The organism is Aliiroseovarius lamellibrachiae, from assembly GCF_018599245.1.
Taxonomy (GTDB): domain Bacteria; phylum Pseudomonadota; class Alphaproteobacteria; order Rhodobacterales; family Rhodobacteraceae; genus Aliiroseovarius; species Aliiroseovarius lamellibrachiae.
On record NZ_JAHEVJ010000008.1, the window covers coordinates 57,672 to 114,408 of the forward strand.

Consider the following 56,737-nt stretch of genomic DNA (forward strand, 5'->3'; position numbering starts at 1 on the left):
ACACGCAACGGTCCATTGGCCCGGTGTCGATTGCTGAGCGGGCGAACACGTCTTTACCAGATCGATGCTTGGATCTTTGGGATTTGGGGTTGGGGCGATTTCAAAACAGTCGCTCGCGACTGGTGCTGGCAGCCCTGCTGCCGTTGGCGCACCCACTGAAATTTCGACACAATTTTCGGCCCCAAATGTGTCCATCGTGCTGTTCATCATAAGATCAACGGTCAGGCTGGATGTGCCGGAGGCTGGGAACTGATTGCCCTGAATGCCACAATACGGCGTGTTGCCCTGACCGACCGGTCCATATGGGGGGGATGCACAATCCCAGGGGTCAGCCGACGTAATATTTTGGATCGAAGCAGCGCCAGGGTTTTGGCCGAAATGCAGATCCTCTGTCACCCACAATGGGCCCGTGAATGGCACGCCATTTGTGGTCACGATCAGGGTGCATTGATACGCTTGGAACCAAGTGTTTGGCCCCATGACGATGCGTTCCCCGGTCGCTTTGCAGGATTTTTCGACGTCGAAGGTGGTCGAAGGATCAGGCTCGTCAATGATCACACAATCTGCGGATCCAACGACCTGATCGCCGATCCTCACCTGAGCGCAGTTCTTGAAATCATCTTTGCCCAAAACGGCCGTGGGGATCGACAGAAAGGCGTCAATCCGGTGGCCCGTATTGCCGTTGAAATCAGCCGCAGAAATCGTACAGCTCGCACCAGTTGTATAAGGTGCTTGGCCACAATCCCACCCATTCGGCAGTGTCGGTGTGCCTTGCAAATTCACGATGTATTGTGCGGCAGATGCGCCGGACGAGGTCGAGAAAAGCTCATCAAAAGTAAGCGCGCTGGAAATTGGCGTTCCACCTGTCTGGGTGATGTAGATCGAACAGGCATACAGCGCATTTCCCCCATCTACGCCCGCGAGGCGGCAGCCCTTTTTCAGCGAAAACTGCGGGTCGCTATCGGGTTTCCATGTGGTGCTTTCGCAGTTGCCCTTCACTTCATGTGGCGTCCCAGTTGCGGGCGTATAAACCCCGTCGACACAGTTGCGCCACGCGATGGGCTCATCGCCCGTTTCGGCGAACAGATGAAAACCAATGGTCTCGGACCCGCTCGGATCGAAATCATTGCCTGCGATTGAGCAATCGGTCACCGAGGTCGGCACATTCGGCGTACAGCTCCATGCATTGCCCTGCTGCAAGATGTCGACAATCGCGGCGTTGCTGCTGCCCGTCACCGCAGAGGCATCTTCGGTGAAGGTGAAAACACCGCTAAACGGCACGGGGGAGGCGGTCACCGTAATTTTACAATCCCAGCCCAGACCGCGGACACCGTCACGTTCTTCTTCAAAGCTGCGGCCACAGGATTTCTTGATCGAAATTTCTTTAAGTTGAGGATCAGTTGAGACCTCTGGCTTGATCACCGTGTCCACGCAATGCGCGTCGCTGGGAAACGTTCCCGCCGCTGTTTGAGCCGCACCTGTGGCGCAGTTTGTCCATTCGATGGGTTGGTCCGGGTCGATCACTTCTGTGAAAAGCTGATAGGATACAACATGCGGGGCCGTCATGGTTGAACCATCAAGTTGGCATTGCAGGTGGTCAGTCGTCAGCCCCGTACAGTTCGGCTCTGATGCGCTGACAAATTGCGCTGTGCCGATGGAAATGTTTGAGGCGTCATCGTCAAAGGTGAAGGTTCCCGAAAATGGCGTCGGGGTGACGATGATTTCAGCGCGACAATCCCAAGTATAGCCTTGTGCGCCCTGATGCGTTGCCGGTGCTGGCGCATTACAGGTTTTCTGAACCTCGACGCTTTCGATCTTGGGTTGCTCTATCACCTTTGGCAGGTCCAGGATCACGCAATTGTCGGGCAGCCCGGCCGCTGAGCTTGATTGTGGGCTGCGCATCGGGGGCTGGCTGCTGCGCAGCCCAATGGCATCAATATAGGACGTGGGCAGGATGTCTGTCATCGGGCAGTTGGCGACCTGACCGCTTGATTGATCGGTGGTAAACTGGAAGCTTACGTTCAGGGTTGAGCTGCCGCCAGCCGCGAACATGTCGGTTGCTGAAAGCTCGCACAGGCCGGTGGAACCCGGCGCATTTAGATTGGCGTCGGCACAATTCCAAGGCTCATTTGAGGTGACATTCATCATCGCGCCAGAAATCGTCGCCGTCATCGGAGGTAATGCGCCAAAGCCGTCGCCCACCATTAGGATGCTATCGGTGGTCAAGTCCGTGCCGGTGACCTCGATCTGGCAATTCAAAGTCATCGGTCCAGAGGTCACAGGCGCAATTGGGCTACATGTTTTCACGACCGAGGAACGCGGGATCCATTGCGCTGATACGCAGTTTCCAGCAATGGGGGTGACGTTGCCTGCGCCATCGTCATAAGCCCCTTCAACACAGTTTTGCATCGGATATGTGTCTTGCAAGTCTGTCGCGGTCACGAAGATTGAATAGGACAGCGTCTCTGTGCCGCTCGTGTCAAAATTCGCTCCAATGATCGTGCAACTTGCCCCTAGAGAGCAATCGAAACTGCCCGTTGCAGAACCCGAAGAGACCACTTCGCTCGCAGTTGTTGAGGTCGGCGTATACAGATCTGTGACCGTTAAAGATCCGCCAAAAGGCGCGATCGGAACCGTGACATCGACAGTGCATTCCCACATCTGGCCAACTTGTCCGTTATGGATCGATGATGTGGTTGGGACACATGACTTTGTCAGGTCGACGTCTTGCGGATCAAGATCGGGGACTGACGGCACGGGGGGCGGATTTGGTGTGCCTGCAGGGATGGTCGGGCAATAGCTGTTGTCGACGTAATGGGCGAAAGCGTCATCGAGAATATAGCCCGGTCGGGCGATGTAGGCCCACGCATATTGCTCCGTCGCCTCAACCGCATAGTATTTTTTCAGTGGGGTCCACTGCTCAGCCACAAATTGGCCACCCGTGTTCCCGATGGTCGAGATGTTGTCCATCGCATAGGTCGGATCCGGATTGGTCGACAGGCCACCATAGAACGGATTAATTGACCCAAACCGAAACAAGTCGCCAGAGGCACTCGTACCAGCGGTCACTCCGCCAAACGCAATGCAGCCCGTGTAAGGCGCGGTGATGCGCTGCCCAACGACACTCCAGAAGTGTTTCGTATTGAGCCGAATGTAATGCCCATCTTGCGCGGCGCCAGCAAAGGTCACATCCGATTCAGGAAGGTTCCAAGGTGTGATCTGTCCAAACGGGCTATTGTACAAGGTGACAGGTTGGCCACCGGGGCCATCGACCTTCACCACCGAAAGTTCACGGTAGTTGGTCGTGCTTTGCGATGTTGGGTTTGGGTTTTCATGCGCGCGCATCCACCCTGTTAAAGTAACCCCGACATTGTCGCCATAGTTGGGCGCCGTAACCGCCTCGAAGTCGCCATTGATCAACAGATTTTGCGAAACCACCGCTGTGGGTGCAACTGCACTGATGCAAAAAGCGTATACAAGTCGGCGCAAATAGGCCGCAGAAAAACGTCGAAGCATTGAAAGGTCCTATCTAGCCAACAGCCATCCCCCCGCGCGGAGGGATCGTACGAATGTATGTTGGTAAAAAATGAGCGTGAACTACCATATGGGTATTGATGGCAAAGTTACGGTCACATTCTTCAGCGGAAATGACCACACATCCTACTTGTTCTTTAAGCGTCTGTGCTGCTACGCTCAAAATTCAGTGTAACCCCCTATTGGAAAACAGCTATTTTCCCGAATTTCACCCAGCCCCTTTCCCCGACGTCAAAGGTCGCCTGACGAGCCGAAGAAATGTCGTACTGCGCGCGAAAACAGGACACAGACAGCCATGATCTCAGACCCAAATAATTGCATAAGCGAACTGAAGGCCACATTGGAATTGGCCACAACCGACGCCCAACAATGGGACGCCGCCTGCGATATTGTGGTCGAGTTGTTTGGCGCAACCGGCGCGTTGCTGCCCTCTTCCAATCCACATTTTCGCGGGATTTGGGTGTCTGGAACCAAGAATATGAAGGCAGCGATGGCTGAATATGTTTCGGATCGCTGGAACCTAAAGGATCCGCGCGAAGGCTTGACACAGATGATGTTTGATCAAGGCTATGCCACCGATGATCAAATTTTTCCTGACCGCGAAGCAAGGTCGAAATTACCCTTCTATCGCGACTTTCTCCTTCCCTTGAACTTCGGAAACGTCTGCCTCATTCGCATTCTCACGCCAAACGGGTATTGGCCGTTGACCCTGCATTTTGGAAATGATCACCCCCCGTTGTCGGCGCAGGATATTGAGCTGATCAAAACCATTCAGCCCATGTTTGAACATGCGGCCAAACGTGCGGCCGAGGTTGCACATCAGCGTATTTTTGACTTCGCACAGTTTTTCCGGGGCACAGATTCCGAGGTTCTGTTGTTTGATGCTGATGGGAATCAATGCTTTAGCGTCGATGCCGCCGGGCGCACACAGCCCAATCGTAAACTTGCAACATTGATGCCACAAGAAATTGGCGAAAGCCTTAAAACCGAGTTTAAAGACGTGTTGACCAGTGATCCAGGCATGTCACTGAGCAAAGCGTATCAGTTCCAGGAAGGCACCAAATCAATCAACGTTTTGGTCATTCAAATTCCGCCAACGCTGCGCCACTTTTTCATGCAGTTCAAAGCCTGCGCCATCCGCACAGAATGCAGCGCCACACTGGCAATCAAGCAACGCGAATTGCGCGAAACATACGGCCTGTCGGAAAAGGAAATCAGTACAGTTGCGTTATTGGCCGAAGGGAAAACACCCGATATGATTGCCAACCTTCTAAGCGTGAAACCAGCCAGCGTGCGCCAGAGATTAAAGCTTGTCTTTCAAAAAACACAGGTGAGCAGCCAAATCGAATTGGTCGCGTTATATGGACGTCTTTAATGTTGGCCGCGAGAAATTAATTGGCGTTGGTTCTTCCAGCGCATTTGCGCATGAAAAAGGTTTTCCGTCGGTTCCCTTAAAACGCCCAAACCCAGTCATTTCGCAACACAAACGCCCCACCACAGCATCACAGACGATCGTGATCATATCTTCAGATGAAGACGGCCTGCGCGCGGGCTGTTTGATGTCTTTGGCGATGCTCTCGTCAGGGCGCTTGGGTGTCTTTTTCATCACCACTCCTCAGGGGGAACGACACGCCCGAAACCCTCTCTTCTCAAACATCGCTATTTGGACCCAAGGGTGCCGACGGCAGACACTTGCCATAAGCACCGAACCGAAGGCTTATGGGGCATTGGCGAAACAGTATGGGCAGCGCGAAGCGCTATGCGCCGCCCTATAACAGTTCAGAAATCGAGGTTTTCGACCGACAACGCGTTTTGCTGGATAAATTCGCGACGCGGCTCCACCACATCGCCCATCAACTTGGTAAAGATGTCATCCGCATCGGCCAGATCACCCACCTTCACCTGAAGCAGGGTGCGGGCTTCGTGGTCCAGCGTGGTTTCCCACAGCTGATCGGGGTTCATTTCACCTAAGCCTTTGTATCGCTGCAAGGTCAGCCCTTTTTCACCCTCGGCCAAAATGGCACGCAACAGATCAATAGGGCCCTGCACCAGCAGCTCGCGTTCCTTGCGGTTCAGCTTGGCTGAGTCTTTGTAAATGTCGCGGGTCTCCATCGACACCTCAGACAACCGCCGTGCCTCACCAGATCGAAGCACAGCACCATCCAAGGTGCGGATTTCTTCCACACCGCGCAACACACGCGCCAAACGGATGCCGTGATCTTGGGTGATCCGCCCCTGCCAACCTTGTTCGTATTCGACAGCGACCTGATCCAAACGCTTGGCCACATCATCTGCAACACGCTGCAAATCAGCATCAGCACGGCCAGGATCAAATGCACCGGCAAGGGCGGCTTGTTCCAGAATATTGCGCGGGTAATGCGTTGGAAACGCGTCTAGAATCCGCTTAAAGTTACGAGCAGCCTCGACAACACGGGCCAAATCCGCCCCGGCGATTTCTTCCCCAGAAGGCAGGCGCAAAACAGCGCCATCGATCCCTTGCGCAATCAAGTATTCCTCAAGCGCATTTTGGTCTTTCACGTAAACTTCCGACTTGCCACGCGCCACTTTGTAAAGCGGCGGCTGCGCGATATAAAGGTATCCGCCTTCGATCAATTCCGGCATTTGACGGAAGAAGAAGGTCAGCAAAAGGGTGCGAATATGCGCACCATCCACATCTGCATCGGTCATGATAATGACCTTGTGATAGCGCAGTTTCGAGATGTCGAACTCATCCCGACCAATCCCTGTGCCCAGCGCGGTGATCAACGTGCCGATCTCTTGGCTGCCCAACATCCGGTCAAATCGCGCGCGCTCGACGTTCAGAATTTTCCCTCGTAATGGCAACACAGCCTGATCGTGGCGCGAACGCCCTTGTTTGGCCGATCCCCCAGCGGAGTCACCCTCCACCAGAAAGAGTTCGCGTTTCGCCGGGTCTTTTTCCTGACAATCCGCCAGCTTTCCGGGCAATGACGCCACATCAAGCGAGGATTTTTTCCGGGTCATTTCGCGCGCTTTACGCGCCGCTTCACGGGCCAATGCGGCCTCGATAATCTTACCGATGATCATCCGCGCGACCTGCGGATTTTCCTCAAACCACTCTTGCAGCTTTTCGTTCATCAACCCTTCGACAGCAGGGCGCACTTCTGAGGACACCAGCTTATCTTTGGTTTGTGAGCTGAACTTTGGATCCGGCACTTTGACCGACAACACGCAGGTCAGACCTTCGCGCGCATCATCCCCGGTAAAGTTCACCTTTTCCTTTTTCGCCATCCCGGTTGAGTTGGCGTAAAGGTTCATGGTTCGTGTCAGCGCGCCGCGGAAACCGGCGATATGCGTGCCCCCGTCGCGCTGTGGGATGTTGTTGGTGAAGGGCAGCACATTTTCATGATAGCCATCATTCCACCACATCCCGACCTCGATACTGATGCCATCCTTTTCACCGGTGACGAAAATCGGCTCTTCCATCAAAGATGTCTTGGAGCGGTCGAGGTATTTGACAAATTCCTTCACGCCGCCTTCGTAATGCAGATCAGTGACGAGTTTTTCCGCGGGGCGTTCATCGGTCAGAATGATCCGCACGCCAGAGTTCAGAAAACTCAGCTCGCGCAGGCGGTTTTCCAGCGTCTTGAACACATAATCCAGGTTCGAGAAGGTGTCGGTTGAGGCCAGAAACCGCACTTCGGTTCCCGTGCGATCGCCACATTCTCCGACAACCCGCAAATGCTCAGCGGTCTCACCGCGTTCAAACTTGGCGTAATGTTCTTTCCCATTTCGCCAGATGCGCAATTCAAGCCAATCAGACAGCGCATTCACCACCGAAACACCCACACCGTGCAAACCGCCCGAAACCTTATAGGAGTTCGAGTCAAATTTGCCGCCCGCATGCAGCTGGGTCATGATCACTTCGGCCGCCGAAACGCCCTCTTCCGAGTGAATGTCCACCGGAATACCGCGCCCGTTGTCCGAGACGGAAACCGAATTATCCGCATGAATGGTCACGTTCACAGCGTCGGCATGTCCGGCCAAGGCTTCGTCAATGCCGTTGTCCACCACCTCATAGACCATGTGATGCAGCCCAGACCCATCATCGGTGTCCCCAATATACATGCCGGGGCGCTTGCGTACCGCCTCCAACCCCTTGAGAACTTTGATAGAATCTGCGCCGTATTCGGCATTATTTTGCGCGTCGTCAGCCATGCGGGACTTCCTATTATTACATCAGGAAAATATAGGCGGTTTGGTGGGGAATGTCACCCGCTAGGCACAAGATTTGGGGCCAAAGTTTGCCTATATGAAAAAGATCACAACCCCTAAGAAAACAAGCAAAAAAACCGCAGACTTATTCAACGGCCAATGGCCTTGGCCGAAGACATACAGCCCCAGCTCTGTCATCGTGATGCTCATTTCAGCTGACCATCCTGATCCAATTCCCAAAATGGGTTAAAGGCAAATTCCCAAAGATGCCCGTCGGGATCTGCGACATAGCCCGAATAACCGCCCCAATCCGTTTTTGTTGGGCGCGTTACAGCGCTCGCCCCTGCCTGAAGCGCACGATCAAACGCGGCGTCGACCTCTGCCTCGGACGCAAAGTTCTGTGCCAATGTCATCGCGCCCGTTTTCAGGTCCGCCTTGTCACGACCCGTTTCCTTGGCCAGCCCCTCGAGCGAAAAGAACCCCAGCTTCATTCCATTCATCGCATAAAACGCAACCTCCGGCAGGACCGCTTCCGGCACCCAGCCGATCGCATCGTAATACGCACAGGCCCGCGCTAGATCTTCAACACCCAACGTAATCAATGTCACACGATTTACATTCACAGTCGCTATCCTTTGTTTCGGTGAAGCGTTTCAACATGAACTGGACACGCTTTCATTCGCAGAGTGTCAGAAGTCTTTCGCTTCGGCAATCATTCCCCCCACACGCGCCTTGAACGTCGCAGGCAATACCCCATCTACTTACGATTATTCGTTCAGAAAGAGATTTTTATGACCCGCCAAGCCCCCAAGCCGTCCGCCCTGAAACGCATCGTACTTGGGGGTGTTCTGGGTGTTGCCATTGCCGGTGGGCTCATATGGGTTGGCGCAAGGTTCGACCAGGACACAAGACAGATTTGGCGCACAGACGGATATGGAATGATCTTTGATCTGACCGGCCCAATGGCGACGGTTTACGAACAATCCGGCCCCTACTGCCTTCAAACCATGCGCTTTCCCGCCTTAAAACCAGTTCTGCGCTATGGAAAGGGCGGAACAATTACAACAAGCAAAGATCAACTCCGCCTTGATGTTGCCGGCGATTACGGCCCCATCCGGGCCTCTGTCATCGACAGTTTGCCAACCGCCTGCACATCCCCAACCGCGCGTGACCCAGAAACGGTATTTGAGATGATCTGGCACGCCATGAACGAGCATTACGCATTTTTCGACCTCTACGACGTGGACTGGCAGGACCGTTACGCCACATACCGTCCACAAGTGACAGCCGCTACAACCGATGATGCCCTCTTTTCGGTTGTCACCGAGATGCTGACAGGACTTGAAGATGGGCACCTCTTCCTCAACACGCAAGGCGGCCGCTTTTCACCTGAAATCTCCCCCGAATGGATAAAAGACAAACCCGCGATCAAGGCGGTTTTGGGCCAAATGGAATTGACCGATGTTGACGGGGCTGGGCTGTCTTATGGCTGGTTGCCGGATCAGGTCGGTTACATTCGGTTGAAGAACATGACCATCAAAAGCCTGTCACCGATCCACGCCGCAGGCAAAGCGGAACAAGCGATGTCAAAGGTGTTGGCGGCTCTTGAAGGCGCACAAGGAATTGTCTTGGATAACCGCTGGAATCCGGGCGGATCCGACGACATTTCGCTGGCTTACGCGGGCTTCTTTGCCGCCGAAACGCGCCCCGCATTTTCCAAAGAAACGCGCATCGGAGATCACATTGGCGGCCCCACTGGGGGGCACACTGGGGATCACTCCCAAGATCGCTATGGCCCCCGCACCAATGTCTCGCTGATGCCCTCAATTACACCGGGGTTTACCGGCCCCGTTGTCCTGCTGAACAGTGGATTTACCGCAAGTGCTGCTGAAATCTTCACCATGGCCATGCAAGACATGCCGAACGTCACCGTGATGGGGGAGGCGACCTCTGGCGCGCATTCCGACATTTTGGATCGGGCCCTGCCAAACGGCTGGTCCCTTGGTCTTTCACACCAACGGTATTACGCAGCCGATGGGAAAATCTACGAAAGCGTCGGCCTTTCCCCTGACCTGCCACGCGCCTTTGATCGGGATGGTTTCACCAAGGGCGTGGACACTCTCTTGAACGAAGCCCAGGCATTGCTCTCGCCAAAAAGCTAGGCCCCCTCGACCATGATCTCTGACCCATGCTCGCTGTCTTCAACGCGGTAAAACTGTGCGCGGCCCTGAAGGGTATCAAACAACTCAGGACCCGTGCCAGTCATGAACGCCTGCGCCCCAAGGGCGCAAATCTCATCATAAAGGGCGGCGCGACGGCCCGCATCCAAATGGGCAGCGACCTCGTCCAAAAGCAAAATCGGCGGGGCGCCAAAATCCTGCGACAGCGCACGCGCATTGGCGAGGATCAGCGACACCAATAACGCCTTTTGCTCTCCGGTTGAACAATCGCGCGCTGCCATTCCTTTGGTGGCATAAACCGCCGAAAGATCCGCACGATGCGGCCCGACCAAAGTCCGCCCTGCCATCAAATCGCGCGGGCGACTCTCAGAAAAAGCGGTCGCCAGATCCTCCACGCCTTCGGGCATTTCGGCGTCATCGGCATGGGTCAGCTTCAACTCCGCAACAGGAAAGCTGGTCTCAGCTGCATTTTGTGCAGCCACCAAAAGCCGCAATGCAGCACAACGGTTTGCGTGGATGTCAGCCCCCGAACGCGCCATCTGCGCCTCAAGTGCGGCGTACCAATGGGCATCCCGTTGGCCGTCTTTCAACAAACGGTTTCGTTCACGCATCGCTTTTTCATAAGAAAGAACCGCGTCCGCATGCGAAGGGGTGAAGCTCATCGTCATGCGATCCAAAAACCGCCGCCGCCCTTCGGCACCGTCAACCCAAAGCCGATCCATGACCGGCACCAGCCAAACAATCCGGGCAATACGGCCAAGCGCCACTTGTGCTGCCGTCTTGTCGTCAATCCGCACCTGCCGACCAGAGCTTTTTTCGACCCAGGTTTCAATCTCGTGCATCTGACCAAGGCTCTGCAAAACAGCAGAGATTTTCCACCCGAGCGCCTCAGGCCGGCGGATCATTTCATCCACAGTGGCCCGGCGCAATCCGCGCCCTGGCGACAGTAGCGACACCGCCTCAAGCACATTGGTTTTGCCTGCACCATTGTCCCCATAAATCGCAACGGGGCGCCCATCCAACGACAGACGCGCCGACTTATGGCTGCGAAAGTGACTAAGTGTTAGGGCATTAAGAGCAAGCGACGTCATGTCCCTTTTCCTCTTTCCCTAAATATCCTCGCCGAAGGCAAAAAATCCGATGCGTAAACCTGCGTCAAACGCGCATCGGCATGACGACGTAAACGGCGCTGGTGTCATTGCCCTCACGCATCAAGGCCGGGTCGCCAGACGCATTGAACATGAACACGGCGTTCTCACGGTCCACTTGGCTGGCAATTTCCAGCAAGTATTTGGCGTTAAATCCAATTTCCAGACGCTCGTCACCATAAGCCACGGCCAGTTCTTCTTCGGCGGCACCCGCATCAGGGGCGTTGACCGACAGAACCAAACGGTCTTCGTCAAGCTGCAGTTTCACGGCGCGTGACCGCTCAGACGACACGGTGGCCACACGGTCAACCGCTTGGGCAAAAGCGCTGGCATCCACTTCCATTTTGCGGGTGTTTCCGGTGGGGATCACGCGGGTATAATCAGGGAATGTCCCGTCGATGACCTTTGAGGTCAACGTGATCGCTGGGGTCGCAAAGCGTACTTTGGTCTCGGACACAGACACCGCGATAATCGCGTCATCATCATCCAACAATTTGCGCAGCTCACCCACGGTTTTACGCGGAACAATCACGCCCGGCATCTCTTCGGCACCCATTGGCAGATCCGCATCAATGCGCGCCAGACGGTGACCATCGGTTGCCACACAACGCAGCACTTTGCCGCCCTCGGCATCCGACACATGCATGTAGACACCGTTCAGATAATACCGCGTTTCCTCGGTGGAAATTGCGAATTTCGACTTGTCAAAAAGACGACGTAGCACCGGCGCTGGGGCCGAGAAGTTCGCCGAATATTCCGACGTCGCCATAACAGGAAAATCTTCTTTCGGCAGGGTCGCAAGCGAGAAGTTTGAACGGCCAGCTTCAACGGTCAAACGCCCGGTCGCCCCATCATCAGTCAGTTGCACAAGGGCGCCATCAGGCAGTTTGCGCACAATCTCATGCAATGTCACGGCGGCCACTGTGGTCGAGCCAGCGCGTTCGACCATTGCAGGTGTTTTATCCACCACTTCGATATCCAAATCGGTGGCGCGGAACGACACATCGCTGCCTTCGGCCTCGATCAGCACATTCGCAAGGATCGGGATCGTGTTGCGACGTTCTACAACTGATTGTGCTTGGGCCACGGCCTTCAAAAGCGCGCCGCGTTCAATGCTGATCTTCATATCCCACTCCTGACGAAGTTAGGGGCTGAAAGCCGCTGCTCTCGCCCCGTAATTGTTCTTTTGCTGGAATGTCCTATGCCTTGGCGGGCGGGTCAAGGCCTAAGGGGCCCAAACCCACCCTTTGCAGGGCGACTGTGCTATGATCGCTTACGCTTCGAGCGAGCGACGCAAAAGTTCGAGGTCCTCGGCGATTTGATCGTCGACGCCTTTCAGCTCATCAATGCGCTTTACGCCATGCATAACCGTTGTGTGGTCACGTCCGCCAAAACGGCGGCCGATTTCCGGCAGGCTGCGCGAGGTCATGTGTTTGGCAAGATACATCGCCACCTGACGTGGACGCGCAATGGTGCGGACCCGTTTGGGGCCAATCAGATCGGACAGGCGAATGTTGTAATGCTCGGACACTTTGCGCTGAATTTCCTCAACCGTAACCTTACGATCAGAGGCCCGCAGGATGTCCCCAAGACAATCTTGTGCCAATTCCAACGTGATTTCACGCCCAACAAGGGACGCAAACGCAAAGAGCCGCATCAACGCCCCTTCGAGCACACGGACGTTGGTCGAAATCCGGCGCGCAAGGAATTCCAACACGCCGTCAGAGATCTTCAAACCAGCGTATTGCTTGCGATAAGTCGCAACTTTTGTCTGCAGAACGCCCAAGCGCAATTCGTAATCGGTGGGGTGCAGATCCACGACCAGACCACATTGCAAACGACTTTTGATCCGCTCTTCCAGATCCTTAATCTCACCCGGCGCACGGTCGGCAGAGATGATGATCTGTTTGTTTTGATCCACCAACGCATTGAACGTGTGGAAAAACTCTTCCTGGGTGCTGTCTTTACCGGCAATGAATTGCACATCATCCACCATCAGAACGTCAACCGAGCGAAAGAGCTGTTTGAAATCCATCATCTGCTTTTCACGCAAGGCTTTCACAAAGCGGTACATGAATTGCTCGGCCGACAGATACACAACGCGCAGCTCGGGTTGGCGCAGCTTCATCTCATGCGCAATGGCATGCATCAGGTGTGTTTTGCCCAAGCCAACACCGCCATACAAAAACAGCGGATTGAAGGTGACCGGGCCGCCTTCGGCCACGCGGCGAGCGGCGGCATGGGCCAATTCGTTCGGTTTCCCGACCACAAAGCTGTCAAAGGTAAACCGTGCATCCAATGGTGCGCCAGGCAGGTCATCTTTCGGCGCAGATGCCGCTTGTGCCACAGGCGCGTTTGCCGAGGGCCCCCCATCATTGGCTGGCTTGCGCGGCGCAACTTTTTGCGGAACCGCAAACACCAAACGCGAAACAGCAACCCCTGCCCCAACCAGTTGGCTTAGGATTTTGTCGCCAAAATTGCGTTCAACCCAATTCCCCATGAAGTTGGTCGGCACCAAGAAGGTCGCAACGCCACCGTCCAGCTCAGCAAATTCCAGAGGTTCGATCCAATTGGTATAATTGTTCTGCCCCACTGCTTTTTGCAGCGTTGAGCGAACCTGTCCCCATTCCTCATTCGTCATGTCACATCGACCCATTCTTATTTTTCAAGACCGTCTACAAGCAGTCCGTTGGCCACATTGTCACTCTCGGTTGGCATTGCGCCAAAATCACGCAATCCACTACCTACAGGTTGCCCCAATCAAACCCGTTAGCTCACCGACCGTTGCCCGATTATGGTTGCTCAACAAATTCCGTTGGCGCCCCTCAGCACCAAAGCATTTGAAGGTCGGCCCATGCGGACCAACGCGTACAACCCCGTAAGGGCATATCAGAGACATGACAAAACCGCATTCGCGCCGCCGAAAAAGCTGCGTGAATTAGACAGTTAGGCAACGCGGCACATGACCCCCTAACAGACAGAAGGTTGGCGTCGCGATCGCGAGGAGGAAATAAGCCCCACCCGTGCAATAAGGAATAAGCCTTTGTTATAAAGAGGCTTTTACCCAAAATTCATCATTGTCCCAAGTCAGCGAAGTGAATCGCTGGGGGCAAGCTAGCAAGGCCGCAGCGGGGCGCGCAACTGATCTTCGCGCTTGACTCTGACTTTCGTAAAACGAATCCCGGGTCGGTTGCACAAATGCGATTTTTACGTCCTGAAAAATGCAAATGAGCGCGCCACTTGGCACGCTCATTAAATGTCTGGCACCGAATCTCTATGCAAAAGGCGGTGCAAAAATGTCGCGTTTCAGCCGAAGCTTCGCTGCAACTTAACCCAGGGCTTTTACGCGCTTGGACAGGCGCGAAATTTTGCGTGCCACTGTGTTTTTGTGCAGAATGCCTTTGGTCACACCGCGCATCAGTTCAGGCTGAGCCGCTTTCAGTGCAGCCGCCGCAGCAGCTTGATCGCCACCCGCAATTGCTTCTTCAACGGTACGCAGGAAGGTGCGGATGCGCGAACGACGGGCTTTGTTGACTGCAAAGCGGCGCTCGTTCTGGCGGGCGCGTTTTTTAGCTTGGGGCGAATTTGCCATGTGTCTGATCCCTCTTTCGGGTGTATGTTTCGTTACTGCCACCATGTGGCTTGCGCATCAGCACCCGACCGAGTTTAGAATCGGTTGATTCTGGCCAAAGCGGGCCTCACACGCATGTATGCGGCTCCCTTTAGGGTATTTACACCCGAAAGGGAACCGAAAAATCGGCTTACTTGTCGCGGAACTGCGGTTCGCGTTTCTCGACAAAGGCGGCCATGCCTTCTTTTTGATCTTCCGACGCGAAAAGCGAATGGAACATGCGGCGTTCAAACAAGATACCTTCGCTCAGCGGCAATTGCTCTGCACGGTTCACCGATTCCTTGATCGCCATCACCGTGATCATCGATTTCTCGGCAATCTTGGTGGCAGCCCCCATGGCTTCTTTCATCAGCTCTTTGGCTGGAACAACGCGGCTGACAAGCCCCGAGCGTTCTGCCTCATCGGCGTCCATGAACCGACCGGTCAGGTTCATATCCATGGATTTTGCGCGACCGACCAGTTTGGTCAAACGCTGCGTGCCACCCATGCCCGCCATCACACCAAGGTTCACCTCGGGTTGGCCAAACTTGGCGGTGTCAGACGCGATGATAAAGTCGCACATCATCGCCAATTCACAGCCCCCGCCCAGCGCATAACCGGACACGGCCGCGATGATGGGTTTGCGAATGCGCATAATGGCGGCTTCTTCTTGGGTGAACAGATCCCCCGCAAAGACATCTACAAAGCTTTGCTCTGCCATCATCTTAATATCCGCGCCGGCGGCAAATGCCTTTTCCGACCCGGTGACAACGATGCAGCGCACCTTGTCGTTTTTCTGTGCCTCGGCCAATGCCGCGCCCAATTCTGCCAACAGCTCCAGGTTCAATGCATTAAGCGCATCTGGACGGTGCAATTTGATCAGAGTGACGTGATCTTCGGTCTCAACAATAATATTTTTATAGGCCATGGTTCCCCTGCCTTTAGTCCCTTGAGTGGTCGGGGGCGATTCCTAAGCCCGTCGGGGGCGCCAATCAAGCTATCTTTGACATTGCGTACAATAGAAAGATGAGCGTCCCCCCTGTACGATTCGCGAAATTTTCCCTTTGCAATCAGGGGTGACGCAAGGTTCTTTTTCCCGTCCATAGACCCGGAAACTATGTTGAAAATATCCTAAGTCTCCGTCGGCTTGGCGGTAATCTTTCAATGAAGACCCCCCACTTTCGATCGCATCAGACAAAACATCGCGAATAATTGGGACCAAACCGGCGATCCGTTTGGCGGAAATTTGCCCCGATTTGCGTGCCGGGTGGATGCCGGCCCGAAACAGAACCTCGCAGACATAGATGTTGCCCAGCCCTGCGATGATCCCCTGATCCAAAAGCGCCGTCTTGATCGCCGTGCCTTTGCCCGCCAACCGCCCAACCAAATACTCCTCGTTGAAATCATTGCCTAGAGGTTCAGGCCCCAACACGCGGATAAACTTGTGACCCGCCAAATCCTTCGTCGTACAAAGATCCATCGCCCCAAAACGGCGCGGGTCGTTGAAGGTCACCCGCGCCCCATTGTCCATATCAAACACCACATGATCGTGTTTTTCTGGCGCAGGATGTTCATGGTGAAACTTCCCCAACTGATGCCCCGAAATCAGCATCCGACCCGACATGCCCAGATGCACAATCAAGGTTTCATCCGTATTCAGATCCATTAACAAGTATTTCGAGCGCCGCCCTAAGCGCAAAACCTGCGCCCCGGTCAGCCGATCCGCCATGTGATCCGGAAAGGGCCAGCGCAACCCCTCGCGCCGCACATCCGCCTGCGTGATCACAGCGCCCTCCATCACCGGGGCTAATCCGCGGCGAACCGTCTCAACTTCGGGCAATTCGGGCATGTTATTCGCGTCTCCATTGTGTGTGCCTTCTGCACGGGATAAGAGAGGACATCTTATAATAATAGCAAGTCCCCGGTCCCACATGAACACTTCTGACGATAAAACCACCCATTTCGGGTTCAAGACCGTGAACGAAACCGACAAGGCCGGCATGGTCCATGGCGTTTTCACAAATGTGGCCTCGAAATATGACGTGATGAACGACGTCATGTCCGTGGGCATCCATCGTCTTTGGAAAGACGCGATGATGGATTGGTTGGCCCCGCGCGCAGGTCAGCGGCTGTTGGATGTCGCGGGCGGCACCGGCGACATTTCGTTCCGTTTTCTGAAGCGCGCGGATCAAACCAATGCGGTTGTGCTTGATATGACGGAATCGATGCTAATCGAGGGCCGCCAGCGCGCCGAAGCCGGCAATATGGCCGAGCGCTTGGACTGGGTTGTCGGCGACGCCATGGCGCTTCCGTTTGAGGATAATAGCTTTGATCGCTACACGATCAGCTTTGGTATTCGCAACGTGACGCGCATCCCAGACGCGTTGAAAGAAGCGTACCGCGTGCTGAAACCCGGCGGTCGCTTGATGGTGCTGGAGTTCAGCCAACTGCCAAATGCAGGCATGCAAAAGCTTTATGATCTTTATTCCTTTAACGTGATTCCGCGCATGGGGAAACTGATTGCAGACGATTATGACAGCTATCAGTATCTAGTTGAAAGTATTCGTAAATTCCCCGATCAAGAAACCTTTAAGGGAATGATCAAAGAGGCCGGTTTTGACAACGTCAAATACCGCAATCTTACCATGGGCGTTGCCGCCCTTCATTCCGGGTGGAAAATCTAAGATGCGCGGCCCTCATAACATTTGGCGCCTGATCCGCACCGGCGCCACCTTCCAACGCACCGGCGCCATGGGTGTCGTTCTTGATGCGATGAGCGCCCCACCGGCGCTGCGGGTCGCCGCCCGCGTTATTGGCTTTCCCTTTGCATGGCTTGGCAAAAAGGGCGACACAAACCTGCCGCCTGTGACCCGCGCGATCACCGCGCTTGGCCCGGCCTACATCAAATTTGGCCAGATCCTTTCGACCCGTCCCGATGTGGTGGGAGACGAGCTGTCTGAGCAGCTAAAATACCTGCAAGACAAACTGCCTCCGTTTCCCTCAACCATCGCCCGTAAGATGATCGAGGATGAGTTGGGGATCGAGATCAGCAACGTGTTTTCCGAGTTCTCAGAACCCGTCGCGGCCGCCTCCATCGCACAGGTCCACCGCGCACGTTTGGCCAACACCGGCGAAGAAGTTGCGGTAAAAGTCCTGCGCCCCGGCATTCACCGCGCCTTTCGCACCGACATTGACGCCTTTCACTTCTCTGCCCGCGTGATCGAATGGCTCTTGCCGTCCACCCGCCGCCTGCGCCCCACCGATGTGGTCGAACATTTCGAAGGCGTGGTCATGGGCGAGCTGGATCTGCGGCTTGAAAGCGCATCTGCCAGCGAGTTTGCCGAGAACACAGAAAAAGACGCAGGCTTTGTTGTCCCTGCCATCAACTGGGGCCTGACCGGCCGTTCGGTGATGACCTTGGGCTGGGGCGAAGGCTTTGCCGCCAATGATCTGGACGCGATCCGCGCCTCGGGGCTCGATATGGACGCCCTTGGCGAACGAGTCCTGCAACTGTTCCTCAGCCATGCGCTGCGGGATGGTCTGTTTCATGGCGACATGCACCAAGGCAATTTGAAATTTGCCCCCAACGGCGACATCATTGCCATCGATTTTGGCATCATGGGCCGCATCGACGAATACACCCGTCGGGTCTATGCCGAAATCCTATATGGTTTCATCACCCGCAATTATCGCCGCATTGCCGAGGTGCATTTTGAGGCCGGATATGTGCCTGCCGACCGTGATGTAGAAGAATTTGCATTGGCGCTTCGTGCCGTGGGGGAACCCATCGCCGGCATGGATGCCACACAAATTTCGATGGCACGACTTTTGTCGTACCTCTTTGAAGTCACCGAACGTTTTGGTATGGAAACCCGCACCGAATTGATCCTTTTACAGCGCACAATGGTGGTTGTTGAAGGCGTCGCCCGGTCGCTGAATCCCAACATCAACATCTGGCAATCCGCACGCCCCGTGGTCGAAGGATACATCAAGGATTCGATTGGTCCCAAAGCCTTGACCCGCGATCTTTTGCGCACAGCGCGCGTCCTTGCGCGCTTTGGTCCACGCCTTCCAGAACTGGCAGAGGCCGCTTTGATCCGCCAAAGCACCCCATTGCAGGACCATGACCGGGCGCGGCCTGGACACGCGATTAGGTATGTTGCTCTTGGTGGAGGGTTGGCGATGGCCGCGGTATGGGTGTCATCGCTGATCTAAGCTGTTCGGCTTTGCTTGGCCGTGCGCGATACTTTCCACGTTCGGACCAACCAAGCATTTAAGATCTGGCCGAGAGTGCTTTAGGCTCTTGAAATTGCGCTCTGCTCAATCGGTGCCGCAGCCGCATGTGCCGCCGAACCGCGCGCACCTTTCCAGCGGCAATAAGCGGCCATGCGATAGTGAAAAATCGGAGCAAATGCCTGATATCGCTGGGCCACATCCGGTTGGTTGTAAGCATCGAAAAACCGGGAAATTTCGACCGCTGTCAAGGGACGGTGCCCATAAATGATCTGCATCGCAGGCGACAAAAAGATCGCAATATCCAAACACGGATCGCCGACTGCCGGGCATTGCCAGTCAATCAAGCGCAATCCATCATCGGTCTGAACCAAATTCCCCGGCACCACATCTCCATGCAGAAAAACGTTTTCCGCGATAGGTAAGTGACAGGCATCGGGCGGAAGAAATTGCTCGGCATCACTTGTGCGAGCAGGTTGCATCAAGTGGGTTTGCGCGATGACCCCTTGTGGCAACCTGGGGGCGACCGGTAGTCCTTCGGGGATTTTTTGGCGATGTAATTTGGCCAACAACTCCGCGACGGCCGTAACATCGCCACTCCATTGCGGGCCCGCCAAATAGCAATAAGCCACGCTTGGTCCAGCACTAGAGTGCAGCGAGGAGATCAGATCAGGCGCAAGACCATGCCCGGATAGCGCCTTCAGCGCCAGCACTTCGTGGTCGGGATGGTTTCCAAACAATGGCGAGAATTTGTTGGTGTGATACAACTTGCAGATCACATCATCGGTATTGTCGCGCACCCGCCAGACGGGATTGCTGTGCCCTCCCATTTGTCGGGTCCAACTGGCCGCATGAGAGATCACTCCAGCCTGCTCCCAAGCCGCTTTCAGGGCCTTCGGAGGCGCCATATCACAAGGATCGACCATCACGCCCCCAACCTGCCGGGTCTTGTCAAAAACTCAGCGGCAAACTAGGCGAGCCGGCGCTTGAAAACAAGTCTCAGCCCGCGTCGCGAAGTGATTTCACAGATGTCGCGTCCACCTTGGCCCCGCTTTCCAACACCAACCACAGCTTCCCGTCTTCTGAGCGGCTTTCGGTGACCTTTGAATAGTTTTCCACGGGATCCGTCGACAAGAATTTTCCGTTGCTTGAACTGATGATTTCAAAGCTGTAATTCCCCGAAGGCAGCGGCGTTCCATCACCGCCTACACCCGCCCATTGGATTGGGTCCGACGAGACCGGAATTCCGACTTGTTGCACAATTGTGCCCTCTGCATTTTTTACCACCAACTCAACTTTATCCGCTGTCGACGGCGGGGATGGCACCAAAGTCAAGGGGCTGCCATCAAAGTGCGCCGGGGAATCCACCCGTGCTTCCATCCCAACCCAGCCCGCAATATCGGATAGACCCATAAGGCCAAGCTGCGCCCCCAAGCCTTCAAGCAATTGATTGGTTTGCACTTGTTGCTCAACGCCTGAAAACGTGGCCAGTTGCATGGCCTGATCAGTCGCGTCCATGGGGTTAAGCGGATCTTGATTTTCCATTTGCACCGTCAACATGTTGAGAAATGTCTCAAAATCAGACGAAATCGCGGCGGCTGTGGTTTTGCCATTAACCTGCTGACCTGGCTGGGCGGCGGGCGCCGTTAACGCAGCAGGCAATTGCGGGGAAGTTGCTGTTGTCACCATAAGATATCCTTACAATCTAATATCCACACCGGATGTTCCTGTCATGGACATGCGCACCGGTGAGGGGGGGGCGTCTGAAGAAATCCCCGTTGGGTTCATATGTTGGTTTTCATGATCCGAATAGATCGGCGCATCATTGGATTGACCTCCGGCCTCAGAGCCGGATTGTTCAAACGAAAATGTCACCTCGCCGTACCCAATTTCACGCATTTCCTGCGCAAGTATCTCGATATGACGGCGCATGAGATCCATGGTTTCCGGACGCTCAACACTTACGGACACAGACATCGCTGATAAATCGCCTGTGAATGTTAGTCGCAATCGGCCCAATTCTTCCGGGCTCAGGGTGAGTTCAACCGGACGGTCAGGCATAGTCCGAGCGACATCCGCCAATTGTTGTGCAATGTGGCGCGGTAGCTCAGCACGAAGATGCGCCGAGACTTCAGCACGCCCGGTAAGCGAGTCAGCGGCGCGCATCTCAATCATTGCAATGTCAGACCCCAACTCGGCCTTGCTCGGATCCGATGTCGAAAGCTCTGTCGCTACCGACGTCACACCATCCTGCATCAAAGCCATCTCACTGGTTTCCGGCAGACGCCCCGTCACCGTAAAGTGGGCAGTTTCTTTGGTCGTCGTGTATTGCGAGGCAGTATCAGAGGTTGCTGTTGAGTGAGAAACTTCTGTTGTTTCAGTTGATTGCAAACCAGAAACAGCAGTAACCGATGTTTCAATTGGTGTGTTTTTTGACCCAAGGATTTTTTCAACACCGGCGCCCGTTGCCGATAACGGGCTGGGCCCCCCCTGTATCGTTTGTCCGTCGGAATTCGCAACGGGCCCGGCGCCAAATTCCTGTCTGAGAAGAGGCTCGGGCGCGACCTCCGTATTTGCTGCTGCGTTTGTGGCAAGGGACTGTGGGACTTGGGTGTTTCTAGTTTGGTCAGCCACAGGATTAGCCACCCACCCCTGGATCTTTTCAGCATGAGAGGCAGCGGCATGGAGCGATGCAGGCCCTTCTGATAAACGAGGGGCGGGCGATCTCATCGCTTCAGGGTCAGAAAGCGCTTTCCGCTCCCCCGCTTGATCGAGATCTTCGGTTGCTTCGCTCATTATCTGGGGCAGTGTGCCTGTGCGCCCGGCCTTTGGCGTTGCCTCTGTTCTCACACCATCCGCCCCGCCCTGAAATTCGCCTGATGCCACCTCTTTGATGGCGGCGGTGGTCGGCAGAATCCCTGCCTGTTCCGGACTGGCATCCACCCCTGGGGTTCCTGATTTAGCAATCTGCCCTGGGGTTTCTGATTCAGCAATTTGGGGGAGTATTTCGCCACTTGCGTCAATGGCCATAGTTTCGCCTGCGCCCCCCTTCATGGCACCCAAAGCCAGTTCCGGACCCACAGCGAAACTGGAATACGTCATTGCCGGAGAGGTGGTGGGCATCAACACGGCAACCTCACCCGGCGGGACGTCAGCTCCAGTGGGTTCTGTTGATGTTTCATCAAGCATTGCCACATCAAAGCTGCTCTCGCGCCCCTCTGATAGAGTGGGTTTTTGTTGGGTCGCGGTTGCGCCCTCTGTCGCCACAATTGGGCGAAGCTGTGTACCAAGCTGCATAGTTTTTTTCCCGGGTATTCTGACACCGATGAACTTCACTATCGCAGCACTTGGTTACCGGATCTTTACCGCTGGCAGGGATAACAGAGAAAATAGATCACATTTGAAAGGATAGGACATGGACCCAACGGCACAAACACTAGGACCCCGAATCCAAGATGCGACACGTCCAAATCTAACGGGGGCAAAGCCTTCGCCAGATGATCCATTGCGTCAGGCTGCGCAGGATCTGGAGGCTTCTTTTCTTGCAGAAATGCTAAAAGCTGCAGGCGCCGGACAAACGCGTGATGCCTTTGGTGGTGGTGCGGGAGAGGATCAGTTCAGTTCATTTTTGGTTCAGGCCCAGGCTGATGAAATGGTGAAATCTGGCGGCATCGGTTTGGCCGAATCGCTCTTTAATGCCCTGAAGGAGCGTGCGGATGGCGCTCTTTAATCTTCTTCCCGTGCCCGAAGCCCTGCGCGCTTTACTTGACCAAGAACGGCAATTGCTGCTGACGGGGAAAATCGAGGCCCTCACAAAAATTGCTCCCGAGAAAGAGCGGTTATTGAGCCACTTGGCGGGATCAACGGATGATGCCGGGCTGCTGGACCAGTTGCGACGCAAAGCGGATCGCAATCAGGAACTTCTTGTGGCGGTCAGTAAGGGAATTCGCGCAGTCTCGCGCCGGCTTGAACTGCTGCGCACGCAAAAAACGCAATTACGAACCTATGATTCGGTCGGGCAGAGCCAAAACCTGACACGGCGCAAATCCACTTTTGAAAAACGGTCGTAACTGACGGTCGGTCAATCACTTTTAGTTCAAATCTGACCTATCTTGAGATCCCAAGTTTAGACTTCCTTCAGTTTTTCATTGTCACCTAAACCCGCATTCCAGAGGGGGTGGCGCGGCAGGGACAACCCAAGATCCGCAGAGTTCAGAATGGCTCTTACAGACTGCCCAAAAGGCAGAATTTCAAAACCCGGTGCAAAGCGCCGAATGACTGAAGGAAAATTCTCATGTCCAGCATTCTGACGAACAACAGTGCAATGGTTGCACTGCAAACGTTGAAAAGCATCAACTCGAACATGGAAGGTGTCCAATCTCAAATCTCAACCGGTAAAAAAGTTGCTTCTGCCAAAGACAACTCTGCTGTTTGGGCCATTTCAAAAGTGATGGATTCGGATGTTAAAGGTTTTAAAGCCATCTCCGAATCTTTGTCCCTTGGTGAATCCAGTATTGCCGTGGCGCGTAACGCGTCTGAAACGGTGACTGACCTCCTGACAGAAATGAAGGGCAAAATTGTTGCCGCACAGGAAGAGAACGTCGATCGCGCTAAACTTCAAACCGATATCGTTGCACTTCGTGATCAGATCGGTTCGGTTGTTGGGGCCGCACAATTCAACGGTTTAAACCTGATTGACGGTTCCAGCACCGATGCAATGAATGTGCTGTCATCGTTGGATCGCGATGCTAACGGCAACGTCACGGCCTCGCACATCTCAGTTGATCGTCAAAACCTGTCGACCACAACTCCTGTGACCTCAGCAGCCTTCGGGACCACTGACTTGGCAGATGCAGCCGCGGCTGGCGCGCTCATTAAAGCATCATCAGGTACAGTTGTGCATGATGATACGGCCTTTAATCCGGCGTCTCCGACTACAACCATTGCGGACGCAGGATCCGAGACATTCACCATCGGTCAAGTAAGCGAAGGCAACAGCTATCAGATCATCTTGGATGATGTGAACGTCAATGTCACAGGCGGCGGCACGTCGTTGGGCCAACGTACTTTTGAATATGTTGCCAGTGCCTCTGATGGTACAGCTGACGTCGCGAAAAACCTGTCTGATCAGATCAGTGCCTTCTTTGGAGCCGCAACAGGCTCAGCTGAGGGTTACTCAGTTGCTCAGGGTACCGGTTCTAACGCCAATGAGTTTACCATCACCAACGCAACAGGCGGTGATGCCACCTCTATCAAAGTTGGCCTTCGTGCACAGACCGGTGGTACAGCGGGATCGTCCGCTTCATCTGGTGGTCTGGGTGCTTTGCAAAACATTGATGTGTCAAGCGACGCTGGTGCAACCGGCGCACTTGCGGCAATTGAAGGCCTAATCGGTCAGTCAATTGATGCTGCCGCTGAATTTGGTTCGGCACAAGGCCGCATTGAGACACAAAGCAGCTTCATTTCCTCGCTTTCAGACTCTCTGAAATCTGGGATTGGTGCAATGGTTGATGCCGATATGGAAGCAACCTCGGCACGCTTGCAAGCTTTGCAGGTGCAGCAACAGTTGGGCACACAGTCCCTGTCGATTGCCAATCAGGCACCACAGAACATTCTGTCGCTGTTCCGTTAAGGGACCTGATGGCGGGGCGCCAAAACGGCGTCCCCCTCACCTTCACTCCCTGATTTCAACGTTTAGCGGAAGGAAAACCCGTGAACGCTATGAACATGGCCAAAACGGCCTACACCACGTCTCAGTCCCCCATCCGGACCCCGAGAGGCGTAGAATACGAGGCCTTCGCCCGTATCACTCATCGTCTGAAATCCGCCGCCGCAAAAGGCCGCGTAGGATTTGGACAATTGGCCGAAGCGCTGCATGAAAACCGCCGCCTTTGGACCCTACTTGCCACAGACGTGGCCGCAGATGACAACGGACTTCCCCAAGATTTGCGAGCCCGGATTTTTTACCTTTGTGAATTCACCGGCGACTACAGTGGCAAAGTGCTGACAGACGGCGCAGATGTAAACGTGCTCGTAGAAATTAACACCGCCATAATGCGTGGCCTTAGACAAAAGGCGGAAGCAGTATGAGCGGTCTTGTCCTAAAACTCAGCCCCAAAGAACGGGTTCTGATCAACGGTGCCGTGATTGAAAACGGGGACCGCCGGTCGCGTTTATCTATCGTGACGCCAAACGCCAATATTCTAAGATTGCGCGACGCCATCCATCCAGAAGAGGTCAACACGCCAGTTCGTCGCGTCTGTTACATCGCGCAGCTTGTCTTGTCTGGGGATGTGGATCACGAAGAAGCCCGCATGCAGCTTTTGCGAGGCATCGAACAACTCAGTCAGGTGCTGACCGACCCAGACAGTCGCGATCACATGACCAAGGCGACTGAGGCTGTCACACAAGAGCAATATTATCAGGTGTTAAAATGCCTTCGCGCACTTTTACCCCGAGAGGAACGCCTGATGGCGGCACGTTTATCATGAACTATCAACCGGTCATTCCATTCGGCGGCATGGCCGGTTGGTCCTTTTTACAGCGCACCCAAAGTGCGCAAAAAGAAGCTTTCAACGCGTCCCCAGTGATGGAACGGGACGTGCAATATTACAAAGAAAATATCGACAAAGTGAGTTCAGCTGAGGAGTTGGTCGATGACTACCGCCTGCTTAAAGTCACTTTAGGTGCCTATGGATTAGATGCCGACATTGGCAACAAATTCTATATCAAAAAGGTGCTTGAAGACGGAACATTGGACAACGATGACCTGTCAAACAAACTGTCTGACAAACGCTATTTTGAGATGGCGCGAGATTTTGGTTTTGGTGACTTTGGCATCCCTGGAAACAAGCTCTCAGATTTTGGGGAAACCACCACTGACGCCTATCAAGAACGACAATTTGAAATTGCCGTGGGTGAACAGAGCCAAGAAATGCGTCTTTCGTTGTCATTAGAACGTGACCTAGGCGGTATTCTCGACAAATCCACCACTGACGAAGGGAAATGGTTCTCAGTCATGGGAAACCCGCCGCTGCGGCAAATTTTCGAAACGGCACTGGGCCTGCCAAGCACCTTTGCGACACTGGACCTGGACCAACAGCTTGATGTGTTTCGTGAAAAGTCTGAGACTTATTTTGGTGACAGCACTGTTGATCAGTTTTCCAATCCTGAAAAAATGGAAGAATTAAATCGCCTTTTTTTGGTTCGGTCTGAAATTGCCAATGGCACAGCATCCATGTCTGGTGGCACTATCGCATTGACGTTGCTGCAAAGCTTTAACCTTTAATCGGCGTCAGCCTTGGGTAGCATACAGTTTCCAAGACGCCGAAAACTGGCGTCCGTATTATCCCACTCATCCTCAGCCAAGAACGCATCCAGTTTTGGGTAGCATTCGATCGCAGCATCCACCATCTGGTCGCTTCCTGCCGCGTAAAGCCCAGCCTGAATCATCATTTCCGATTTAGCATAGGCCCCAAGCCGTTGGCGTGCCGCAGAAATCAACGCATTTTCTGCATCTGTCGCCGCACCCGGTAAGGCGCGCGAAACAGAGCGCAGCAAGTCAATGGCCGGAAAACGACCACGTTCTGCAATTTCACGATCCATCACCACATGCCCATCCAAAACACCGCGCAAAATATCCGCAACGGGTTCTTCCATATCAGACCCCGCGACCAACACCGAAAAAATCGCTGTTATGTCCCCGGCCGCGCCCGTTCCGGGGCCAGCTCGTTCACAAAGGGTAGTAATTTGTTGCGCAGTAGACGGTGGGTATCCCCGAAGTGAGCTGCCTTCGCCGGACGCAAGCGCGATCTCTCTATGCGCTTCGGCAAACCGTGTCACACTGTCCGCGAGAAACAATACATGTTGTCCCTTGTCGCGAAAATGCTCGGCAACGGTCATGGCCGCCCACCCGGCACGCCGCCGCACCAAAGGGGATTGATCAGAGGTCGCGGCAATAACAACGGCGCGCGCCATTCCTTCTTTGCCCAAAACACGCTCTACAAATTCACGCACCTCGCGACCACGTTCCCCAATCAGGGCAATCACAACTACATCCGCATGAACCCCACGCGCGAGCTTTGCCAGCAAAGTTGATTTTCCTACACCCGACCCGGCAAAAAGACCAATACGCTGACCACGAACAAGCGGCAAAAGCGTATTAAATACAGCAAGCCCCGTTTCCAACCGCCCACCCAGAGCGCGACGCTCAGTCGGGTTGATGGATGCGCCACGCAGCGAGCGTGCGGTGGCGCCCCGCATCACGGCGTGCCCATCCAACGCTTTTCCAAACGGGTCAATCACGCGGCCAATCCAACTGTCATCTGGTGCAATTTGCCCCGACCCGCGCAAGGCCACTTGCTCGCCAATGCGCAGACCTTCCACATCGCCATCGGGCAATACGGTCACGCAATCTTTGGTCAGGTTCAGGACCTCGCCCAAGCGAATCTGTCCCGCTGCGCCGATTTCGACAAGGTCACCTTGCGCTGCCACATGGGACAAACCGGCCACCTCAATGGTTCCGCGCCCGATCTCAACGATCCGCCCAATATCCGCAGTAGCGCGAACTGCGTCGACTTCTGCGGTGAGCTGCTCAAACCCGACAGGCTTCATGGCGGTCTCCTCATTTTTATCTCTGAAACCATTTCTAAAGGAATCAAGGTTAAGCCTTAGTTGAAGCCAATCGAGGGAGAAGCCCCGATGTTTGATAAAATTGAAATTTTCCGGATGAGCCAAGGGCTAGCAAAGCATGCCGCCGCTCGTCAATCAACCATTGCGCAGAATGTCGCAAATGCGGATACGCCGGGCTATCAAGCCCGCGATATCGCCTCTTTTGCTGAGACATATGAAACCAACGCTGATCATGGGGGCATGCGTGCCACCCGAGCCAAACATTTTGGCACCACGGCCGGGGGTTACACCGCCACAGCACCAGAAACCATCATTCGCCAAGGGGCAACCTCACCCAATGGAAACTCCGTTTCTCTTGAAAGTGAGATGATGGCAGCCGCAGAAGCCAAAAGCGATCACAACCTCGCGTTGGCCGTCTACAACACTTCCATGAACATTATGCGCGCCTCGATTGGGCGTCGGTAGGAGGTGATACATGAATGATTTGAAAGCCTCAATCGCCGCCGCAGCATCTGGCATGAAAAGCCAGGCATCTCGCCTGCGCCATGTTTCGGAAAACATCGCAAACGCTGACACGCCGGGGTATCGGCGCAAAATAGTCAGCTTTAATGAAACGGTCGAAGCAGGGCGTGCCACTGGGCTGGTTGAAACCGGCCGGCTGACCCTCGACCAGACGAAATTGCCCAGCGTGTACGACCCCTCGCACCCGATGGCCAATGAGAATGGCTACTACGACGGCTCGAATGTCGATCTGGTGGTCGAAATTGCTGACTCGCGCGAAGCGCAACGCAGCTATGAGGCGAACCTCAAAATGTTCGATCAGGCAAAGCAAATGTCTAAAAGCCTGCTCGATCTACTTCGCAGATAGGAGACACCAGAATGGATGTTAAATCCTCTATTGCGGCCCAAGGCTATGCAGCCACCCGTCCCGCGACACAGCCAAAGGCGCGTCCGGACGGACCGGCGGTGGATTTTGCTAAAACGGCAAATGACTTCGCCGCCACCATACAACAGGGCGAACAAACCGCGCTCGCGGCAATGTCGGGGAATGCAGATCCACATTCTTTGGTTCAGGCGTTGGCACAAACGGAACTCGCCGTGGAGACGGCAGTGACCATTCGTGACAAAGTCGTCGAGGCCTATCAGGAAATCCTGAGGATGCCAGTATGATGAATGACGTGATCTTTTTCGACACTTTGCGTGCCGGGCTTTGGAATGCGGTTTTGATTTCCATGCCGATCCTCACTGTGGCTTTGGTCGCGGGTGTGGTGGTGGGCCTATTCCAAGCGCTCACCTCAATTCAGGAAATGACGCTGACATTTGTCCCAAAACTGGCGGCGATCTTGACCGTATTTTGGGTGTCCATGAGTTACATGACCGAAACATTGACCGGCTTTTTTCAAAACCAGATCATCCCTTTGATTGCGGGGATCTGACATGGACAATATCGGCTATACCGCTCTCACCCGCCAGTCAGGCTTGATGCGTGAAATGCAAACCGTTGCGAACAACATCGCAAACAGTTCTACGACAGGCTATCGCCGAGAAGGTGTGATTTTTTCGGAGTATGTTCAACAGCTTGACAAAGGCGACGCCTCTCTTTCCATGGCCACAGCCAATGCTCGACTGATTGATCTGCAACAAGGGGCATTGACCCAAACCAATGGCAGTTTTGATCTGGCCATTGAAGGGGATGGTTTTTTCATGGTTGAGGGTGCCGACGGCCCCCTGCTCACCCGTGCAGGTGCATTTACCCCCTCTGCTGAGGGGGAGTTAACGACCGCCGATGGGTTGCGCCTTTTGGACGCCGGTGGTGCACCCGTTTTTGTTCCCCCGGATGCGGGATCCATCTCGGTCGCCGCAGACGGAACGATGTCAGCCGACGGGCGTCCGCTTACTCAAATCGGCCTTTATCTTCCAACTGATCCTAATGACTTGAAACACCGTGACGGGGTTCGTTTTGCGGCACCCGGAGGAACTGAGCCGGTCTTGGAAGGTGCCTCAATTCTGCAAGGATTTGTCGAAGGATCGAACGTCAATCCGGTTCAAGAAATCACCCGCATGATCGAAGTTCAGCGCAGTTATGAGCTGGGACAGATGTTCATGGAAAAAGAGGATGAGCGTATTCGTTCTGTCCTTCAAACCGTCGTGAAATAAGGAGGCCGCCATGCGTTCTTTACAAATCGCCGCCACCGGCATGCTCGCCCAGCAAATGCGGGTTGAAACCATTTCAAACAACCTCGCCAATATGAACACAACCGGTTACAACGCCCGCCGGGCCGAGTTTGCCGACCTGCATTACCAACAAGCCACACGCCCCGGCACAATCAATGCAGCCGACGGCACAATCATCCCAACGGGGGTTCAATTGGGTCTAGGGGTGCGCCCCTCATCCGTCACGATGATGGTTCAACAAGGCAGTCTTTCGCAAACAAACGGAGAATTGGATGTCGCGATTGAAGGCAAAGGCTATCTAGAAGTCACGCTTCCCAGCGGGGTCTCTGCGTATACCCGTGATGGTGCCTTAAAACTATCCCCCGACGGGCAAATCGTAAACTCAGACGGTTACCCAGTCGTACCAGACATCACCATCCCATCTGACGCGCGGTCGATTTCTATCAATGCCGAAGGAGAGGTTTACGCATATTTCAAGGATGTTGTAGAGCCTGAACTCATGGGGGCATTCACCCTGACCGGCTTCACCAACGAAAAGGGGCTCGAAGCGATTGGGTCAAATCTCTACTCCGAAACTGCTGCCTCCGGCGCACCGCTTACCTCCGCACCTGGTGAAAATGGCCTCGGAACCCTTCGTCAAAACTATCTCGAAAACAGTAGCGTAGACGCAGTGCGAGAGATCACAGAGCTGATTGAGGCCCAGCGAGGCTATGAAATGAACTCAAAAGTCATCACCGCATCCGACCAGATGTTGGCGGCAACCACGCAGGTACGATGATGGTACGGTTGGCTTTTCTGTTTCTCTTACTGTCCGCGACCTTTGCGTCAGCTGATATCGTTTTGGCAGCAAAAACGATGCGCGCGCACAGCTTGCTTACAGAAAACGATCTGACAGTCTCGGAGGGCGAGTTGCCCGGTGCATATGTTGCCATTGAGGAGCTGATTGGTCAGGAAACGAGGGTTGTCCTATACGCTGGCCGACCAATCAGAATCGACGATGTTGGCCCCCCCGCTTTGGTGGACCGCAATCAAATCGTCGTCTTGATATACTCCATCGGCGGCTTAAATATCGCAACCGAAGGCAGAGCGATGGCGCGTGGCGGTCTTGGCGATCGCATCCGTATCATGAACCTTTCCTCTCGTAGCACAGTTAATGGCACCATTCAGGCCGATGGAACCGTTTCGGTCGCGCCCCCCCAAATTCCCGGCTCATAAAGGATCTATAAATGCGCCTGTCTGTTATTGTCTTACTTTTGATCGTCACGGTGTCGGGTTGCTCCCGGCTTGAAAATGTTGGGAAGGCGCCAGCTTTGTCGCCAGTCGAAATCAACCAAGAGCACCATGCCATGACTACGGCTGCCTTACCTGTGAAGCCACTAAACCAAAGCTCGTCCTCACGCGCATCCACTTGGAGCCGGGGGCGACAATCGCTATTAGGGGACCGTCGCGCCCAACAGTCCGGCGATATTTTAACCGTGGTTATCGAAATTAACGACCGCGCAGAATTTTCCAACAGCTCGACCCGATCGCGTGACGGTTCTGAAACAATGGCGGTGCCGTCTCTTCTTGGCATTCCGCAAAAGATCAACGAAGCCCTTCCGTCAGGCGCCACCACTGATCCCGCAGTGGAATTCAACTCCAAAAGCTCTTCAACAGGCAGTGGATCGGTACGTCGCAACGAAAAACTGGAATTGCGTGTCGCCGCCACCGTGCTTGGAACCCTCCCAAACGGTGTTCTGCAAATCCAAGGATCACAAGAGGTCCGCGTGAATTTTGAATTGCGCGAGCTGCTTGTCACTGGATTTGTGCGTCCAGAGGATATCTCACGCCAAAACGAAATTGCCTATGACAAGATTGCCTCCGCACGCATTTCATATGGTGGTAGAGGAATCATTTCCGACGTTCAACAACCACGTATCGGCCAACAAGTCGCCGACGTAATCCTTCCGTTTTGACCAGGAGAAAACAATGGGAAAAATCCTTCCAATTCTACTGGCATTGATCGGCTTAGGCGGAGGCGTGGGTGCTGGGTTGATGTTACGCCCCCCCCCTGAAGTGGTCGAAATCAACCCTTGCGGCGACCCGAACGCAATTGCAGAAGCCAGCCATACGACCAAACCTGCGACTGTGGAGCCCGAGGAAGAGGGGGCTCCTACCAGCGATTTTGTGAAAATGAACAACCAATTTGTAATCCCGGTCGTTGGAGACGGGCAGGTTCGATCTTTGGTCGTGGTATCTCTGAGCCTAGAGATTGCCTTGGGTGGTAGCGAAGAGTTTTATCAACGCGAACCCAAACTAAGGGACGCGTTTTTGCAAGAGCTTTTCAATCATGCTAACCTTGGAGGGTTTGATGGTGTCTTTACGGATTCAGTTCGACTATCAAGCCTTCGTATGGCTTTAGAAGAAGTTGCCAGCAAAATTATGACCGTTGAAGTGATGGATGTATTGGTTACGGATATCGTACGCCAAGACATCTAAGCTAGCAGTTCACTCCTTGCGCAGCGTCCGCCACTTTGAGAAATCTGAGTGGCGGTTTCCAGTTGCACGATGTGATTGTTAAAATGAAGCCTACCGCGAACACAGGTGCCGGTATTACGGTGAACCCTCCAACTCAGATATTAAGCGACGTTCGTATCCGTGCGTGGATTTCGTCAGTCTGCTTCAGGCCCATAGTAAGTCTCCTTTTTTGCCGTAATTGCGATCAAAGGAGCGGCCTCAAACCGCAATAGTGAACCGCCCCGGTTTTCCCGGAGACTGTTTAGTTCTTCTCAAGCGACTTTATCGAATGTGTTCAAGTGCCTTGATCCGATCCCGTTCGGCGGTCGTCACACCATCACGCCGGCCGCTGTCAGTCTCAGCCCGCCGGACCCAGGCCCTGAGCGTGTCAGGCCCACAGCCGATCTTTGGCGCAATTGATTTGATCGCAGCAGATTGACTACCAAACTCACCCTGATGCTCGAACACCATCCGCACAGCACGTTCGCGCACTTCAGGTGAATATCTGTTTCCACATTTGTTCTTTTCCATAACCCAGTATCCTTACTTCTGGGTCTCCGGCAAACAAGGGGCGGTTCAGTTCGACGAACCATATTACCCGACAACCCGCATTTTCTGCCGCCTTCTAGGTTGTCCTCCGAGCGGTTAGCACAACGGCATTGCCCAACCCTTCAGGCCCCTCATTGATACCAAATATCGACCTCTCCCAGCGACCCCAACTATCCTACTGCCATTATTCGACGGTTGGCGCTGAGGCGTTTGATAGAACCGTTTTGCTGATACTTATCCTCGGACCTATGGTCGACGAAGGGCACACGAGATAGGAATACCTTCCTCACCATAAGGCCTGCTGAAACTATACGCATTTTCAGGGGGCGACTAGATTTTCCACGACTTACGCTTAATTTCTCATAAAACTGTCCACAGATGCTGTGCTGTGGAAAGCCGGTATTGAAGCGTTTTCCGCCGATGAACGCACTGATTTCAGCCGTTCAGCAGCATCAAGGGAATTGCCCCTTGCCCCAACGAAATACTGGGGGGGATTAGCCATTTTAGCTTAGCGCACTACGAAATCCGCATGAAGTGCTCCGGCGGCTTTTATGCTCTTGAGAATATCAATCATGTCTCGTGGGGAAACTCCCAAGGCGTTCAAACCTGCGATCACCTCGGATAAGGAGGTGCTTCCATCAACCTCGGCCAGTCCAGTTCCAGGTTCCTCTTGGATTTGGGCATCCGTCCTAGGAACAACAATAGCTTGCCCGTCGGTAAACGGGTTAGGTTGAACAACCAGCGGCTTTTCTTGAATACGCAGTGTCAGATTGCCCTGCGACACCGCCACGCGACTGATCCTCACATCTTCGCCCATAACGATCGTCCCAGATCGCTGATCCACGACAACCCGCGCCTTGCGCTCAGGAACCACACGCAAGTTTTCAATATCACCCAATGCATGCGCAGGAGACAATGCTTTGGTCGCACCGATATCAACCAGCACGGTTCCGCTATCCAGCATTCTGGAAACCGTATGTCCGTAGTTTTTGTTGATGGCCACTTCGATGCGCTCAGCCGTAGTGAAATCAGGGGTCCGAAGCGCCAACCGGATAGATTTCAGCTTGGTAAAGTCAAAATCCAACTCCCGCTCAACACGGGCACCAGCAGGAATAACGCCACTTGTCGGAACCCCCTGAACCACACTGGCACCATCACCTTGAGCAGAGGCTCCCCCTGCAATAACAGTCCCTTGGCTTACAGCATAGATCTCGCCGTCAGCGGCATTAAGTGGGGTCATAATCAGCGTCCCACCCAATAGACTTTTAGCATCCCCAATTGCGGATACTGTCACATCAATTTTTGATCCAGATCGCGAAAAAGGCGGAAGGGTCGCGGTCACAAAAACCGCTGCCACATTCTTTGGGCGAAATTGCTCACCCGTGATATTAACACCAAGTCGCTCGAGAATGTTCGACATAATGTCTTCGGTGAACGGCGCATTTCTGATCCCATCCCCGGTGCCATTCAGCCCCACAACAAGGCCGTAACCAATCAGGTCATTGCCGCGAACTCCATCAAATTCAACCAAGTCTTTGATCCGGATTGTGCTGGCCTGCGCCGGCAGCGTAAAAAGAAGCAAGAGGGTTAGCGCAGCGAGAAATTTTTTCATCTCATATAATCCGTAAATTTGAGTTGCGACATACGGGCGGTCACGGTGTAGAGGCTTTCCAGCTGGCCATACGCAGCCTGCAGTTCGGTTGCAGTGTCATAAGGGTCCGCCGCAATAAGCTCATTTCGCGAAATCTCGAGGGCTGATTTTTCAGCTTCATTTCGCGTAGACACGTTTTCAATTCTTGCCTCCAACGCCCCGACATTCGCACGCGCTAGGGTAAAGCTATCGTTTGCAGTCAACAGACCTTCACCCGCCGCTTTCGTTAGCAAAAGTTGTTCGTCAATTCGCCCATCCAATGCGCCATCAGCCATCACTGCACTTTTAGCGATCGCTTTCAAAACATCTCGAATTTCTTGATTGTCGGCTTGCATATCCAATTCAGCAGTTTCGCCATTACCCAAGCGAATTGGTCCCGCGGGGTTATCAGATCCCAGATATCCAACAGTCTCAAACCCTCCGCCCGGATCATCAAACCACGCATCAATGCGCGCAGACACACCCGCAGCCGTAGTTTCACCTGCTATTTCAACCTTTAGGGCTGCAAGCATATCTTCGCCCTTTGCCAAAGCTGGCCGGTCTGTTGCTGCACCCGAAAAAAGGCTACGGCCCATTACATTGGTGTTCAGATGTGAAACTGTTGCTAAGAACTTCTGTTCGGCATCATGGGCAGTTGCCTTGATAAGGGTCGCTCCTCTTGAGCTTGTGGCGCTAAGCAGGCCTGACGACAGTTCCTGGCTTTGTGTTTGGATCGCACCAAGCGATTGCTGCATTGCGCTTGCGGCGGTTGACGCCTCATCTGTCGCAAGCTTGTAGGATTCCAGAGTTTTCAAACTATGTTCAATGCCAGCAATGGGACCAAAATCCCCCGAAACTGCTGCGCCGATGTTCGTTTTGATCCCTGTCGTCAGCTCCACTCCAAGTCGGGACATGTCCGATTTCAAGCGAGCGCTCATTGTACGGGAGTGGAACGCGCTGGCCATATCTCCAAAAGTTGCAAACATCGCGAATCCTCCCTTAAATGTTCAAAATGGTTTGGATCATTTCATCCGCAGAGGTGATCACCCTTGCGTTTGCGGCATATGCTTGCTCGATCAACATCAATTTTTGCATTTCCGCATCAGTATCGACGCCCTGGGACATCTCCAGCTGTTTCAGCGTTTCATTTTGGGACATTGAAAAACTTTTCTGGGTTTCTGCCGCAGACAAATCCGCACTAATCGTGGATAAAAGGTCTGCCGCCAGACCCGCAGAGCTTCGCGCCGCGACAGAAAAGCCGCCAGATGCGGGCGTACGGGCGGCAGTCATTGCATCCACAAGGTCGTTGATGAGGTTGCTGTTGCCAACTTCCCCTGGAACTGCAGCACCCAAACCATCACGGATGTGCCATACTGCTCCACCTTGTGCCGGATCAACGGACGCATTCACGGACAGTCGCGTCGATAAGGCAACCTCATTCAGCGGATCGAACGCCGCACCTGCATCCGTGAACAAACCGGCAGCCCCCGGCGCACGCGTTGCATCCAATGCAGGGTCTTGAAACCGCTCTACAAGATCGCGAGCATAGCCATCGAGACGGACCTGTGCTTCAGGTGCCAACTGATCGCGGACTTCAAACTCACCCGCCAATGACCCACCGCGAATTGGGCTTCGGTCACCTTCGGTCCGCATGGGTTGCCCGTTCATCGTCAGACCTGACAATGCACCGCTTGCCAATGTCATCTCTGGCACAATGGTATTTACTGGCGAGAACTCAAATTCCGCGGCTTTTCCATCTAGAACAATCGCGCCTCCGGTCGTCATCAGCGCCACCATTCCATTGTCTCTTGGCAGTTGTTTCATCGGCAGGATGGACGACATTTGGTCAATGGTTTTTTGCCTGAGATCCATCAACCCGGAAGGGTCCACACCGCGGGTTGCAGCCTCTTGGATTTTGGAATTCAGTTGCTCAACCTGCTTGAGACCGATGTTTAACTTATCGACTTGTTGTCCAATATTCTGGTCCGCATCAATACGTGCTTGCTGGATGTTTTTGGAGGTCGTTTTCAAGTGTGAAACGACGCTATTAGCCGCATCATTCACTGCGGAAAGCCGCGCTTCACTGTCAGGTTGCGAAGCGGCCCCAATCAGCGCGCTTTCGAAATTTGCAATACGTCCGGACAAAGAACCCGCCTTATCCGGGGTGCCAATCACTCCCTCAAGGTCGCTTAAGAATTGCGATTTCGTGCTGTCATATCCGACGGCCGCATCGGTCAATCTACGATCACCAATAAGGATGTCATCGGCCTGACGCCGCACGCCTTCAACAAAGACGCCCGATCCGGCCCCGTCAAGGGACCGCGATGACAACTCTAGTGACCGGCTTGCGTAACCTTCGGTCATGGCGTTCGCCACATTGGACGACACGATGTTGACCGCCCGAGAAGCCGCATTCAACCCGGAGAGGGCGTTGTGCATTGAACTGGCAATACTCATATCTCAACCTCCATTACCCACCCGGAAGTTAGCGTTTGATGTTGGTTGTTTCCTGCAACATCTCGTCAACAGTTTGGATCACTTTCGCATTAGAGCTATAGGCTCGTTGCGTTTGGATCAGCGCGGTCAACTCGCCCGCCACATCCGTGGTGGACCCTTCCCGCGCAAAGCCAATCACCTCACCGGTTGGTCCGTCCCCAGCATCCCACATAAAGAAGGACCCAGATTGCGGCGAAACCTGATAAGCTTGGTTTGAAAGAGATCGCAGACCATTCGGGTTCGGAATATCGACCAGCGGCACCTGATAGATGGTACGCGTAAACCCAGTGTCATATGTTGCTTTGATGTACCCGTGCTCATCAATTTCGACAGCCGTAAGGTTGCCCACAGGTGAGCCATCTTTGGTGATAGATGTCGGGGCGAAACTGTCTGATAATTGTGTCAGCCCATTTGGGTCGCCAATCTTGCCAATGGTCAGCGTCATCGGCCCACCATCAACAGTCAGCGCAAGTTCACCCGTCGCTGCATCATAGGTGCCACCGGACACCGGCGTGACCGATGCGAGTGTGCCGCCATCAGCGCGGCTGTCATCAAAGGTAAGCGTATATTCGCCAATCAAGTTCCCACCACCGGCGCTGTCCCGGATTTCCATCGTCCAAGTATTGGAAGGGGCTGTGCCCGTCGCTGGAACGGTCGGCATAAACGAGAAATCGAGTGTTTCCGATGTGCCAAGGTTGCCGAAATATTCAACCGACAGCGGCAAGGTGTCGCCCGTCGCACCAACCTCTGTATCAACGGCGGGGAGGTTTACGCCCAATTTCAATCGTGTCGTTGGATCCCCCGCGGTTTGGTTTGCATTAATCACAACGGGTTCTAACCCTGCGCCACTGTCACGCGGAAAGGTTCCCACATTGCCATCCGCGTCCGCCGGCCAGCCCAACAGCACAAGTCCGGTCTCCGTTTTCAACACACCTTCGCTGTCGGTTCGAAACGATCCTGTCGTGGTCATCATCATCGGGCGTTCACCCGAGCCGGATCCCAAGAACACCTCTTGTGTAACAGGCAACATGCCGCGCCCGCCGATGGCGATGTCCAACGGATTTTCGGTGGAAATCAAGGGGCCGTGTTCATCAATCATCCTCTGCGTGGACACCCGAACGCCGCCTGCGGAATAAGACCCGGAACCGGCGGTACCGCCAATAACCATGCTTTGAAAATCTGCGGTTGCGCGCTTGTATCCGAACGTTGATGAGTTCGCGATATTATCCGAAATCGTAGCGAGTTTGGTTGCGTTAGCATTCAACCCGGCCACGCCGGCACTCAGCGAGGAGGAAATGGTCATGGTGCGCCTTTCTGCTGCATCAAGTATTTTCAATTTAGGACTTTAGCCGCAGACCCCTTAACAGGCGCCTAACAGCTAAAATCCTAAGTGTTTACTTGTGCGGCTTGCGCAGAAGGATCAGTGCAATACGGTTATTACGCAGGGCCATCGGATTGCGGGCGGCGGGTTTTCGATCAGCGTGGCCGGTCACGCGCTGAATGCGCGCTTGATCCAATCCGTGTTTTTCCAGAAGTTCACGCATCACATCCGCCCGATCGCCGGACAGATCCCAAGCGGTGTTTTCGGCGACCACCACTGGTTGCGCCCGGACATGCCCTTCAACGGCCACACCATTTTTGACGATCACAAAGGTACGCGCCATGAGGCCAGCCAACTCGACCATTACAGGCGTCGGGACATTGGTGCCTTTTTCAAACAAAGGTTCCCCTTCGATATCAAACAGCTCAATCAACAACCCTTCATCAGTGACGCGGGTGACGATATGGCGGCGCGTCTCGTCGCTGGCCATGCTTTCGCCGCTGCGCCCCATCAGCATTTCTTCGACTTTCTCCAGCTGCTGTGTCGCATCGACGCTTTCGTCCGCGATGCGCCCGCCGGTGTGTTCACCTTCGTTATCCTCGGTCGGATTGCGTGGCAAACCACCATTGCCCGATTGGGCCAGCGTTTCTTCTGTAAAGATGCTGTCGCCGCCAAAGGATCCGGCACCACCGCCAGACACCCGGTTGATCGGGATCGTCGGGCTAAAGTAATCCGCAATCCCTTTGCGTTGCTTTTCAGTTGTTGCATTTAACAGCCACATCAACAGAAAGAAGGCCATCATGGCGGTCACAAAGTCGGCGTAAGCCACTTTCCAAGCACCACCGTGGTGACCATCGCCACCACCCTTTTTGATCTTCTTAATGATGACAACTGGCGCAGGTCCATTAGCGCTCATCCCACCACCTCATTAATATTCACCCATGGGAATGAATATCAGACAGGCGTTTACACCCACTTAACCGTTCAAATTGTCGGGAAAGATCACAAAACAGACCACGCGGGCAGTTTTTCTTGACTTCGTTGCATGTGCAACGATATTAATTAACAGCGAAATGATTTACCCGGAGGCCCCCACATTTGGTCCGTACCGTTGGTCACCGGCCGAGACCCATGACGGCCTGAACGGGCTTGTGAAGCTGCAAGAGGAATATTCAAATGAAAATCGAACAGATCCACCACGTCGCCTATCGCTGTAAAGATGCCAAAGAAACCGTAGAGTGGTATAACGAGATGCTGAATATGGATTTCGTCTTGGCCATCGCCGAAGACAAAGTCCCGTCCACGCACGAGCCTGACCCCTATATGCACATCTTCATGGATGCCGGGAATGGCAACGTGCTGGCGTTTTTTGAACTGCCCACCAAGCCGGAAATGGGCCGCGATCCGAACACGCCGATCTGGGTGCAGCATATCGCCTTTAAGGTCAAAGACCGTGACACGCTGATCGAATTCAAAGAGCATCTTGAGGGTAAAGGCGTTGAGGTTCTTGGCGTCACGGACCACTCGCTTTTCCATTCGATCTATTTCTTTGATCCAAACGGCCACCGTGTTGAACTGGCCTGTCCAGATCCCGAAGAAGAGGCCATGCTGAAACGTATGGATGCTGTAAAGTGGGACATGCTGCAGGAATGGTCCGAAACCAAACGGGCACCAAAACACGCCGACTGGCTGCACGCCAAAGAATTGAACAAAAGCTAAACTTACCTCTGGGGAAACGCGCGATGAACACCCAAACGACCCGCAAGATCACAACTGATCTGCGCTCTAACGGCCTGGCGCCGGGTTATATGCCCGGCTGGGCCAATGATTTTGAAACCGAAGCACTGGGCGGTGCTTTGCCGCAAGGCCAAAACAGCCCCCAGCGCTGTAATTATGGTCTTTACGGCGAGCAACTGTCTGGAACCGCTTTCACTGCGAATCCGCCTGAACGCACATGGTGTTACCGGATCCGCCCTTCGGTGAAGCATTCGGCCCGTTACACCAAAATCGACATGCCCTATTGGAAATCAGCACCTTGCGTTGACCCCGATGTCGTCTCGCTTGGGCAATACCGTTGGGATCCGATTGAGACCCAAAAGGGCCTGAACTGGATCACGGGTATGCGCACCGTGACCACGGCGGGGGATGTGAACACGCAGGTCGGCATGGCCACCCATGTCTATCTGGTCACCGAATCCATGGTGGATGATTACTTCTTTTCCGCCGACAGCGAGCTGTTGGTGATCCCACAAGAAGGGCGCCTGCGGTTTTACACCGAACTGGGCATCATCGACCTTGAGCCAAAAGAAATCGGCATCATCCCGCGTGGGCTGGTTTACCGGGTTGAATTGATCGGCGAGGCCGCGCGCGGCTTTGTTTGCGAGAATTACGGGCAAAAATTTGAGCTTCCGGGTCGTGGTCCAATCGGCGCAAACTGTCTGGCCAACCCGCGCGATTTCAAAGCGCCCGTTGCGGCCTTTGAAGACCGCGAAGTGCCCTCGACCATCACCATCAAATGGTGTGGACAATTCCATAAGACTGAAATCGGGCAATCGCCGCTGGATGTGGTTGCGTGGCACGGTAACTACGCGCCTTATAAATACGACTTGCGCAATTACTGCCCGGTTGGCGCAATCCTGTTTGACCACCCGGACCCCTCGATCTTTACCGTTCTAACCGCACCGTCTGGTGTGCCGGGCACGGCGAATATCGACTTTGTTCTGTTCCGTGAACGTTGGATGGTAATGGAAGATACCTTCCGCCCGCCGTGGTATCACAAGAACATTATGTCCGAGCTGATGGGCAATATTTACGGCGAATATGATGCCAAACCGCAGGGCTTTGTCCCCGGTGGCATCTCGCTGCACAATATGATGATCCCGCACGGACCAGACAAAGATGCGTTTGAAAAGGCATCGACCTCTGATCTCAAACCCCAAAAGCTCGATAACACGATGAGCTTCATGATCGAAACGCGGTTCCCGCAGCATCTGACCGAATTTGCCGCGAAAGAAGCCCCGCTTCAGGACACTTACATCGATTGCTGGGATGACATTGAGAAGAAGTTCGACGGGACGCCGGGGAAGAAATAATGGCATTAAAGCTTTATACCTATTGGCGCTCCACCGCCGCCTACCGGGTTCGCATTGCGCTGAACTTAAAGGGGATTGAGGTAGAACAGACCTCGGTTCACCTTGTGAAAGATGGCGGAGAGCAGCATTCGGCAGAGTATGTCGCCAAAAACCCAACCCATCTGGTGCCATCCCTGGAGCTGGAGGATGGGACGGTTCTGGCGCAATCGCTTGCGATCATTGACTACCTTGAGACGCTGCAGCCCGATCCCGCGTTGCTGCCCAAAGACCCTGTGTTGCGCGCGAAAGTTCTGGCCGCCGCTCATGTGGTTGCGATGGACATCCACCCGGTGAACAACCTGCGTGTTGCGGCCCATCTTGGGGCCACATTTGGCGCCACGCCCGAGGATAAACAAGCGTGGATGTGTCACTGGATGACCGTCGGATTCGAAGCTCTCGAACAAATGGTGCGGCAAGACACAAAATTCGCCTTTGGCGACACACCGTCGCTGGCGGACATCTGTCTGGTGGCGCAATATTACAACGCACGGCGCTGGGGTCTGGATCTGACGCCCTACCCTCGCCTGACCGAAATCGAACAAACCTGCCTCGCGGTGCCGGCCTTTGCCAACGCCGCCCCCGAGGTTCAATTTGACGCCCAATAAGGGTTCAGTAGACGCCCAATAAGGGTGAAGTGAGGACACATATGTCGCAATTAAAGAAATCCTGGGTCGAGAGCGCGAACTCGCCCAACACCCCCTTCCCTTTGAACAACCTGCCCTACGGCGTGTTTTCAGTGGGCGAGGATGAACCGCGCTGTGGCGTGGCCATTGGGGATATGATCCTTGATGTGGCCGCCGCCGAGGAACTGGGCCTGATTGAAATCAGCGATGATCCGGTCTTTGACGTGCCGTTCTGGAACGAGCTGATGGAACTCGGCTCGGACGCATGGGCCGCATTGCGCGCGCGTTTGGTGCAATTGCTGGCAGAAGGCGCAAGCGAACGTGCCGCCGTGGAACCCCTTTTGGTGGCCCACACGGATGCCGACCTGCATATGCCGTTCCTCGTCTCGGAATACACCGACTTCTACGCCGGTCGTCAGCACGCGGCCAACATGGGCGCAATTCTGCGCGGCTCCCCCGATCTGCCCGCCAACTGGCTGCACATCCCGATCGGTTACAACGGCCGTGCCAGCTCGGTTGTGGTGTCCGGCACCGACATCCATCGCCCCAACGGTCAGCGCAAAGCGCCCGACGCCGAGATGCCCAGCTTTGGCCCCTCGGCCCGGTTGGATATCGAGTTGGAAATGGGCGCCATCGTCGGCAAGCCTTCTGCCTTTGGCCAGCCGATCACCGTGGACGAAGCGGATGATATGATCTTTGGTTACGTGCTTTTGAACGACTGGTCCGCGCGCGACATTCAGGGCTGGGAATACCAACCGCTTGGCCCGTTTCAGGGCAAAGCGTTCGGCACGTCAATCAGCCCCTGGATCGTGACCGCGAGCGCACTGGAAGCGTTCCGCGCGCCTACACCGGAGCGTGAAAAGGAACTGCTGCCCTATCTCGATGGATCAAAAGACGGGCTTTATGACATTGAACTTCAGGTGCTGATGCAGCCTGAAGGAGCCGCGAAAGCCAGCGTTGTGGGGGAAACCAACTACACCCGCATGTATTACTCGGCCGCTGAACAGCTCTGCCACCACGCCATCGGCGGGTGCGCGATGAATGTCGGCGATCTTCTGGGATCCGGCACCATTTCTGGCCCCACCAAAACCGAATACGGATCCTTGATGGAAATGAGCTGGGCAGGCCGCGAACCCTTCACGCTCGACACAGGCGAAACCCGCACCTTTATCGAGGACGGCGACACGTTGACCCTGCGCGGCGCGGCCAAAGGGGATGGTTTCCAAATCGGCTTCGGCGATTGCACCGGAAAAATCCTGCCCGCAATCAACTGGCCCAAATAATCCCCCGGCGCGGGTAAAACCCCAACCTCGCCGGGCCAAAAACAACCCATTCCGGCAGATGATGCTGATCAAACACACCCGGGCAGAATCATATTATGATGCCCGCATCCACGAAGGAAAACCCGACCATGGCAAAAGCTTTTGCATCCCAAGGTGACATGACAGAAAAGAAAATCACCTTTAGCGAAGTGGGCAAAGATATCTATGCCTTCACCGCCGAGGGCGACCCAAACTCAGGCGTGATCATTGGCGACGACAGCGTGATGATCGTCGAGGCGCAGGCCACCCCGCGTCTGGCAAACAAAGTCATCGAATGCGTGCGGTCTGTGACCGACAAACCAATTTCACACGTCGTTCTCACCCACTATCATGCGGTGCGCGTGCTTGGGGCCTCTGCCTTTGGCGCCGATCAAATCATCATGGGCGACGCGGCCCGCGCGATGGTTGTGGAACGCGGCCAGGAAGATTGGGACAGCGAGTTTCAACGCTTTCCGCGCCTGTTCGAAGGGTACGAATCCATCCCCGGCCTGACCTATCCGACCACCACATTCTCGGACGATATGACCGTGTACCTCGGCAATCGTCGCATCGACCTGATGCACCTTGGCCGCGCCCACACAGCAGGCGACATCGTGATCCATGTGCCCGATGAAAACGTGATGTTCACCGGTGACATCGTTGAATACCACTCGGCTTGCTATTGCGGCGACGGACACTTCAGCGACTGGGGCGAAACGCTTGACAACATCGCCTCCTTCGATGTGGATGCCATCGCGCCGGGTCGTGGCGACGCCCTTGTCGGCAAAGATATGGTCAACGCCGCGATTGAAAACACCCGCGATTTTGTCGAAAGCACCTATCGCCCCGCCGCCCGCGTGGCCGCCCGCAACGGCACCCTGAAAGAAGCCTGGGACGCCGTGCGCGCCGAATGCGATCCAAAGTTCGGCGACTACGCCATCTATGAACACTGCCTGCCCTTCAACGTCGCCCGCGCCTTTGACGAAGCCCGCGGCATCGACACCCCCCGCATCTGGACCGCCCAGCGCGATATCGAAATGTGGGAGGCCTTGCAGGGCTAAGTCAGACAAACCGGCCTTTTCCTCTTTCTGGAAATATCCCCGCCGGAGGCATCTGACATCACACCAAACACCAGCGCCTGCCCCTTGGGCGCTGGCACCGCCAAACCGCGCCACACCGCCCGTCGGAGGAGGACCAAATGACCAAGATCTTTGAAACCCCGCTTTACGCATACAAGCGCAGCAAGGACCAAGGGGCAGGTGCCCCCATCCGGCACAAAGTGGTGATTATCGGCGCAGGGCCTGTGGGCCTCGCGATGGGCATTGACCTTGCGCAAGAGGGCATCGAAACGGTCATTATTGATGACAACGACAAGGTTTCCTTCGGATCACGCGCGATCTGCTTTGCCAAACGTCCGCTGGAAATCCTCGACCGACTCGGCTGCGGCCAGCCGATGGTCGACAAGGGTGTCGAATGGGATGTGGGCAAGGTCTTCTTTGACGACCGCGAAGTCTATAAGTTTGACCTGCTTCCAGAAGAAGGCCACCAACGCCCCGCCTTCGTCAACCTTCAGCAGTATTATTTCGAAGAATACCTGGTGAACCGCGTGCGCGAGCTGGAAGCCGCCGGTGCCCCAATCGAGATCCGCGGTGGAAATAAAGTCACCGCCATTGGCACCCATGACGACCACGTCACATTGGAAATCGACACCCAAGAAGGGTCCTATAACCTCGAAGCCGAGTGGCTGATCCCCTGTGACGGCGCCGGGTCCCCCACCCGCAAAATGCTCGGCCTCGATTTTGTCGGCCGCGTGTTCGAAGACAACTTCCTGATTGCCGACGTGATCATGGAGGCTGACTTCCCGACCGAACGCTGGTTCTGGTTTGATCCGCCCTTTAACAAAGGCCAATCCGCGCTGTTGCACAAACAGCCCGACGGCGTGTGGCGCATTGATCTTCAATTGGGTTGGGACATCGACAAAGAAGAAGAGAAAAAGCCCGAAAACGTCATCCCGCGCCTTAAGGCGATGCTGGGTGACGATGTCCAGTTTGAGCTGGAGTGGGTCTCGATCTACACCTTCCAATGTCGCCGCATGGAAGCATTCCGCCACGGTCGCGTGATGTTCGCAGGCGACGCCGCACACCAAGTGTCGCCCTTTGGCGCACGGGGTGCAAACTCCGGCCTGCAAGACACAGATAACCTCGCGTGGAAACTGAAACTGGTGATGGAGGGCAAAGCCCCCGACAGCCTGCTTGACAGCTATAACGCCGAACGCGTGCATGGGGCTGAGGAAAACATCCTGAACTCGTCACGTTCCACCGACTTCATCACCCCAAAATCCGAGATGAGCCGCCTGCTGCGCGACGCGGTGCTGGACTTGTCCGAGCATCACGAATTTGCGCGCCCCTTGGTGAACTCCGGCCGTCTGTCCGTGCCCTGCACCTATGATGGCTCGCCGCTGAATTCATCAGACGCGCTGGACGGCCCAGCCCGGACCCGACCCGGATCCGCCTGTCCTGATGTCCCCTTGGGGGATGACTATCTACTGCCGAAACTTGGCGGAAAATTCACCCTTCTGACCATCGACGCCGATGCGCCCGACATGGTGGAAGAAGACGGGATTACCGTTGCCCGGCTTGCGCTTTCTGTGAAAGACGACAAATCCGGTGCGCTCAAAGCCCGCTATATGGGGGATGCCACGTCTGCTGTCTATTTGATCCGCCCCGATCAGCATGTGGCCGCACGCCGCCCCAACTATGACGACAACCTGTTTCGCGCCGCCATCCGCCGCGCAACTGGCAAGGAGTAAGCGATATGACTGATCTGATCCTGACCCCAAATATCGACGGTGCCGATGATTTCTACGCCGAGCTTCTGACCGCGCATGACGGTCTGTCAAAAGAAGACAGCGATGCGTTAAACGCCCGGCTTGTGTTGGTTTTGGCAAACCACATTGGCGATCGAAAGGCGATTTCGCAGGCCATTAAAACCGCCAAGCTTGGGCGGTAAGACCCCCAGGCATTCAAACACCCCCGCCCATGCGATGATGCATTCGCACGGATGGGACACGGATGAAATTCCGCTCTTTTGCGCATCTGTGGGCGGCTCTGAAAACAAGACGCTGCGTTACATCCAAAACCTGTATCGCAGCGTCTTTCTCTGGCCAAAAACCAAGAACCATTTTGAGGGACACGAGACCACCCGCGCTGGTGCGAGGTCGCTTTCGTTGCCCTGCCCCACTTTACCTTGATGTTTGGCCGTAATCTCAGGCTTTGAACTGAACGACCAACCGGTCGGCAACAGCAACGCTCTGGCACGTTAAGATGTCGCCTTGGTCAATGTCGCTGTCCTCTAACGCCATCCGAGCGCGCATATGAACTTTTCCCTCGGTCAAGCGGGCCTTGCACGCACCACACACGCCAGATTGACAGCTGAAAGGCGGGGCCAGACCGGCCGCGCGGATGGCCTCCAAAATTGTTTGCCCCTTTGCGACAGGCACGTCGTGCGTGGTGCCGTTCAGGATGACCTGTGCTGTGGCGGCGGTGCCCTCGATGCTGGTGTCTTGCGTGTCCGCCCCGCCAAAGCTTTCCATGTGGATGCGCGCCTCAGGTACATCCACCCCCATCAGCGCGGCCTTCACGTCTTGGTTCATTGTTCCGGGGCCGCATATCCAGTACTGGACATCTTGCGCGACTGGCGGCGTTTCCGACAAAGCCGCCTTGACCACCCCGGCATCCACCCTACCCTTGTGCCAAGGTTTGAACCACGACCAGATCGACGGCGCCGACAACACATGGCGCAGCGTGAACCGGTCGGGATGGGCCTTGGCCAAAGTCTCCAGTTCGTCTTTGAACAGAATGCTGTCAGCATCCATATTGCCATAGATCAGATGCGCGACCGAGTGCGGCTCGTCAGCCAGCACAGCATTGATCATTGCAAACAATGGGGTGATCCCGCTACCGGCACCAAAGAACATATGTGTCCGGCGCAGGCGCGCATCCGGCGACAGGCAAAACCCGCCAAACGGCGCCATCACATCAAGCGTGTCACCGACCCGCAGCCCCTCCGCCATGTGGTTGGACACGACGCCCTTTGCAACCCGCTTCACCGTAATGCGCAAACCCGCGACAGGTGGGTTTGAAATGGTGTAACAGCGCCGATGTTCTGCCCCATCAATTGTGACGCGCAGGGTCAGATGCTGACCAGCGGTCCACCGAAAAACCTGTTTCAATTCCGGTGGCACGTCGAAGGTTACGCTTGTGGCCGCGCCGCCGATTTCGGGCGTTATGTTGGCGACGATCAGGGGGTAAAAGATGCGGGTCATGACATGTCCTCAACGATAGTCATAGGTTGTTTCAAGCCCAAGGATCACCAAGGCTCCTAGGTGCGATGCGACGCGGAATCGATCCGTTCTATTCATTTTCCCTGTTCGCCCACCCCAAGTGTAATTCACCCGACTTTTCGCGGTAATGACCGTGGCCGCGCCGACGGTTTCCGACGACAATTTGGGCGCGTTGGCTGTGGTTTCTGTGTAACCCTTCATCGCCTCGGCAAAAGCAGGGTCCAATCGCCAGTCCGGCAAGGTTTCCCAGTCAGCGACGGCATAGGTGATGTGATCATCGGGCTGCCCCATGCCATATTTTATGGTGATGCGATGCTCTGCGTCAGGATGCCAATCACGCCAATTTGCAGCGCGTGTGGTTTCATTGGTGGCGGCAAAATAGCGATTTGCCAAGTCCAGGGGCGTGTCCCTCGGAGCGGAAACCGCAAGGCCCGTGGCCAGCGCAATACCTGTAAATGTTGCATAAATGCGTTTCATATCTCGTCTTTCACTTGGTTGATGCGCCCGGTGATTTCGGACAAGCGCGAAAACGCTTGAAGGGTCATCGGCAGGATCAGCGCGCTTTCCACGAAATCCCAGCTATAGGTGACAATCGAAAAAACCTTGCCGGCTGTGATGTCAATTTCCTGCGTGGCAAACCACAGGTTGAACATGACCAGCCCGACCAAAGCGGTAAAAATCAGGCCGTAAACCAGACCCTCTGTGTCCGACAGGCGGACCTCTGACTTTCGCAGAGACAACAGATGCGCGCCGAGACGAGGGAGCGAGTGGGTTTCCAGGATGCCAACCTGTTTTTCGGTCTGCGTGTTCAGCGCCCGGTTCAGCCGAAAGAAACGGCGATGCGCCATTCCATAGATTGCCAGCATCACCGCGAACGCCCCGACTGCGACCAGGGCCAGCGTTGTGTGAAATGTCGCCAGAATGACCACAGCCGCCGCGGCGCGGATCAGCGCAGTCATGCTTTCCGGCGCCTCCGTTTCCAGGAAATCCACCAGTTCACGGCCCATATCCAACCGCGCGTTCAGGCGTGACACCGGCACGTTCGGCGAGCGGCTCGCCAACGCCTTTCCCAACTCAACCCGCATGATGCCATAGGCGCGCGTGTCATACAGACGGCGCAGCGTACCCAACACGATTAATGCGCCCAGCGCGCCCCCCAGCTGCCAGAACGCCGTGAAATCGCCGCCCAACAATCCGTCGATCGCATACCCGATCAACAATGGGATCAATGCCAGCACTGCGACCTCAACCAAAGTCATGGCCCAGGTCACGCCGAGCTGCGGCCAGAACGCAGCGAACAGGCCGCGCAGGGTCAAGGGCTTCCCGTCTATCAATGACACTCGGCGTTGGGAGATATTCATTCGTCTTGGCTTTTCATGAATTCAAGGATCGCCTTTTGGTGGTTCACAATCGGGCTTTCCCCAACCGCCGCGGGGCCAATTTCCAGATAGGGGCTTTCCAGCGACTTCTGCTGTTGTTCACAGGCATAAATATCCTCTGCTGTGAAATCGCCCGACGCCATAGGGTCATCTTCCCCGGTAACGTCGTCGCCTTGGTATTTTCCGCCACCGAACCCCTTCCAGAAATTCCAGCTGCTCCACCCTTGTTTGGTAAAATCCCAGCTGGACGTATTGGCCAGCTTGGTGCGGTTTTCGATCCGCGTCAGGTTTGGGCCCAGCGGTGTGATGACAAAGATGTTCCAACTGTCTTCAGAGGCGCCCAGCCCAAGGCCCGGAAACAGCATCGGCACCCAAGCGCCAACATGCGGTTCCGGAATGACGCGGGGCGTGGGAAGGTTTGCCTCCAGATCCTTGCCGTAATCCTGCGCGGGCGGCTCCCAGAAATGGTAATGCGGCCCCTTCCAGCCAAATTCAGCACGCGCGTGGTCATACATATGCAGCGTGTTCGAATGCAGGTGGCTCAGGTGATAGACGTCGATGTAATTCTCGACCACAATCTTCCAGTTCGCCTTGATCTCATAGCTCTGGCGCGCCTCCGGGTATTCGACCAGCTCCTCTGGCTTATGTGGGCCAAGATCAGCATCAACCGCCCCGAACCACTCGCCCAAAGACGGCGGGGTCGGGTGGGGATGCACAAACAGCATGCCCCGCCAGATATCAACAGCCGCGGGCTTCAACCCAAGGCATTTTTTGTCGATGCCGTCGGGGTATTCCGTCGCCTCGTCCGGGACCGAGATCAGGTTGCCCTCAAGGTCATAGGTCCAGTCATGATAGGGGCAAGTCAGCGCCTTTTGCGTCTTGCCGACAGCGCGGATCAATTGCGTGCCACGGTGGCGGCAAATATTGTGAAACGCGCGCAACCGGTGGTCGCGGCCCATCACGATAAAGATGTTGTTCAACCCGGCCTGAACCGAGATGAAATGCCCCGGCTCCGGCACATCCTCGACCAGTCCGGCGTAACGCCAGCTGCGCGAAAAAATCAGTTTCTGTTCGCGGTCAAACCAATCTTGCGAGGTATAAGCCTCAACCGGCATTTCGTGATACATACGTGTCATATCAAATCCTTACACAAGCCAAATTGCATAGGCGGGGAACAGGTTGGCGGCGATCATCATCAGGCCAAACAGCGCCCATAAAATTGCGACAATCCAAAATAGGATCGGATCTTCGTCACGGGTGACATCAAACACCAACGCGGTCTGACCAGTCATGATCGTTGGCACCAGCCACCACAGAAAAAGCAGCCCCCAGACCCAATAAAGGCCCATCACTGCCGCGATCAAAAGGATCGGCAGGGCGACATAGTTGATAACGCGCGTGTTGCTCATTGTTCAGACTCCAGTGAGGCGGCAAGCATGGCGGCCGCCTGTTTCATTTCACTCTGCCATTCTGCGGGAGGGGTCAGAGGCGACATGGCATCCAAAGTCACATAGGACGCGGCGATGCCTTGGGTTACGGCGCGAATATGTGCCCGTGTTGCGGTCGGCGCGGCCCGGGTCAGCACGTTTTCGATGACAGCCAGAAATCGTGTCATACTGTTCAAAAGGGGCACGCGCATCTCAGGGTGATCGCCGGTCGCCGTCACCAGCGCCTGATAGGCCAGCATCATGCGCGGATCGTTGCCCGTGGCATCGTCAAACAGCAGCTCGATCAGATCCCTGGGGGTTCCATCTTCCGTTAACGCTTCAGACAGAGCATCCGTGGTCACGGCAAATCCGTCGACCACATAGGCGGTCAACGCCGTCAACATCTGATCGCGGTTGCCAAGATAATGGCGCAGCAGCGGCCGCTTGATCCCGGCTTCGGTGGCGATGCGCTGTTGCGTCGCGCCTTCAAGGCCGAAGCGGGCAACACAGGTCAGATACGCATCAAGGATCTGTTCGGATCGTTCATCTTTCAGGCTCGGACGTGGCATGGCACCCTCGTTGTTTGTCACAGTTGACAAATAACGCCCGAAAATAGATTGTCAATAGTGACAATCTATAAGATTGAATCCATGATGCCGAAGACCTACTCCTTGGTCCGTCCAACCCCACGTTCGGAATCTACCGCACCAAAGGCGCCGCCCGAATGCGGGATGTCCCGCGCCCACAGGCGGGCTGACACGCAAGCCGGTGGCCGTTATCTGGGTGAGCATATTCTATGGTCGTGACGAAATCCTTATCGTGGATCTGCTGATTGACGAGAAAGGATTCCCGCGCCATTCGGCACTCACCGCCGCTTTTCCTCGCCGCCATAAAAAAACGCGCAACACTTGCTGTCGCGCGTTTTGAAATCTTTCTGTCCCCTTAACGGGTGCGAGGATCAGCTCGGGTCTTTGGCAAAGCGCAGATACGGCAGCTTGATGTCAAGCGCGCCAAACTGTGCCGTCGCCGCGTCATCATCCAGCGCCAAGCCAACAATCACATCCTGACCGGGTTGCCAGTTGGCAGGGGCCGCCAATGGTTTTCCATCTGTCATTTGCAACGCATCCAGCGCGCGTAAGACCTCGGCAAAGTTGCGGCCCACCGTCATCGGATAGGTCATCGACAGGCGCAGTTTCTTGTCTGGGCCAATGATGAACACCGAACGAACCGTTGCGCTGTCAGCAGGCGTGCGACCATCGGGCAAATAGGCGTCCGCAGGCAGCATATCAAAGGCTTTTGACACAGCCAGATCTTCGTCCGCGATAATTGGGAACCCGGCGGTGGTTCCGGCAACATTTTCGATATCCGACTTCCAACCCTTGTGGTCCTCAACCCCATCCACGGACAGGCCAATCACCTTGGTGCCACGTTTTGCCCATTCATCCGCCAGTTGGGCGACGGCGCCAAATTCGGTGGTGCAAACGGGCGTGTAATCCTTTGGATGCGAAAACAAGATCGCATAGCTGTCACCGATCCAATCGTGGAACGTGATCTCGCCTTGATAAGTCATTGCGGTGAAATTCGGTACGGTTTCGTTGATCCGAAGGCCCATTTTATGGCTCCCTTTCCTAAATTGCTTGCCCCTAAGGTACGCCTGATTTGACGATTTGTAAGATGGGGGGTTGATTTCTTCACAAAATAATTTGATCAAATTGCAAAAGCCGGGGGTTGCGCCCGCCAAATCGCGGTGCCAAAGTGCCCGCAAATCCGTCCAAGGAGTCAGTAATATGATTGAGAAACGCGACTTTTATATCAATGGCCAGTGGGTAGCCCCAGCAACACCCAACGACTGCAACGTCATCGATCCGTCGACAGAAGAGGTTTGCGCGGTGATTTCACTGGGCGGCCAAGCCGACACAGACGCCGCCGTCGCCGCCGCCAAATCCGCCTTTGGAACCTGGGGGTTCACCCCCAAGGCCGAACGTCTGGAACTGATCAAGACCATCAACGAGGTTTATGGCAAGCGCGCCGAGGATTTGGCCCAAGCGATGAGCCTTGAAATGGGCGCACCAATTGATCTGGCCCGCAGCAGCCAAGTGGGCGCAGGCAGCTGGCACATCTCAAACTTCATCAAAGCGTTTGAAAACTTTGAATTCGACCGCATGTTGGGCACCCACGCCCCCAATGACCGCATTCTTTACGAACCCATCGGCGTGGCCGCCTTGATCACCCCGTGGAACTGGCCGATGAACCAGGTGTCGCTGAAGGTTGTGGCCGCATTGGCCGCCGGCTGCACCATGGTTTTGAAACCGTCCGAGGTCTCGCCGCTGTCGTCCATCGTCTGGTCCGAAATCATGGACGAGGCCGGCGTTCCCGCGGGCGTTTACAATATGATCAATGGCGACGGCGTGGGTGTGGGATCACAACTGACCAGCCATAAAGACGTGGATATGGTCAGCTTTACCGGATCCACCCGCGCAGGCATCGCGATTTCCAAAGCCGCTGCCGATACGCTGAAACGTGTGTCGCTGGAGCTGGGCGGCAAGGGTGCCAACATCATCTTTGACGACGCTGATGACAAAGCCGTGGTGCGCGGCGTGCGTCACATGATGCAAAACACCGGCCAAAGCTGTAACGCCCCCTCGCGCATGTTGGTGCAGCGCGGCGTTTACGATCAAGCCGTTGAAATTGCACGCGAAACGGCCGAAAAGACCTCCGTGGATGTCGCTTCCAAAGAAGGGCGTCACATTGGCCCCGTGGTGTCTGAACTTCAGTGGGGTAAAATTCAGGACCTGATCCAAGTGGGCATCGACGAAGGCGCCCGCCTGATCGCCGGGGGCACCGGACGACCCGATGGGTTGAACAAAGGCTTTTTCGTCAAACCCACCGTCTTTGCCGATGTGAACAACCAAATGACCATCGCACGAGAAGAGATCTTTGGCCCGGTGATGGCGATGATCCCGTTTGACACCGAAGAAGAGGCGGTCGAGATCGCCAATGACACGGTCTATGGCCTGACCAACTATGTCCAAACCCAAGACGGCGCGCGCGCCAACCGGGTGGCCCGTCAGATGCGGTCCGGCATGGTGGAAATGAACGGCACATCCCGCGCGGCTGGCTCACCTTTTGGGGGCTACAAACAGTCCGGCAACGGGCGCGAAGGCGGCGAACTGGGGATCGAAGATTTCCTCGAAGTGAAAGCCGTGTCGGGTTGGTCAAACGACTGATCTAAGGCGCTAGAAACACGAAAGGGCTCGCAAATTGCGGGCCCTTTTCGTTTTTCCGCCATGTTGCAAGGTCAAGCGCGGCACCGCGTCACCCGCCCCAGAGATACACGATCAACGGCAGGGGCGCGACGGCGATGAGCACGCTGACAAAATAGCGACACAATCCATAAAGCCCTGACATTCCTGCAAGAAACGCCAGCCCGCCGCCGCCGCCCAGCACCGAATTGCCGGGCAGATTAAGTAATAGAACGAGCAGAACATAACGGTTGCGCAAAAGGGTCGCGCCCAACCGGCCACGGCGCGTTCCCCAAAGGGGGCTGTCATCGGTGAGTTGCGCCATGACATAATCCGCCCGCTCGTGCGGTGGCACCAATCCAAGCGCGGCCACAAAAGCCGCCGCCCGGCGCATATGCATCCAGGCCAACAGGCGCGCGAAGCGGTTCGGGGAAACAAACCGCGCAACGCAAAAGGATAGCATCAGAGCGCCGACCATGCCGGTGAATGAAATGATCGCCGCCGGTTTCCCGAATAACAGCAAAAGCGCAAAACCCAGCTCGGCCCCCGGCACAAACGGGATCGCCGCCGCCAGAATATAAACAACCACCGCCAGCACCATCATCCGGTGCATCGCGGCCACATCGGTGACGGTCCCGTCCGGCGCGATCAGCCCCTGCAGGGCGTAGCCTGCCCCCCATCCCAGTCCGATAAGCACGAGGTAGAACATAATCGCGCGGCGGGCGGACCAGAGGGTCATTAGAAATGCTCGCATCGGATCACCGCCGTTTCTGCCGGTCATGATAGCACAAAGCGATCATCTGTCCGAGGAACTTGTGCGCCAAAAGCGCCTTGTGCGGGCGGGTCCTGCGGATCAACCGCGCCGCACCACCACAGATCCAACCGAATAACCTGCCCCAAACGAGCAGATCACACCGGTATCCCCCGGTGCCAAATCATCCGAGTATTTTGAAAACGCGATGATTGACCCAGCGGAGGATGTGTTGGCGTAATCCTGTAGGATGTTCGGCTGTTCGCCTTCTTCCGGCACACGACCCAGCACTTTTTTCCCGATGAAATCATTCATGGTTTTATTGGCTTGGTGCAGCCACAACCGGGTCAGATCGTCGGGTGAAATCTCCAGCTCTGCCAAATGCCCAAGGATGTGTTTGGACACAATTGGCAGCACCTCTTTGAACACTTTGCGGCCGTTTTGCATGAACTGCATGTCGCGCTGATCGCCCATCGCGCCTTCATAGGTGCGGCGCAGAAAACCGTTGTTGTTGCGGATATTGTTGGAGAATTGCGTCAGGCATTTGGTGCCAAGGATTTCAAAATGATCACCTTTGGCATCCTCTTTGCGTTCAATCACCGTGGCCGTTGCCACGTCGCCAAAAATGAAATGACAATCGCGGTCGCGCCATTCTAAGTGGGCCGAGCAAATCTCTGGGTTGACCACCAGCGCCTTTTTCACCGACCCCGACCGGATCATGTCAGCCGCGGCCTGAATGCCAAAGGTGGCCGAGGAACAGGCGACATTCATATCAAAGCCAAAACCACCCGCGCCCAGCGCCTGTTGGATCTCAATCGCGATCGCCGGATAGGCGCGTTCGTGGTTTGAGGCGGCACAGATCACGAGGTCAATCTCCCCCGCCGATACACCCGCCTTGGCCAGTGCTTTGTTGCACGCATCCACCGCCATTTCGGTCATAATACCCGGCTGATCATCATCCCGCTTGGGAAACAAGGGATGCATGACCGCGGGGTCCAACACGCCGGATTTATTCATCACGTAACGCTGATGAATGCCCGAAGCATTGACGATAAAGTCTTCGTTCGAATGGCCCACCGGCTCCATCTTACCCGCCGCGATGGCATCGGCGTTTTCCGCGTTCACCCGGTCGGCATAGGCGTTGAAGGCCACCACCAATTCCGCGTTGGTGATAACCTCTTGTGGGGTGAAAACCCCGGTGCCGGTGATGACGGGCTGGAACATGCTTTGGCCTCCTGCAATGTCGGAACACTCAAGCAAATAAGGGCGCAAAGGGCAAGGCAGGTGACGTTAAGTCACCCTAAGCGGAGCAGGTTAGAATGGCACCTTGGCGCGAAAATTCATGCCACGCCCCCCATCCGGGTGGCGCAGGCGCAGACTTTCGGCATGTAACATCAAGCGCGGCGCATCGCGCGCTTCACCCTTGGCATAAAACGGATCGCCCAAAATCGGATGGCCCAGCGCCAACATATGCACGCGGAGCTGATGGCTGCGGCCGGTTTTCGGGAACAGGCGCACGCGCGTATTGCCCCCCTCAAACCGCATCACTTTCCAATCGGTAAGCGCCTGTTTGCCGGTCTCATGGTTCACATGCTGAAGCGGGCGATTGGGCCAGTCGACGATCAAAGGCAGGTCGACCGTGCCTTCTTTTTCCGCCATCTCACCCCAAACCCGCGCCACATAGGTCTTTTTCATCTGCCGCTTTTCAAACTGCAAACCAAGATGCCGCTGTGCGTGCGGGGTCAGCGCAAACACCATCACACCCGATGTGTCGCGATCCAGCCGATGCACCAAAAGCGCCTCAGGAAACACCGCCTGAATACGCGCAATCAAACAATCCGCCAGCTCCGGCCCCTTGCCCGGCACGGACAACAGCCCAGCCGGCTTGTCCACAACCAGCAATTCGTGGTCATGGTGCAGAATCACCAAAGGATCATTCGGGGGGGTATACGCGCTGCTCATCCCGGCCAACTAGCGGGCGCAGGCGCCGCAAACAAGTGTTTTAGGGGCTAAAAAGCACAAAACCCCAAGCGATTGCTCGGGGTTTTGGTGAAAGTGGTGAGCCGTGATGGGTTCGAACCATCGACCTACTGATTAAAAGTCAGTTGCTCTACCAGCTGAGCTAACGGCCCACTCTCTGTTGGCGGGTTCTAGTGTTGCCACCCCTAGGGGTCAACCCAAAAAACGCATAAAAACACGATCTCTGGCAAAACCTTTGCGAAAGGTCTATATCGCGCAATATGGAACATGTGAACACAGATGAGAACATCCACTTCATGAAGTGGCACGGCGCGGGAAATGACTTTGTCATGATTGATTCTCGTGGCCGAGAGGCTGTGGTCAC

At 55.1% G+C, this 56,737-nt stretch carries 56 protein-coding genes, 1 tRNA gene and 1 pseudogene (2 of these 58 only partly in view); 28 read left to right on the forward strand and 30 right to left on the reverse strand.

Features of this window, described 5'->3' with window-relative positions; all coding sequences use genetic code 11:
- A protein-coding gene (locus tag KKW20_RS14130; protein WP_214568551.1) for a peptidoglycan-binding protein crosses the window boundary here: on the reverse strand, positions 1 to 3,516 show its 5' portion. 2,265 nt of this gene lie to the left of the window's left edge; the window shows 3,516 of its 5,781 coding nt (coding positions 1-3,516); its start codon is at positions 3,514 to 3,516; its stop codon lies off the left edge, out of view.
- Positions 3,517 to 3,829: 313 nt separating this feature from the next.
- Between KKW20_RS14130 and KKW20_RS14135 the strand changes: the two genes are divergently transcribed.
- Entirely contained in the window at positions 3,830 to 4,909 is a 1,080-nt protein-coding gene (locus KKW20_RS14135) for a helix-turn-helix transcriptional regulator (RefSeq protein ID WP_214568552.1), read from the forward strand.
- Between the two features lie 404 nt (positions 4,910 to 5,313).
- Here KKW20_RS14135 and gyrB read toward each other — a convergent pair whose 3' ends face one another.
- Both gyrB and KKW20_RS14145 read right to left on the reverse strand, forming a co-directional pair.
- The gene (gene gyrB / locus KKW20_RS14140; RefSeq protein ID WP_214568553.1) at positions 5,314 to 7,731 is read right to left on the reverse strand and encodes a DNA topoisomerase (ATP-hydrolyzing) subunit B; all 2,418 of its coding nucleotides are present in this window, start codon (positions 7,729 to 7,731) and stop codon (positions 5,314 to 5,316) included.
- 203 nt (positions 7,732 to 7,934) lie between these two features.
- Positions 7,935 to 8,351: a VOC family protein gene (locus KKW20_RS14145; RefSeq protein WP_214568554.1), complete on the reverse strand. Its 417-nt coding sequence runs from the start codon at positions 8,349 to 8,351 to the stop codon at positions 7,935 to 7,937.
- A 168-nt stretch (positions 8,352 to 8,519) separates the two neighbouring features.
- Between KKW20_RS14145 and KKW20_RS14150 the strand changes: the two genes are divergently transcribed.
- On the forward strand, positions 8,520 to 9,890 hold the full coding sequence (locus KKW20_RS14150; RefSeq protein WP_214568555.1) for a S41 family peptidase: 1,371 nt from the start codon (positions 8,520 to 8,522) through the stop codon (positions 9,888 to 9,890).
- Here the strand turns inward: KKW20_RS14150 and recF are convergent.
- The 6 genes from recF to mutM all read right to left on the reverse strand — a co-directional run bounded on the left by recF (position 9,887) and on the right by mutM (position 16,515).
- A complete protein-coding gene (gene recF / locus KKW20_RS14155) occupies positions 9,887 to 10,999 on the reverse strand; it encodes a DNA replication/repair protein RecF (RefSeq protein ID WP_214568556.1) in 1,113 nt (370 codons plus the stop codon). The genes KKW20_RS14150 and recF overlap by 4 nt on opposite strands.
- A gap of 64 nt (positions 11,000 to 11,063) precedes the next feature.
- On the reverse strand, positions 11,064 to 12,182 hold the full coding sequence (dnaN, locus tag KKW20_RS14160) for a DNA polymerase III subunit beta (RefSeq protein ID WP_214568557.1): 1,119 nt from the start codon (positions 12,180 to 12,182) through the stop codon (positions 11,064 to 11,066).
- 147 nt (positions 12,183 to 12,329) lie between these two features.
- A complete protein-coding gene (gene dnaA / locus KKW20_RS14165; RefSeq protein ID WP_214568558.1) occupies positions 12,330 to 13,697 on the reverse strand; it encodes a chromosomal replication initiator protein DnaA in 1,368 nt (455 codons plus the stop codon).
- 687 nt (positions 13,698 to 14,384) lie between these two features.
- The gene (rpsT, locus tag KKW20_RS14170; protein WP_214568559.1) at positions 14,385 to 14,648 is read right to left on the reverse strand and encodes a 30S ribosomal protein S20; all 264 of its coding nucleotides are present in this window, start codon (positions 14,646 to 14,648) and stop codon (positions 14,385 to 14,387) included.
- A 169-nt stretch (positions 14,649 to 14,817) separates the two neighbouring features.
- Complete coding sequence (locus KKW20_RS14175; RefSeq protein ID WP_214568560.1) at positions 14,818 to 15,594, reverse strand: enoyl-CoA hydratase; 777 nt, start codon at positions 15,592 to 15,594, stop codon at positions 14,818 to 14,820.
- Positions 15,595 to 15,663: 69 nt separating this feature from the next.
- Positions 15,664 to 16,515, reverse strand: a complete 852-nt coding sequence (gene mutM / locus KKW20_RS14180; protein ID WP_214568561.1) for a bifunctional DNA-formamidopyrimidine glycosylase/DNA-(apurinic or apyrimidinic site) lyase — start codon at positions 16,513 to 16,515, stop codon at positions 15,664 to 15,666.
- A gap of 82 nt (positions 16,516 to 16,597) precedes the next feature.
- Between mutM and ubiE the strand changes: the two genes are divergently transcribed.
- Entirely contained in the window at positions 16,598 to 17,350 is a 753-nt protein-coding gene (gene ubiE / locus KKW20_RS14185) for a bifunctional demethylmenaquinone methyltransferase/2-methoxy-6-polyprenyl-1,4-benzoquinol methylase UbiE (protein WP_214568562.1), read from the forward strand.
- A 1-nt stretch (position 17,351) separates the two neighbouring features.
- Positions 17,352 to 18,881, forward strand: a complete 1,530-nt coding sequence (gene ubiB / locus KKW20_RS14190) for a 2-polyprenylphenol 6-hydroxylase (RefSeq protein WP_214568563.1) — start codon at positions 17,352 to 17,354, stop codon at positions 18,879 to 18,881.
- A gap of 80 nt (positions 18,882 to 18,961) precedes the next feature.
- On the opposite strand, the gene KKW20_RS14195 is transcribed toward ubiB, so the two are convergent.
- The 3 genes from KKW20_RS14195 to fliK form a co-directional block, all read right to left on the reverse strand.
- Positions 18,962 to 19,825, reverse strand: coding sequence for a phosphotransferase (locus tag KKW20_RS14195; protein WP_214568564.1), 864 nt, complete (start codon positions 19,823 to 19,825; stop codon positions 18,962 to 18,964).
- A gap of 73 nt (positions 19,826 to 19,898) precedes the next feature.
- Positions 19,899 to 20,585, reverse strand: a complete 687-nt coding sequence (locus tag KKW20_RS14200; RefSeq protein WP_425514279.1) for a flagellar hook capping FlgD N-terminal domain-containing protein — start codon at positions 20,583 to 20,585, stop codon at positions 19,899 to 19,901.
- A gap of 12 nt (positions 20,586 to 20,597) precedes the next feature.
- Complete coding sequence (fliK, locus tag KKW20_RS14205) at positions 20,598 to 22,196, reverse strand: flagellar hook-length control protein FliK (protein WP_214568566.1); 1,599 nt, start codon at positions 22,194 to 22,196, stop codon at positions 20,598 to 20,600.
- Between the two features lie 118 nt (positions 22,197 to 22,314).
- Between fliK and KKW20_RS14210 the strand changes: the two genes are divergently transcribed.
- The 6 genes from KKW20_RS14210 to KKW20_RS14235 all read left to right on the forward strand — a co-directional run bounded on the left by KKW20_RS14210 (position 22,315) and on the right by KKW20_RS14235 (position 26,187).
- On the forward strand, positions 22,315 to 22,629 hold the full coding sequence (locus tag KKW20_RS14210; RefSeq protein ID WP_214568567.1) for a rod-binding protein: 315 nt from the start codon (positions 22,315 to 22,317) through the stop codon (positions 22,627 to 22,629).
- Complete coding sequence (locus tag KKW20_RS14215; RefSeq protein ID WP_214568568.1) at positions 22,616 to 22,969, forward strand: flagellar biosynthesis protein FlgN; 354 nt, start codon at positions 22,616 to 22,618, stop codon at positions 22,967 to 22,969. The genes KKW20_RS14210 and KKW20_RS14215 overlap by 14 nt, the downstream gene beginning before the upstream one ends.
- Before the next feature lie 224 nt (positions 22,970 to 23,193).
- Positions 23,194 to 24,531 (forward strand): flagellin, encoded by a 1,338-nt coding sequence (locus KKW20_RS14220; RefSeq protein ID WP_214568569.1) that lies wholly within the window; start codon positions 23,194 to 23,196, stop codon positions 24,529 to 24,531.
- An 80-nt stretch (positions 24,532 to 24,611) separates the two neighbouring features.
- On the forward strand, positions 24,612 to 24,989 hold the full coding sequence (gene flaF, locus KKW20_RS14225) for a flagellar biosynthesis regulator FlaF (protein ID WP_214568570.1): 378 nt from the start codon (positions 24,612 to 24,614) through the stop codon (positions 24,987 to 24,989).
- Positions 24,986 to 25,390, forward strand: a complete 405-nt coding sequence (flbT, locus tag KKW20_RS14230; RefSeq protein ID WP_214568571.1) for a flagellar biosynthesis repressor FlbT — start codon at positions 24,986 to 24,988, stop codon at positions 25,388 to 25,390. The genes flaF and flbT overlap by 4 nt, the downstream gene beginning before the upstream one ends.
- On the forward strand, positions 25,387 to 26,187 hold the full coding sequence (locus tag KKW20_RS14235; RefSeq protein ID WP_214568572.1) for a DUF1217 domain-containing protein: 801 nt from the start codon (positions 25,387 to 25,389) through the stop codon (positions 26,185 to 26,187). Before flbT ends, KKW20_RS14235 begins: the two co-directional genes overlap by 4 nt.
- Here the strand turns inward: KKW20_RS14235 and KKW20_RS14240 are convergent.
- A complete protein-coding gene (locus KKW20_RS14240) occupies positions 26,184 to 27,512 on the reverse strand; it encodes a FliI/YscN family ATPase (RefSeq protein ID WP_214568573.1) in 1,329 nt (442 codons plus the stop codon). The genes KKW20_RS14235 and KKW20_RS14240 overlap by 4 nt on opposite strands.
- Positions 27,513 to 27,599: 87 nt before the next feature.
- Here KKW20_RS14240 and KKW20_RS14245 point away from each other — a divergent pair, with 87 nt between their 5' ends.
- From KKW20_RS14245 to KKW20_RS14285, 9 genes are read left to right on the forward strand one after another with little or no spacing between them, the layout of a single operon-like run.
- Positions 27,600 to 27,995, forward strand: a complete 396-nt coding sequence (locus KKW20_RS14245; protein WP_214568574.1) for a FlgB family protein — start codon at positions 27,600 to 27,602, stop codon at positions 27,993 to 27,995.
- Positions 27,996 to 28,005: 10 nt separating this feature from the next.
- Complete coding sequence (gene flgC, locus KKW20_RS14250; RefSeq protein ID WP_214568575.1) at positions 28,006 to 28,398, forward strand: flagellar basal body rod protein FlgC; 393 nt, start codon at positions 28,006 to 28,008, stop codon at positions 28,396 to 28,398.
- Positions 28,399 to 28,409: 11 nt separating this feature from the next.
- Positions 28,410 to 28,700, forward strand: a complete 291-nt coding sequence (gene fliE, locus KKW20_RS14255) for a flagellar hook-basal body complex protein FliE (RefSeq protein WP_214568576.1) — start codon at positions 28,410 to 28,412, stop codon at positions 28,698 to 28,700.
- On the forward strand, positions 28,697 to 28,966 hold the full coding sequence (locus KKW20_RS14260) for a flagellar biosynthetic protein FliQ (RefSeq protein ID WP_214568577.1): 270 nt from the start codon (positions 28,697 to 28,699) through the stop codon (positions 28,964 to 28,966). Before fliE ends, KKW20_RS14260 begins: the two co-directional genes overlap by 4 nt.
- 1 nt (position 28,967) lies before the next feature.
- Complete coding sequence (locus KKW20_RS14265) at positions 28,968 to 29,687, forward strand: flagellar hook-basal body complex protein (RefSeq protein ID WP_214568578.1); 720 nt, start codon at positions 28,968 to 28,970, stop codon at positions 29,685 to 29,687.
- Between the two features lie 10 nt (positions 29,688 to 29,697).
- The gene (flgG, locus tag KKW20_RS14270; RefSeq protein WP_214568579.1) at positions 29,698 to 30,483 is read left to right on the forward strand and encodes a flagellar basal-body rod protein FlgG; all 786 of its coding nucleotides are present in this window, start codon (positions 29,698 to 29,700) and stop codon (positions 30,481 to 30,483) included.
- Positions 30,483 to 30,920 (forward strand): flagellar basal body P-ring formation chaperone FlgA, encoded by a 438-nt coding sequence (flgA, locus tag KKW20_RS14275; RefSeq protein WP_214568660.1) that lies wholly within the window; start codon positions 30,483 to 30,485, stop codon positions 30,918 to 30,920. Before flgG ends, flgA begins: the two co-directional genes overlap by 1 nt.
- An 11-nt stretch (positions 30,921 to 30,931) precedes the next feature.
- Positions 30,932 to 31,660 (forward strand): flagellar basal body L-ring protein FlgH, encoded by a 729-nt coding sequence (flgH, locus tag KKW20_RS14280; protein WP_214568580.1) that lies wholly within the window; start codon positions 30,932 to 30,934, stop codon positions 31,658 to 31,660.
- Between the two features lie 13 nt (positions 31,661 to 31,673).
- A complete protein-coding gene (locus KKW20_RS14285; RefSeq protein ID WP_214568581.1) occupies positions 31,674 to 32,183 on the forward strand; it encodes a flagellar basal body-associated FliL family protein in 510 nt (169 codons plus the stop codon).
- 312 nt (positions 32,184 to 32,495) lie between these two features.
- Here KKW20_RS14285 and KKW20_RS14290 read toward each other — a convergent pair.
- From KKW20_RS14290 to KKW20_RS14315, 6 genes and pseudogenes are all read right to left on the reverse strand, one after another.
- Positions 32,496 to 32,732 (reverse strand): annotated as a pseudogene (locus tag KKW20_RS14290) (transposase); the annotation flags it as partial.
- A 526-nt stretch (positions 32,733 to 33,258) separates the two neighbouring features.
- A complete protein-coding gene (locus KKW20_RS14295; RefSeq protein ID WP_214568582.1) occupies positions 33,259 to 34,362 on the reverse strand; it encodes a flagellar basal body P-ring protein FlgI in 1,104 nt (367 codons plus the stop codon).
- Entirely contained in the window at positions 34,359 to 35,366 is a 1,008-nt protein-coding gene (locus KKW20_RS14300; protein WP_214568583.1) for a flagellin, read from the reverse strand. The genes KKW20_RS14295 and KKW20_RS14300 overlap by 4 nt, the downstream gene beginning before the upstream one ends.
- A 13-nt stretch (positions 35,367 to 35,379) precedes the next feature.
- On the reverse strand, positions 35,380 to 36,837 hold the full coding sequence (gene flgK / locus KKW20_RS14305) for a flagellar hook-associated protein FlgK (RefSeq protein ID WP_214568584.1): 1,458 nt from the start codon (positions 36,835 to 36,837) through the stop codon (positions 35,380 to 35,382).
- 28 nt (positions 36,838 to 36,865) lie between these two features.
- A complete protein-coding gene (locus tag KKW20_RS14310; protein WP_214568585.1) occupies positions 36,866 to 38,179 on the reverse strand; it encodes a flagellar hook protein FlgE in 1,314 nt (437 codons plus the stop codon).
- A 91-nt stretch (positions 38,180 to 38,270) separates the two neighbouring features.
- On the reverse strand, positions 38,271 to 39,113 hold the full coding sequence (locus tag KKW20_RS14315) for a flagellar motor protein MotB (RefSeq protein WP_214568586.1): 843 nt from the start codon (positions 39,111 to 39,113) through the stop codon (positions 38,271 to 38,273).
- Positions 39,114 to 39,373: 260 nt separating this feature from the next.
- Here KKW20_RS14315 and KKW20_RS14320 point away from each other — a divergent pair, with 260 nt between their 5' ends.
- The 7 genes from KKW20_RS14320 (at position 39,374) to KKW20_RS14350 (ending at position 46,261) form a co-directional block, all read left to right on the forward strand.
- Positions 39,374 to 39,916 (forward strand): VOC family protein, encoded by a 543-nt coding sequence (locus tag KKW20_RS14320; protein ID WP_214568587.1) that lies wholly within the window; start codon positions 39,374 to 39,376, stop codon positions 39,914 to 39,916.
- A gap of 23 nt (positions 39,917 to 39,939) precedes the next feature.
- The gene (gene hmgA, locus KKW20_RS14325) at positions 39,940 to 41,289 is read left to right on the forward strand and encodes a homogentisate 1,2-dioxygenase (protein ID WP_214568588.1); all 1,350 of its coding nucleotides are present in this window, start codon (positions 39,940 to 39,942) and stop codon (positions 41,287 to 41,289) included.
- Positions 41,289 to 41,933: a maleylacetoacetate isomerase gene (maiA, locus tag KKW20_RS14330; protein WP_214568589.1), complete on the forward strand. Its 645-nt coding sequence runs from the start codon at positions 41,289 to 41,291 to the stop codon at positions 41,931 to 41,933. Before hmgA ends, maiA begins: the two co-directional genes overlap by 1 nt.
- Before the next feature lie 41 nt (positions 41,934 to 41,974).
- Complete coding sequence (gene fahA, locus KKW20_RS14335) at positions 41,975 to 43,234, forward strand: fumarylacetoacetase (protein WP_214568590.1); 1,260 nt, start codon at positions 41,975 to 41,977, stop codon at positions 43,232 to 43,234.
- A gap of 128 nt (positions 43,235 to 43,362) precedes the next feature.
- Positions 43,363 to 44,313, forward strand: a complete 951-nt coding sequence (locus KKW20_RS14340; protein ID WP_214568591.1) for an MBL fold metallo-hydrolase — start codon at positions 43,363 to 43,365, stop codon at positions 44,311 to 44,313.
- Positions 44,314 to 44,450: 137 nt separating this feature from the next.
- Entirely contained in the window at positions 44,451 to 46,061 is a 1,611-nt protein-coding gene (locus KKW20_RS14345; RefSeq protein WP_214568592.1) for an FAD-dependent oxidoreductase, read from the forward strand.
- Positions 46,062 to 46,066: 5 nt separating this feature from the next.
- Complete coding sequence (locus KKW20_RS14350) at positions 46,067 to 46,261, forward strand: DUF2783 domain-containing protein (protein WP_214568593.1); 195 nt, start codon at positions 46,067 to 46,069, stop codon at positions 46,259 to 46,261.
- A gap of 256 nt (positions 46,262 to 46,517) precedes the next feature.
- On the opposite strand, the gene KKW20_RS14355 is transcribed toward KKW20_RS14350, so the two are convergent.
- From KKW20_RS14355 to KKW20_RS14385, 7 genes are all read right to left on the reverse strand, one after another.
- Entirely contained in the window at positions 46,518 to 47,576 is a 1,059-nt protein-coding gene (locus KKW20_RS14355) for a 2Fe-2S iron-sulfur cluster-binding protein (RefSeq protein WP_214568594.1), read from the reverse strand.
- Positions 47,577 to 47,585: 9 nt separating this feature from the next.
- Complete coding sequence (locus KKW20_RS14360; protein ID WP_214568595.1) at positions 47,586 to 48,071, reverse strand: hypothetical protein; 486 nt, start codon at positions 48,069 to 48,071, stop codon at positions 47,586 to 47,588.
- On the reverse strand, positions 48,068 to 48,955 hold the full coding sequence (locus KKW20_RS14365) for an ABC transporter six-transmembrane domain-containing protein (protein ID WP_246534623.1): 888 nt from the start codon (positions 48,953 to 48,955) through the stop codon (positions 48,068 to 48,070). The genes KKW20_RS14360 and KKW20_RS14365 overlap by 4 nt, the downstream gene beginning before the upstream one ends.
- Positions 48,952 to 50,109, reverse strand: coding sequence for an aromatic ring-hydroxylating oxygenase subunit alpha (locus KKW20_RS14370; RefSeq protein ID WP_214568596.1), 1,158 nt, complete (start codon positions 50,107 to 50,109; stop codon positions 48,952 to 48,954). The genes KKW20_RS14365 and KKW20_RS14370 overlap by 4 nt, the downstream gene beginning before the upstream one ends.
- A gap of 9 nt (positions 50,110 to 50,118) precedes the next feature.
- Complete coding sequence (locus KKW20_RS14375) at positions 50,119 to 50,382, reverse strand: hypothetical protein (RefSeq protein WP_214568597.1); 264 nt, start codon at positions 50,380 to 50,382, stop codon at positions 50,119 to 50,121.
- Positions 50,379 to 50,969, reverse strand: a complete 591-nt coding sequence (locus KKW20_RS14380; RefSeq protein ID WP_214568598.1) for a TetR/AcrR family transcriptional regulator — start codon at positions 50,967 to 50,969, stop codon at positions 50,379 to 50,381. The genes KKW20_RS14375 and KKW20_RS14380 overlap by 4 nt, the downstream gene beginning before the upstream one ends.
- 389 nt (positions 50,970 to 51,358) lie before the next feature.
- Positions 51,359 to 52,012 (reverse strand): peroxiredoxin, encoded by a 654-nt coding sequence (locus tag KKW20_RS14385; RefSeq protein WP_214568599.1) that lies wholly within the window; start codon positions 52,010 to 52,012, stop codon positions 51,359 to 51,361.
- 175 nt (positions 52,013 to 52,187) lie between these two features.
- On the opposite strand from KKW20_RS14385, the gene KKW20_RS14390 reads away from it, so the two are divergent.
- Entirely contained in the window at positions 52,188 to 53,627 is a 1,440-nt protein-coding gene (locus KKW20_RS14390) for an aldehyde dehydrogenase family protein (protein WP_214568600.1), read from the forward strand.
- A gap of 88 nt (positions 53,628 to 53,715) precedes the next feature.
- On the opposite strand, the gene KKW20_RS14395 is transcribed toward KKW20_RS14390, so the two are convergent.
- The 4 genes from KKW20_RS14395 to KKW20_RS14410 form a co-directional block, all read right to left on the reverse strand.
- Positions 53,716 to 54,423 (reverse strand): hypothetical protein, encoded by a 708-nt coding sequence (locus tag KKW20_RS14395; RefSeq protein ID WP_214568601.1) that lies wholly within the window; start codon positions 54,421 to 54,423, stop codon positions 53,716 to 53,718.
- 72 nt (positions 54,424 to 54,495) lie between these two features.
- A complete protein-coding gene (locus KKW20_RS14400) occupies positions 54,496 to 55,617 on the reverse strand; it encodes a beta-ketoacyl-ACP synthase III (protein ID WP_214568602.1) in 1,122 nt (373 codons plus the stop codon).
- 90 nt (positions 55,618 to 55,707) lie between these two features.
- On the reverse strand, positions 55,708 to 56,355 hold the full coding sequence (locus KKW20_RS14405; protein WP_214568603.1) for an RluA family pseudouridine synthase: 648 nt from the start codon (positions 56,353 to 56,355) through the stop codon (positions 55,708 to 55,710).
- A 94-nt stretch (positions 56,356 to 56,449) separates the two neighbouring features.
- Positions 56,450 to 56,525, reverse strand: a tRNA-Lys gene (locus tag KKW20_RS14410).
- A gap of 108 nt (positions 56,526 to 56,633) precedes the next feature.
- On the opposite strand from KKW20_RS14410, the gene dapF reads away from it, so the two are divergent.
- Positions 56,634 to 56,737, forward strand: the beginning of a protein-coding gene (gene dapF, locus KKW20_RS14415) for a diaminopimelate epimerase (RefSeq protein ID WP_214568604.1). 730 nt of this gene lie beyond the right edge of the window; 104 of the gene's 834 nt are visible here — the first part of the coding sequence; its start codon is at positions 56,634 to 56,636; its stop codon lies beyond the right edge, outside the window.

Excerpts from the sequence above, each read along its gene's own strand:
- ubiB (WP_214568563.1), top strand. The coding sequence starts at position 17,352 with ATGCGCGGCCCTCATAACATTTGGCGCCTGATCCGCACCGGCGCCACC.
- flbT (WP_214568571.1), top strand. The coding sequence starts at position 24,986 with ATGAGCGGTCTTGTCCTAAAACTCAGCCCCAAAGAACGGGTTCTGATC.
- flgG (WP_214568579.1), top strand. The coding sequence starts at position 29,698 with ATGCGTTCTTTACAAATCGCCGCCACCGGCATGCTCGCCCAGCAAATG.
- flgA (WP_214568660.1), top strand. The coding sequence starts at position 30,483 with ATGGTACGGTTGGCTTTTCTGTTTCTCTTACTGTCCGCGACCTTTGCG.
- KKW20_RS14395 (WP_214568601.1), bottom strand. The coding sequence starts at position 54,423 with ATGACCGGCAGAAACGGCGGTGATCCGATGCGAGCATTTCTAATGACC.
- KKW20_RS14260 (WP_214568577.1), top strand. The coding sequence starts at position 28,697 with ATGATGAATGACGTGATCTTTTTCGACACTTTGCGTGCCGGGCTTTGG.
- KKW20_RS14215 (WP_214568568.1), top strand. The coding sequence starts at position 22,616 with ATGGCGCTCTTTAATCTTCTTCCCGTGCCCGAAGCCCTGCGCGCTTTA.
- KKW20_RS14320 (WP_214568587.1), top strand. The coding sequence starts at position 39,374 with ATGAAAATCGAACAGATCCACCACGTCGCCTATCGCTGTAAAGATGCC.
- fahA (WP_214568590.1), top strand. The coding sequence starts at position 41,975 with ATGTCGCAATTAAAGAAATCCTGGGTCGAGAGCGCGAACTCGCCCAAC.
- gyrB (WP_214568553.1), bottom strand. The coding sequence starts at position 7,731 with ATGGCTGACGACGCGCAAAATAATGCCGAATACGGCGCAGATTCTATC.
- KKW20_RS14195 (WP_214568564.1), bottom strand. The coding sequence starts at position 19,825 with ATGGTCGATCCTTGTGATATGGCGCCTCCGAAGGCCCTGAAAGCGGCT.
- KKW20_RS14355 (WP_214568594.1), bottom strand. The coding sequence starts at position 47,576 with ATGACCCGCATCTTTTACCCCCTGATCGTCGCCAACATAACGCCCGAA.
- recF (WP_214568556.1), bottom strand. The coding sequence starts at position 10,999 with ATGACGTCGCTTGCTCTTAATGCCCTAACACTTAGTCACTTTCGCAGC.
- hmgA (WP_214568588.1), top strand. The coding sequence starts at position 39,940 with ATGAACACCCAAACGACCCGCAAGATCACAACTGATCTGCGCTCTAAC.
- KKW20_RS14220 (WP_214568569.1), top strand. The coding sequence starts at position 23,194 with ATGTCCAGCATTCTGACGAACAACAGTGCAATGGTTGCACTGCAAACG.
- KKW20_RS14370 (WP_214568596.1), bottom strand. The coding sequence starts at position 50,109 with ATGACACGTATGTATCACGAAATGCCGGTTGAGGCTTATACCTCGCAA.
- ubiE (WP_214568562.1), top strand. The coding sequence starts at position 16,598 with ATGAACACTTCTGACGATAAAACCACCCATTTCGGGTTCAAGACCGTG.
- KKW20_RS14240 (WP_214568573.1), bottom strand. The coding sequence starts at position 27,512 with ATGAAGCCTGTCGGGTTTGAGCAGCTCACCGCAGAAGTCGACGCAGTT.
- KKW20_RS14310 (WP_214568585.1), bottom strand. The coding sequence starts at position 38,179 with ATGACCATTTCCTCCTCGCTGAGTGCCGGCGTGGCCGGGTTGAATGCT.
- KKW20_RS14175 (WP_214568560.1), bottom strand. The coding sequence starts at position 15,594 with ATGGCCTATAAAAATATTATTGTTGAGACCGAAGATCACGTCACTCTG.
- maiA (WP_214568589.1), top strand. The coding sequence starts at position 41,289 with ATGGCATTAAAGCTTTATACCTATTGGCGCTCCACCGCCGCCTACCGG.
- fliK (WP_214568566.1), bottom strand. The coding sequence starts at position 22,196 with ATGCAGCTTGGTACACAGCTTCGCCCAATTGTGGCGACAGAGGGCGCA.
- KKW20_RS14150 (WP_214568555.1), top strand. The coding sequence starts at position 8,520 with ATGACCCGCCAAGCCCCCAAGCCGTCCGCCCTGAAACGCATCGTACTT.
- KKW20_RS14400 (WP_214568602.1), bottom strand. The coding sequence starts at position 55,617 with ATGTTCCAGCCCGTCATCACCGGCACCGGGGTTTTCACCCCACAAGAG.
- KKW20_RS14380 (WP_214568598.1), bottom strand. The coding sequence starts at position 50,969 with ATGCCACGTCCGAGCCTGAAAGATGAACGATCCGAACAGATCCTTGAT.
- flgK (WP_214568584.1), bottom strand. The coding sequence starts at position 36,837 with ATGAGTATTGCCAGTTCAATGCACAACGCCCTCTCCGGGTTGAATGCG.
- KKW20_RS14265 (WP_214568578.1), top strand. The coding sequence starts at position 28,968 with ATGGACAATATCGGCTATACCGCTCTCACCCGCCAGTCAGGCTTGATG.
- KKW20_RS14405 (WP_214568603.1), bottom strand. The coding sequence starts at position 56,355 with ATGAGCAGCGCGTATACCCCCCCGAATGATCCTTTGGTGATTCTGCAC.
- KKW20_RS14375 (WP_214568597.1), bottom strand. The coding sequence starts at position 50,382 with ATGAGCAACACGCGCGTTATCAACTATGTCGCCCTGCCGATCCTTTTG.
- rpsT (WP_214568559.1), bottom strand. The coding sequence starts at position 14,648 with ATGGCAAATTCGCCCCAAGCTAAAAAACGCGCCCGCCAGAACGAGCGC.
- flgC (WP_214568575.1), top strand. The coding sequence starts at position 28,006 with ATGAATGATTTGAAAGCCTCAATCGCCGCCGCAGCATCTGGCATGAAA.
- KKW20_RS14210 (WP_214568567.1), top strand. The coding sequence starts at position 22,315 with ATGGACCCAACGGCACAAACACTAGGACCCCGAATCCAAGATGCGACA.
- mutM (WP_214568561.1), bottom strand. The coding sequence starts at position 16,515 with ATGCCCGAATTGCCCGAAGTTGAGACGGTTCGCCGCGGATTAGCCCCG.
- KKW20_RS14365 (WP_246534623.1), bottom strand. The coding sequence starts at position 48,955 with ATGAATATCTCCCAACGCCGAGTGTCATTGATAGACGGGAAGCCCTTG.
- KKW20_RS14300 (WP_214568583.1), bottom strand. The coding sequence starts at position 35,366 with ATGTTTGCAACTTTTGGAGATATGGCCAGCGCGTTCCACTCCCGTACA.
- flgH (WP_214568580.1), top strand. The coding sequence starts at position 30,932 with ATGCGCCTGTCTGTTATTGTCTTACTTTTGATCGTCACGGTGTCGGGT.
- KKW20_RS14295 (WP_214568582.1), bottom strand. The coding sequence starts at position 34,362 with ATGAAAAAATTTCTCGCTGCGCTAACCCTCTTGCTTCTTTTTACGCTG.
- KKW20_RS14135 (WP_214568552.1), top strand. The coding sequence starts at position 3,830 with ATGATCTCAGACCCAAATAATTGCATAAGCGAACTGAAGGCCACATTG.
- dnaA (WP_214568558.1), bottom strand. The coding sequence starts at position 13,697 with ATGACGAATGAGGAATGGGGACAGGTTCGCTCAACGCTGCAAAAAGCA.
- KKW20_RS14345 (WP_214568592.1), top strand. The coding sequence starts at position 44,451 with ATGACCAAGATCTTTGAAACCCCGCTTTACGCATACAAGCGCAGCAAG.
- dnaN (WP_214568557.1), bottom strand. The coding sequence starts at position 12,182 with ATGAAGATCAGCATTGAACGCGGCGCGCTTTTGAAGGCCGTGGCCCAA.
- KKW20_RS14285 (WP_214568581.1), top strand. The coding sequence starts at position 31,674 with ATGGGAAAAATCCTTCCAATTCTACTGGCATTGATCGGCTTAGGCGGA.
- KKW20_RS14350 (WP_214568593.1), top strand. The coding sequence starts at position 46,067 with ATGACTGATCTGATCCTGACCCCAAATATCGACGGTGCCGATGATTTC.
- KKW20_RS14360 (WP_214568595.1), bottom strand. The coding sequence starts at position 48,071 with ATGAAACGCATTTATGCAACATTTACAGGTATTGCGCTGGCCACGGGC.
- fliE (WP_214568576.1), top strand. The coding sequence starts at position 28,410 with ATGGATGTTAAATCCTCTATTGCGGCCCAAGGCTATGCAGCCACCCGT.
- KKW20_RS14385 (WP_214568599.1), bottom strand. The coding sequence starts at position 52,012 with ATGGGCCTTCGGATCAACGAAACCGTACCGAATTTCACCGCAATGACT.
- KKW20_RS14235 (WP_214568572.1), top strand. The coding sequence starts at position 25,387 with ATGAACTATCAACCGGTCATTCCATTCGGCGGCATGGCCGGTTGGTCC.
- KKW20_RS14315 (WP_214568586.1), bottom strand. The coding sequence starts at position 39,113 with ATGAGCGCTAATGGACCTGCGCCAGTTGTCATCATTAAGAAGATCAAA.
- KKW20_RS14340 (WP_214568591.1), top strand. The coding sequence starts at position 43,363 with ATGGCAAAAGCTTTTGCATCCCAAGGTGACATGACAGAAAAGAAAATC.
- KKW20_RS14245 (WP_214568574.1), top strand. The coding sequence starts at position 27,600 with ATGTTTGATAAAATTGAAATTTTCCGGATGAGCCAAGGGCTAGCAAAG.
- KKW20_RS14390 (WP_214568600.1), top strand. The coding sequence starts at position 52,188 with ATGATTGAGAAACGCGACTTTTATATCAATGGCCAGTGGGTAGCCCCA.